52 protein-coding genes and 4 pseudogenes (2 of these 56 only partly in view) are annotated in these 56,060 nt (G+C 73.9%); 30 read left to right on the plus strand and 26 right to left on the minus strand.

The window, feature by feature from the left end; genetic code table 11:
- Positions 1 to 446 carry the end of an NYN domain-containing protein gene (locus ET495_RS13295; protein WP_245993075.1) on the plus strand. Its footprint begins 901 nt before the window's first position, so the window shows 446 of its 1,347 coding nt (coding positions 902-1,347); its start codon lies off the left edge, out of view; it ends in the stop codon at positions 444 to 446.
- A 70-nt stretch (positions 447 to 516) separates the two neighbouring features.
- The gene (locus tag ET495_RS13300; protein ID WP_129205195.1) at positions 517 to 1,170 is read left to right on the plus strand and encodes a lysophospholipid acyltransferase family protein; all 654 of its coding nucleotides are present in this window, start codon (positions 517 to 519) and stop codon (positions 1,168 to 1,170) included.
- Between the two features lie 69 nt (positions 1,171 to 1,239).
- On the opposite strand, the gene ET495_RS13305 is transcribed toward ET495_RS13300, so the two are convergent.
- From ET495_RS13305 to ET495_RS13320, 5 genes are all read right to left on the minus strand, one after another.
- The gene (locus ET495_RS13305; RefSeq protein WP_129205196.1) at positions 1,240 to 2,376 is read right to left on the minus strand and encodes an App1 family protein phosphatidate phosphatase; all 1,137 of its coding nucleotides are present in this window, start codon (positions 2,374 to 2,376) and stop codon (positions 1,240 to 1,242) included.
- Positions 2,377 to 2,442: 66 nt separating this feature from the next.
- Entirely contained in the window at positions 2,443 to 2,784 is a 342-nt protein-coding gene (locus ET495_RS19480) for an LLM class oxidoreductase (protein WP_425471139.1), read from the minus strand.
- Entirely contained in the window at positions 2,781 to 3,311 is a 531-nt protein-coding gene (locus tag ET495_RS19485) for an LLM class flavin-dependent oxidoreductase (RefSeq protein WP_342770112.1), read from the minus strand. The genes ET495_RS19480 and ET495_RS19485 overlap by 4 nt, the downstream gene beginning before the upstream one ends.
- 18 nt (positions 3,312 to 3,329) lie before the next feature.
- Positions 3,330 to 3,899, minus strand: coding sequence for a DNA-3-methyladenine glycosylase I (locus ET495_RS13315; protein ID WP_129205197.1), 570 nt, complete (start codon positions 3,897 to 3,899; stop codon positions 3,330 to 3,332).
- A 107-nt stretch (positions 3,900 to 4,006) separates the two neighbouring features.
- Positions 4,007 to 4,744: a TetR/AcrR family transcriptional regulator gene (locus ET495_RS13320; protein WP_129205198.1), complete on the minus strand. Its 738-nt coding sequence runs from the start codon at positions 4,742 to 4,744 to the stop codon at positions 4,007 to 4,009.
- A gap of 151 nt (positions 4,745 to 4,895) precedes the next feature.
- On the opposite strand from ET495_RS13320, the pseudogene ET495_RS13325 reads away from it, so the two are divergent.
- Both ET495_RS13325 and ET495_RS13330 read left to right on the plus strand, forming a co-directional pair.
- Positions 4,896 to 5,860, plus strand: a pseudogene (locus ET495_RS13325) (ATP-binding cassette domain-containing protein).
- Positions 5,857 to 6,690, plus strand: a complete 834-nt coding sequence (locus ET495_RS13330; protein ID WP_129205199.1) for an ABC transporter permease — start codon at positions 5,857 to 5,859, stop codon at positions 6,688 to 6,690. Before ET495_RS13325 ends, ET495_RS13330 begins: the two are co-directional and overlap by 4 nt.
- A 3-nt stretch (positions 6,691 to 6,693) precedes the next feature.
- Here the strand turns inward: ET495_RS13330 and ET495_RS19490 are convergent, their stop codons facing one another.
- The 3 genes from ET495_RS19490 to ET495_RS13345 all read right to left on the minus strand — a co-directional run bounded on the left by ET495_RS19490 (position 6,694) and on the right by ET495_RS13345 (position 9,876).
- The gene (locus ET495_RS19490) at positions 6,694 to 6,924 is read right to left on the minus strand and encodes a PspC domain-containing protein (protein WP_342770113.1); all 231 of its coding nucleotides are present in this window, start codon (positions 6,922 to 6,924) and stop codon (positions 6,694 to 6,696) included.
- Between the two features lie 175 nt (positions 6,925 to 7,099).
- Positions 7,100 to 8,311, minus strand: coding sequence for an OmpA family protein (locus ET495_RS18910; RefSeq protein WP_245993076.1), 1,212 nt, complete (start codon positions 8,309 to 8,311; stop codon positions 7,100 to 7,102).
- A 155-nt stretch (positions 8,312 to 8,466) separates the two neighbouring features.
- The gene (locus tag ET495_RS13345; protein WP_129205201.1) at positions 8,467 to 9,876 is read right to left on the minus strand and encodes a cation:dicarboxylate symporter family transporter; all 1,410 of its coding nucleotides are present in this window, start codon (positions 9,874 to 9,876) and stop codon (positions 8,467 to 8,469) included.
- 161 nt (positions 9,877 to 10,037) lie between these two features.
- Here ET495_RS13345 and ET495_RS13350 point away from each other — a divergent pair, with 161 nt between their 5' ends.
- Together ET495_RS13350 and ET495_RS13355 are read left to right on the plus strand one after the other, a co-directional pair.
- Positions 10,038 to 11,642: a sensor histidine kinase gene (locus ET495_RS13350; protein ID WP_162616484.1), complete on the plus strand. Its 1,605-nt coding sequence runs from the start codon at positions 10,038 to 10,040 to the stop codon at positions 11,640 to 11,642.
- Positions 11,639 to 12,358, plus strand: a complete 720-nt coding sequence (locus tag ET495_RS13355) for a response regulator (protein ID WP_129205203.1) — start codon at positions 11,639 to 11,641, stop codon at positions 12,356 to 12,358. Before ET495_RS13350 ends, ET495_RS13355 begins: the two co-directional genes overlap by 4 nt.
- Before the next feature lie 135 nt (positions 12,359 to 12,493).
- On the opposite strand, the gene ET495_RS13360 is transcribed toward ET495_RS13355, so the two are convergent.
- From ET495_RS13360 to hrpA, 3 genes and pseudogenes are all read right to left on the minus strand, one after another.
- Positions 12,494 to 13,018, minus strand: a complete 525-nt coding sequence (locus ET495_RS13360; protein WP_129205204.1) for an O-acetyl-ADP-ribose deacetylase — start codon at positions 13,016 to 13,018, stop codon at positions 12,494 to 12,496.
- The gene (locus ET495_RS13365) at positions 13,015 to 13,908 is read right to left on the minus strand and encodes a class I SAM-dependent methyltransferase (protein WP_129205205.1); all 894 of its coding nucleotides are present in this window, start codon (positions 13,906 to 13,908) and stop codon (positions 13,015 to 13,017) included. The genes ET495_RS13360 and ET495_RS13365 overlap by 4 nt, the downstream gene beginning before the upstream one ends.
- Positions 13,909 to 13,940: 32 nt before the next feature.
- Positions 13,941 to 18,317 (minus strand): annotated as a pseudogene (hrpA, locus tag ET495_RS13370) (ATP-dependent RNA helicase HrpA).
- A gap of 821 nt (positions 18,318 to 19,138) precedes the next feature.
- Between hrpA and ET495_RS17780 the strand changes: the two are divergent.
- The 12 genes and pseudogenes from ET495_RS17780 (at position 19,139) to ET495_RS13425 (ending at position 28,307) form a co-directional block, all read left to right on the plus strand.
- Positions 19,139 to 19,276: a hypothetical protein gene (locus ET495_RS17780; RefSeq protein ID WP_162616485.1), complete on the plus strand. Its 138-nt coding sequence runs from the start codon at positions 19,139 to 19,141 to the stop codon at positions 19,274 to 19,276.
- Entirely contained in the window at positions 19,273 to 21,009 is a 1,737-nt protein-coding gene (locus tag ET495_RS19225) for a M15 family metallopeptidase (protein ID WP_129205206.1), read from the plus strand. Before ET495_RS17780 ends, ET495_RS19225 begins: the two co-directional genes overlap by 4 nt.
- A gap of 7 nt (positions 21,010 to 21,016) precedes the next feature.
- Entirely contained in the window at positions 21,017 to 21,586 is a 570-nt protein-coding gene (locus tag ET495_RS13380) for an aminoacyl-tRNA deacylase (RefSeq protein WP_129205207.1), read from the plus strand.
- Positions 21,587 to 21,755: 169 nt separating this feature from the next.
- Positions 21,756 to 22,118 (plus strand): STAS domain-containing protein, encoded by a 363-nt coding sequence (locus tag ET495_RS13385; protein WP_129205208.1) that lies wholly within the window; start codon positions 21,756 to 21,758, stop codon positions 22,116 to 22,118.
- Positions 22,119 to 22,195: 77 nt separating this feature from the next.
- Positions 22,196 to 22,468 carry an LmeA family phospholipid-binding protein gene (locus tag ET495_RS19765; protein WP_425471237.1) on the plus strand — a complete coding sequence of 91 codons (273 nt, stop codon included), beginning with the start codon at positions 22,196 to 22,198 and terminating at the stop codon, positions 22,466 to 22,468.
- Complete coding sequence (locus ET495_RS13395) at positions 22,384 to 22,710, plus strand: hypothetical protein (RefSeq protein WP_129205209.1); 327 nt, start codon at positions 22,384 to 22,386, stop codon at positions 22,708 to 22,710. The genes ET495_RS19765 and ET495_RS13395 overlap by 85 nt, the downstream gene beginning before the upstream one ends.
- A gap of 215 nt (positions 22,711 to 22,925) precedes the next feature.
- On the plus strand, positions 22,926 to 23,819 hold the full coding sequence (locus tag ET495_RS13400; RefSeq protein ID WP_129205210.1) for an ABC transporter substrate-binding protein: 894 nt from the start codon (positions 22,926 to 22,928) through the stop codon (positions 23,817 to 23,819).
- Between the two features lie 91 nt (positions 23,820 to 23,910).
- Positions 23,911 to 24,804 (plus strand): ABC transporter substrate-binding protein, encoded by an 894-nt coding sequence (locus ET495_RS13405; RefSeq protein ID WP_129205211.1) that lies wholly within the window; start codon positions 23,911 to 23,913, stop codon positions 24,802 to 24,804.
- Positions 24,805 to 24,923: 119 nt separating this feature from the next.
- Complete coding sequence (locus ET495_RS13410; RefSeq protein ID WP_129205212.1) at positions 24,924 to 25,874, plus strand: amino acid ABC transporter permease; 951 nt, start codon at positions 24,924 to 24,926, stop codon at positions 25,872 to 25,874.
- Positions 25,871 to 26,652, plus strand: a pseudogene (locus ET495_RS13415) (amino acid ABC transporter ATP-binding protein). Before ET495_RS13410 ends, ET495_RS13415 begins: the two are co-directional and overlap by 4 nt.
- A gap of 54 nt (positions 26,653 to 26,706) precedes the next feature.
- Positions 26,707 to 27,387: a SigE family RNA polymerase sigma factor gene (locus ET495_RS13420; RefSeq protein ID WP_245993077.1), complete on the plus strand. Its 681-nt coding sequence runs from the start codon at positions 26,707 to 26,709 to the stop codon at positions 27,385 to 27,387.
- Positions 27,384 to 28,307, plus strand: a complete 924-nt coding sequence (locus tag ET495_RS13425; protein WP_129205213.1) for a hypothetical protein — start codon at positions 27,384 to 27,386, stop codon at positions 28,305 to 28,307. The genes ET495_RS13420 and ET495_RS13425 overlap by 4 nt, the downstream gene beginning before the upstream one ends.
- A gap of 126 nt (positions 28,308 to 28,433) precedes the next feature.
- On the opposite strand, the gene ET495_RS13430 is transcribed toward ET495_RS13425, so the two are convergent.
- Positions 28,434 to 29,132, minus strand: a complete 699-nt coding sequence (locus tag ET495_RS13430; RefSeq protein ID WP_129205214.1) for an excalibur calcium-binding domain-containing protein — start codon at positions 29,130 to 29,132, stop codon at positions 28,434 to 28,436.
- A 494-nt stretch (positions 29,133 to 29,626) separates the two neighbouring features.
- Positions 29,627 to 29,830, minus strand: a complete 204-nt coding sequence (locus ET495_RS13435) for a cold-shock protein (protein ID WP_129205215.1) — start codon at positions 29,828 to 29,830, stop codon at positions 29,627 to 29,629.
- 366 nt (positions 29,831 to 30,196) lie between these two features.
- Here ET495_RS13435 and ET495_RS13440 point away from each other — a divergent pair, with 366 nt between their 5' ends.
- Positions 30,197 to 31,486 carry an ABC transporter substrate-binding protein gene (locus ET495_RS13440; RefSeq protein ID WP_129205216.1) on the plus strand — a complete coding sequence of 430 codons (1,290 nt, stop codon included), beginning with the start codon at positions 30,197 to 30,199 and terminating at the stop codon, positions 31,484 to 31,486.
- 135 nt (positions 31,487 to 31,621) lie between these two features.
- On the opposite strand, the gene ET495_RS13445 is transcribed toward ET495_RS13440, so the two are convergent.
- From ET495_RS13445 to ET495_RS13460, 4 genes are read right to left on the minus strand one after another with little or no spacing between them, the layout of a single operon-like run.
- Positions 31,622 to 32,371 carry an ABC transporter ATP-binding protein gene (locus ET495_RS13445; protein WP_129205217.1) on the minus strand — a complete coding sequence of 250 codons (750 nt, stop codon included), beginning with the start codon at positions 32,369 to 32,371 and terminating at the stop codon, positions 31,622 to 31,624.
- Positions 32,368 to 33,276, minus strand: a complete 909-nt coding sequence (locus ET495_RS13450; RefSeq protein WP_129205218.1) for an ABC transporter ATP-binding protein — start codon at positions 33,274 to 33,276, stop codon at positions 32,368 to 32,370. The genes ET495_RS13445 and ET495_RS13450 overlap by 4 nt, the downstream gene beginning before the upstream one ends.
- On the minus strand, positions 33,266 to 34,252 hold the full coding sequence (locus ET495_RS13455; protein WP_129205219.1) for a branched-chain amino acid ABC transporter permease: 987 nt from the start codon (positions 34,250 to 34,252) through the stop codon (positions 33,266 to 33,268). The genes ET495_RS13450 and ET495_RS13455 overlap by 11 nt, the downstream gene beginning before the upstream one ends.
- A gap of 13 nt (positions 34,253 to 34,265) precedes the next feature.
- The gene (locus ET495_RS13460) at positions 34,266 to 35,753 is read right to left on the minus strand and encodes a branched-chain amino acid ABC transporter permease (protein WP_129205220.1); all 1,488 of its coding nucleotides are present in this window, start codon (positions 35,751 to 35,753) and stop codon (positions 34,266 to 34,268) included.
- A 235-nt stretch (positions 35,754 to 35,988) separates the two neighbouring features.
- Between ET495_RS13460 and ET495_RS13465 the strand changes: the two genes are divergently transcribed.
- Positions 35,989 to 38,193, plus strand: a complete 2,205-nt coding sequence (locus ET495_RS13465; protein WP_245993078.1) for a S9 family peptidase — start codon at positions 35,989 to 35,991, stop codon at positions 38,191 to 38,193.
- 6 nt (positions 38,194 to 38,199) lie between these two features.
- Here the strand turns inward: ET495_RS13465 and ET495_RS13470 are convergent, their stop codons facing one another.
- From ET495_RS13470 to ET495_RS13480, 3 genes are all read right to left on the minus strand, one after another.
- Positions 38,200 to 39,030 (minus strand): CHAD domain-containing protein, encoded by an 831-nt coding sequence (locus ET495_RS13470; RefSeq protein ID WP_129205221.1) that lies wholly within the window; start codon positions 39,028 to 39,030, stop codon positions 38,200 to 38,202.
- Between the two features lie 121 nt (positions 39,031 to 39,151).
- A complete protein-coding gene (locus tag ET495_RS13475) occupies positions 39,152 to 39,586 on the minus strand; it encodes an SRPBCC family protein (protein WP_129205222.1) in 435 nt (144 codons plus the stop codon).
- A gap of 110 nt (positions 39,587 to 39,696) precedes the next feature.
- Positions 39,697 to 40,815: a threonine aldolase family protein gene (locus tag ET495_RS13480; protein WP_129205223.1), complete on the minus strand. Its 1,119-nt coding sequence runs from the start codon at positions 40,813 to 40,815 to the stop codon at positions 39,697 to 39,699.
- A 79-nt stretch (positions 40,816 to 40,894) separates the two neighbouring features.
- Here ET495_RS13480 and ET495_RS13485 point away from each other — a divergent pair, with 79 nt between their 5' ends.
- Positions 40,895 to 41,374, plus strand: a complete 480-nt coding sequence (locus ET495_RS13485) for a VanZ family protein (RefSeq protein WP_162616487.1) — start codon at positions 40,895 to 40,897, stop codon at positions 41,372 to 41,374.
- Here the strand turns inward: ET495_RS13485 and ET495_RS13490 are convergent.
- A complete protein-coding gene (locus ET495_RS13490; protein ID WP_129205225.1) occupies positions 41,352 to 42,050 on the minus strand; it encodes a histidine phosphatase family protein in 699 nt (232 codons plus the stop codon). The genes ET495_RS13485 and ET495_RS13490 overlap by 23 nt on opposite strands.
- 117 nt (positions 42,051 to 42,167) lie before the next feature.
- Between ET495_RS13490 and ET495_RS13495 the strand changes: the two genes are divergently transcribed.
- Both ET495_RS13495 and ET495_RS13500 read left to right on the plus strand, forming a co-directional pair.
- Positions 42,168 to 45,914 (plus strand): TM0106 family RecB-like putative nuclease, encoded by a 3,747-nt coding sequence (locus ET495_RS13495; protein WP_129205226.1) that lies wholly within the window; start codon positions 42,168 to 42,170, stop codon positions 45,912 to 45,914.
- 136 nt (positions 45,915 to 46,050) lie between these two features.
- Positions 46,051 to 46,638, plus strand: coding sequence for a dihydrofolate reductase family protein (locus tag ET495_RS13500; RefSeq protein ID WP_129205227.1), 588 nt, complete (start codon positions 46,051 to 46,053; stop codon positions 46,636 to 46,638).
- On the opposite strand, the gene ET495_RS13505 is transcribed toward ET495_RS13500, so the two are convergent.
- Entirely contained in the window at positions 46,611 to 47,006 is a 396-nt protein-coding gene (locus tag ET495_RS13505; protein WP_129206044.1) for a YchJ family protein, read from the minus strand. The two genes, ET495_RS13500 and ET495_RS13505, sit on opposite strands and share 28 nt — an antisense overlap.
- Entirely contained in the window at positions 47,006 to 48,253 is a 1,248-nt protein-coding gene (locus ET495_RS13510) for an MFS transporter (RefSeq protein WP_245993079.1), read from the minus strand. Before ET495_RS13510 ends, ET495_RS13505 begins: the two co-directional genes overlap by 1 nt.
- Before the next feature lie 275 nt (positions 48,254 to 48,528).
- On the opposite strand from ET495_RS13510, the gene ET495_RS13515 reads away from it, so the two are divergent.
- The 4 genes and pseudogenes from ET495_RS13515 (at position 48,529) to ET495_RS13530 (ending at position 52,605) form a co-directional block, all read left to right on the plus strand.
- Entirely contained in the window at positions 48,529 to 49,392 is an 864-nt protein-coding gene (locus ET495_RS13515) for an alpha/beta fold hydrolase (protein WP_129205228.1), read from the plus strand.
- A gap of 186 nt (positions 49,393 to 49,578) precedes the next feature.
- Positions 49,579 to 50,553: a C40 family peptidase gene (locus tag ET495_RS13520; protein WP_129205229.1), complete on the plus strand. Its 975-nt coding sequence runs from the start codon at positions 49,579 to 49,581 to the stop codon at positions 50,551 to 50,553.
- Positions 50,554 to 50,606: 53 nt separating this feature from the next.
- Positions 50,607 to 52,301: pseudogene (locus ET495_RS13525) on the plus strand (FAD-dependent oxidoreductase); the annotation flags it as partial.
- Between the two features lie 31 nt (positions 52,302 to 52,332).
- Positions 52,333 to 52,605, plus strand: a complete 273-nt coding sequence (locus ET495_RS13530) for a metal-sensitive transcriptional regulator (RefSeq protein ID WP_129205230.1) — start codon at positions 52,333 to 52,335, stop codon at positions 52,603 to 52,605.
- Between the two features lie 213 nt (positions 52,606 to 52,818).
- Here ET495_RS13530 and ET495_RS13535 read toward each other — a convergent pair whose 3' ends face one another.
- A complete protein-coding gene (locus ET495_RS13535) occupies positions 52,819 to 53,352 on the minus strand; it encodes a DUF1697 domain-containing protein (protein WP_129205231.1) in 534 nt (177 codons plus the stop codon).
- A 273-nt stretch (positions 53,353 to 53,625) separates the two neighbouring features.
- Between ET495_RS13535 and ET495_RS13540 the strand changes: the two genes are divergently transcribed.
- Together ET495_RS13540 and ET495_RS13545 are read left to right on the plus strand one after the other, a co-directional pair.
- The gene (locus ET495_RS13540; protein WP_129205232.1) at positions 53,626 to 54,096 is read left to right on the plus strand and encodes a hypothetical protein; all 471 of its coding nucleotides are present in this window, start codon (positions 53,626 to 53,628) and stop codon (positions 54,094 to 54,096) included.
- 175 nt (positions 54,097 to 54,271) lie between these two features.
- Complete coding sequence (locus ET495_RS13545; protein WP_129205233.1) at positions 54,272 to 54,640, plus strand: hypothetical protein; 369 nt, start codon at positions 54,272 to 54,274, stop codon at positions 54,638 to 54,640.
- A 10-nt stretch (positions 54,641 to 54,650) separates the two neighbouring features.
- Here the strand turns inward: ET495_RS13545 and ET495_RS13550 are convergent, their stop codons facing one another.
- Positions 54,651 to 55,289, minus strand: coding sequence for a hypothetical protein (locus tag ET495_RS13550; protein ID WP_129205234.1), 639 nt, complete (start codon positions 55,287 to 55,289; stop codon positions 54,651 to 54,653).
- 171 nt (positions 55,290 to 55,460) lie between these two features.
- Between ET495_RS13550 and ET495_RS13555 the strand changes: the two genes are divergently transcribed.
- Positions 55,461 to 55,883: a hypothetical protein gene (locus ET495_RS13555; protein WP_129205235.1), complete on the plus strand. Its 423-nt coding sequence runs from the start codon at positions 55,461 to 55,463 to the stop codon at positions 55,881 to 55,883.
- Positions 55,884 to 55,926: 43 nt separating this feature from the next.
- Here the strand turns inward: ET495_RS13555 and ET495_RS13560 are convergent, their stop codons facing one another.
- On the minus strand, positions 55,927 to 56,060 hold the 3' end of the coding sequence (locus ET495_RS13560) for a sensor histidine kinase (protein WP_129205236.1). It continues 1,054 nt past the right edge of the window; 134 of the gene's 1,188 nt are visible here — the last part of the coding sequence; the start codon falls outside the window, past its right edge; its stop codon occupies positions 55,927 to 55,929.

Raw genomic sequence — 56,060 nt, forward strand, 5'->3', positions numbered from 1 at the left:
CGCAGACGCTCGCCAACCTGGCCGCGTCGACGTCCGGCGCCGTCACCGCGTCGATGCTCAAGCGCACGCTGCTGCGCAAGGACCCGACGTTCTCCGAGGCCGACTACGGGTTCCGCACGTTCGGTGACTTCGTGCGGTTCCTCGCCGACCGGGGGTTCCTGGAGCTCGGTGCGGGACCCACCGCGGGCGACCCGGAGGTCTCGCTCCCCGAGCAGGGCGGCAGCGACCAGACGTTCGCGCTCGTGCGCGCGGTGGTCGAGGAGGCGGGTACGCCCGTTCCGCTCTCGGGACTCAAGAACCGCCTGCGCAAACGGCGGCCGGACTTCTCGGAGAAGGCCCTCGGGTTCCGCGGGTTCCTCCAGTTCTGCCGCGCCGCCGAGGGTGCGGGCGCCGTCGTGCTGACCTGGGACGACGGCGCGGACGACTACCTCGTGACCGTCGCCTGACCGACCTGGGGGCGCTGTCGGCGCGAGGATGTGGCGCGGCACGGTCGGGGAGCGAGGGCAGAATGGACCGGTGACCTACCGCCTGCTCCGCCTGATCCTGTCGCTCGTCGCCTACGTGACGCTGCGCCCCCAGGTCGTCGGGCTGCACAACGTGCCCCGCCGCGGGCCGGTGATCCTCGCCAGCAACCACCTGTCGTTCCTCGACTCGATCCTCATCCCGCTCGTGGTGCCGCGCCAGGTCACGTTCATCGCCAAGGCCGAGTACTTCACGGGCCGCGGCATCAAGGGCCGGATCTCGCGGTGGTTCTTCACCACGATGGGCAACATCCCGGTGGACCGGGACGACCCGCGTGCCGGGCAGCGCTCGCTCGAGGACGCTTTGCGCGTGCTCGAGGGCGGTGGCGCGTTCGGCATCTACCCCGAGGGCACGCGCTCGCGCGACGGCAGGCTGCACCCGGGGCGCACGGGCGTCGCGTGGCTCGCGCTCGCGGCGCACACGCCGGTCGTGCCCGTCGCGCTGATCGGCACCGACAAGGTGCAGCCCGTGGGCCGCCGCCTGCCGCGTCCCATGCGCGGCGGCGTCCAGGTGCGTTTCGGTGCGCCGATCGACCCCTCGCACCAGCTCACCGCGGGCGCGCGGCCCGCACAGGTACGCCGCGAGCTCACCGACCACGTCATGACGTCGATCCGCCACATGAGCGGCCAGGAGCTCGCCGGGCGCTGAGCGCTCGGCGCCGCCCGGTCCCGCGACCACACCGCCGGTACGGCCGGCGTCACGCCCGCGAGGGCTCTGCTACCCCGCCGGCGCGAGCAGCCCCGGCACCGTCGCGAGCCCGCGGGCGAGCGCGTCCCCGTCACGCCCGACGACGACGGGGACACCGGCCACCTCGGTGGCACCGCCCGGACCGGACGGGGTGCCGGACGCCGGGGTCCGCTCACGGGGTGCGCCCATCGGCAGGTCGCGCGCCGCACCTGCGGTCGCGATGACGCGCTCGGTGCGGCTCATGGTGCGGATGCCGATCGCGACGACCCTTCCCGGGTGGGTCCGCGCAGCCTCGGCGTAGATCTCGGGGTCCTGCTGGCCGTCGTCGCCCACGAGCACCCACCGCACCTGCGGGAAGGTCTCGACGAGGCGCTCGAGCGACGTCGTCTTGTGCTGTCGGCCGCTGCGGAACCACCCCGTGCGGGTGGGCCCGAAGTCGGTCAGCAGCAGCGGCCCGGCGGGGTAGCCGTGGCGGGCGAGGAACCGGCGCAGGGTGCGGGCGGTGTTCCACGCCCCGGCCGAGAGGTACACGAAGGGCGCGTCCGGGTTGGCCTCGGCGATCCGCCCGTAGAGCTCGGCCATGCCGCGCACGGCGCGCCGCGCCGCCGCACGCACCCAGAGCATGTTCCAGGCCGCCACGAACAGCGTCGGCACGGCGGTGACCATCGCGGTGTCGTCGATGTCGCTGACGACCCCGATGCGCGCGTCGTCGCCGACGACGACGACACCCACGTGGACCTGTGACGCGTACGCGCTGGTGGTGCGCAGGGTCGCGCGCTGCCAGCCGGGTCGCAGCGGGGCGTCGTCGGGCAGGTCGACCTCGACGTCCACGTAGCCCGCGCGGTCCGCGACGGCGTCGACCACGGTGTCGCCGACCGTGACCACGACGTGGTGCCCGGGCGCGGGCAGGGCGAGGAACGTGCGGAACCCGCGCTGGACCGGGCTGGGCTGGCCGCGCCCGATGCGGCGCGGCGAGAGCAGGACGCGCCCCATGACGCGCACGCGGCGGGGCGTGCCGAACCCGGTGTATCCGTCGATGCGCGGCAGCCAGCCTCCGGCGCTGCGCGCGATCGCACCGGCGGTCGCCACGATCCTGTCCTCGACGAGCGCGGCGAGGTGCGCTCGCGGTTCGGGGGTGCTCGCTGGGAGGTCTGGCCGATCCGTCACGGACCCACCTTGGCACTCGTCCGCCCGGGTGCGCGCGCACGGCGGCCGCGCGTCCCGGGTGGAACGTCAGAGGGCGGCGACACGCTCCACCGCGGGGGCGAGCGCGTCGCGCACCCATGCGGCCAGGGACGTCGCGGGCGGGCGCAGGATCATGGTGTCGACACCCAGTGCGGCGAACGGCCGGGCCTCCTCGACGAACCCGTCGACGTCGCCGGCGACGAGCCGGTCGCTGCCGGTGAGCGTGGTGACGCGGATCTGCGCGTAGTCGCGCCCGACGTCGTCGCAGTGGGCGCGCAGGACGTCGAGCTTGTGGCGCAGGGTGTCGGGCGAGTCGGCGAAGATGTTGCAGGCGTCGGCGTACTGCGCGACGAGCCGCAGGGTCTTCTTCTCGCCCGAGCCGCCGATCATGATCTCGGGACGGCTGAGCGGCTGTGGCTGGTTGAGCGTCGCGGCGAGGCGGTAGTGCGTGCCCTCGAACGGGCCGTCGTCGGGGAGTACATCTGCCGCGCGATCCGCAGGGTCTCCTCAAGCATCTCGAAGCGGTCGCGCAGCGGCGGGAACGGGACGCCGAGCCCGGCGTGCTCCTGCTCGTACCAGGCGGCGCCGACGCCGAAGGTCGCCCGCCCGCCGGTGAGGACGTCGAGCGTGGCGACGATCTTGGCGAGCAGGCCGGGGTGGCGGTAGGTGACGCCGGTGACGAGCGTGCCGAGCTGGACCGTCTCGGTGCGCCCGGCCAGGAATCCGAGCGTCGTGTAGGCCTCCAGCATCGGGTCCGACGCCGGGAAGCCGGCGCTGACCATCTGCCAGTAGTGGTCCATGACCGAGAGCCAGCCGAGGCCGGCCTCCTCGGCGTAGGCGGCCGTGTCGGCGAGCTCGCGGCGCAGCGCGGCGGGCTCGACGGAGTCGAAGCGCATGAGGTGGGCACCGATCTTCATGGTCGCATCATGCGCCTGTCACCTGCGGGCGAGCACCACGGGGCACGTCGCCAGGTGGTCGTCGACGAGCCCGCACGCCTGCATGGCGGCGTACGCCGTCGTCGGGCCGAAGAACCGGAAGCCGAGCGCGCGCAGGGCCTTGGCCATCGCCACCGACTCGGGGCTCGTCGCGCCGAGCTCGGCGAACGACGCCGCCCGGGCGTCGCGCGGGGGCGGGGCGAACGACCAGAACACCTCGTCGAGGGTGCGGCCGTCGGCGTGCAGGGCGAGCACCGCCTGGGCGTTGGTGATCGTGGCCTCGATCTTCTGGCGGTTGCGGATGATGCGGGCGTCGCCCAGCAGGCGCGTGACGTCGGGCTCGCCCATCGCCGCGACGGCCTGCGGGTCGAACCCGTGGAAGACCTCGCGGAACGCCTCGCGCTTGCGCAGCACCGTGAGCCACGACAGGCCCGACTGGAAGCCTTCGAGCGCGACGCGCTCGAGCAACGCGGCCTCGCCGTGGACGGGCACGCCCCATTCGGTGTCGTGGTAGGCCTCGTAGAGCGGGTCGCCGTCGCCGAAGCAACGGGCGGGAGCGGGCGTCGTCATGGCCCCAGCCTGCCGCCTGCCGCCGACACGTCGGCCGGCACGCCTCGCCGGCTGCGGCGGGCTGTGCGGGAGCGGGCGCCGTCCCCGGGGCGGAGACGGTTCGGGGCCTACTCCTGCTTGCGGGCGACGTAGGCCGCGACGCCGTCGAGCACCACGTGGATGCCGAACGCGATCTCGTCCTCGGGGTCGCCGCTGGCGGGTGCCGGCGCGTGCGCGAAGGCGCTCACGAGGTGGGGGTAGGCGTCCGGGTCGGCGAACTGCCCGAGCATCACCGCGAGGTCGCTGTACGGCTCGCCGCCGGCACGTGCGGCCTCGATCTGGACGCGCGACTCGCCGAGCACGTGCTGGGCGAGCAGGCCGATGATCGCGAACTTCTCGTCGGCCGTCAGAGGGAGGTCGGCGAGGATGCCGAACGCCTGGTCGATCCAGCGCAGCCGCTGGGGTCCGGGCATCACCGTGCTCAGCGGCAGGTCGAGGAACCAGGGCCGCGCGAGCGCGAGGTCGATCTGGACGCGCATCCAGCGTTCGAGGCGTTCGCGCCACGTGCCCTCGGTGGGCAGGTCGGGCAGGTCGGCCGCGATGCGGTCGGTGAGGTGGGCGAGCAGCTCGTCCTTGCTGCCCACGTGCCGGTACAGGGCCATGGGGGAGACGCCGAGGGCCTTGCCGAGCCGGGCCATCGAGACCGCGCCGATGCCCTCGGCGTCGGCGAGCGCGATCGCGGCGTCGACGATGCGCTCGATGCTCAGCGAGGCCTTGGGGCCGCGGCGGGACGGCGGCGGCGGTTCCCAGAGGCGCTGGACGAGCCGGACCAGCTCGGCGTCGAGCGGTCGTTCCTGGTCGGGCATGGCCGGCCTCCCTGTCGCGCGGCCGGGGCCGCGCGTGTCGCGATGAGCATCGTGGGTCGCTGCGAGGTTGACGCCACCAGTGTATGCCGTACACACTGACGTATACGTCCTAAACAGTGGACGCCGTACACACACCATGAGCGAGGAACCCATGACCGACGTCGTCGTGCACGCCGAGGGGCTGCGCAAGGCCTACGGCACCGTCCCCGTGCTGGAAGGGGTCGACCTCACGCTGCACCGCGGCGAGGTGCTCGCACTCCTGGGCCCCAACGGGGCCGGCAAGACCACCACCGTGAAGATCCTGTCGACGCTGCTCGCCCCCGACGGCGGCCGCGCCACCGTCGCCGGCCACGACGTCGTCCGCGAGGCCGCCCAGGTGCGCCGCGCCATCAGCCTCACCGGCCAGCAGGTCGCGCTCGACCTCAAGCAGACCGGACGCGAGAACCTCACCATGATCGCGCGCCTCTCGCGGCTGTCCCGCCGCCAGGTCCCCACCCGCGTCGCCGAGCTGCTCGACGCCGTCGGCCTCACCGACGCGGCCGGGCGCCGCGTCGGCACCTACTCGGGCGGCATGCGCCGCCGCCTCGACCTCGCCGCCGGGCTCGTCGCCCGCCCCAGGTGCTCTTCCTCGACGAGCCCACCACGGGCCTCGACCCCCGTAGCCGCCGCGCCCTGTGGGACCTCGTGCGTGACGTCGTCGCCGCCGGCACCTCGCTCTTCCTCACCACGCAGTACCTCGACGAGGCCGACGAGCTCGCCGACCGCGTCGCCCTCATCGACGGCGGGACCGTCGCCGCCGAGGGCACCGCCGACGAGCTCAAGCGGCGCGTCGGCCAGGCCCGCGTCGAGCTCGACCTGACGACCGCCGCCGACGCCGCGCACGTGCGCGCCGCCTTCGGCCTGCCACCGGCACCCGGCACCGACGTCGCCCTGGCCACCGACGGGACGCTCGCGCACGTGCGCGACCTGCTCGCGCGCGCGGAAGCCACCGGCGTCGCCCCTGCCGCGTGGCGCCTGCGCGAGCCCACGCTCGACGACGTGTTCCTCACCCTCACCGGGCACACCGCCCGCACCGCCGCAGACACCCCCACCCGCACGCAGGAGAAGGCCGCATGACCAGCGCACTCGCACCCGCCACCGCACCCCGCCATGCCGCCCTGCGCACCGCCGTGCGCGACGCCGTGTCCGACGCCGTGACCATGACCGCGCGCTCCGTGCGCCTGTTCACCCGCGACGTCGACGCCATGCTCACCGCAGCCGTGCTGCCCGTCCTGATCCTGCTGATGTTCACGCTCGTGTTCGGCGGGGCCATCGACGTCGGGGTCGACTACGTCACCTACGCGACGCCCGGGATCATCCTGCTGTGCGCCGGGTTCGGCGCGGCCAACGCGGCGCTCGCGGTCGAGCAGGACATGTCGGGAGGCATGGTCGACCGGCTGCGCTCGCTGCCGATGCGTTCGTGGACGTTCGTGCTCGGGCACGTCGGTGCGAGCCTGCTGCGCAACCTCGTCACGTCAGCGATCGTGTTCGGAGTCGCCGTCCTGATCGGGTTCCGCCCGACGGCGTCGCTGCTCGGCTGGCTCGGCGCCGTCGGCATGCTGCTGCTGTTCGTGAACGCGATCGCCTGGGCCGCCGCGTTCACCGGGGTCATGGTGCGCTCGGCCGACGCGGCCGGCGGGTTCAGCTTCGGCGTGATGTTCCTGCCGTACATCTCCAGCGCGTTCGTGCCCGTCGAGACCATGCCGACGTGGCTGCGCGGGTTCGCGCAGCACCAGCCGGTGACCCCGCTCATCGAGACCGTGCGCGGGCTGCTGGTGCCGGGGACCCCCGGTGCCGTCAGCGGCGCCGAGCTGGGCTCGACGGCGCTGACGGCCGTGATCTGGTGCGTGGGCCTGGCCGTCGTCTTCGCGATCCTGGCGGCGTGGGGGTACCGCCGCCGCCGGTGAGGGTCACGCCTGCGGGGCGGGCGGCTGCGTCGGGTACGGAGCCGGGGCGGCGTACGGCACCTGCCGCTGTGCCGCCGCGGCCTGCCGTTCCCAGTAGCGCTCCTCGCTCGGGACCAGGAGCCACAGGATGAGGTAGGCCACGACCTGGGTGCCGGGCAGCACGACCGAGGCGACGGCGAGCAGTCGCACGACGGTGCGGTCCCAGCCGAAGTAGTCGGCGACGGCGGCGCACACGCCACCGAGCACGCGGCCGTCGGCGGGCCGGTAGAAGGGGCGGGAGGGCTTGGGGCGGGGGTGGGGTACGGGGACGAGGTGCTCATGCCTCGAGCATCCCGGCACGGCCCGTCGCCCGGCTATCGGGTGCCGCCCGGACTCGCCCCTGAACCGTGTCAGGGACGAGTCCGGGGGGTTACTCGGTCACGGTGATCACGACCCGGCGGTTCAGGGCTCTGCCCTCTGCGGTGGTGTTGTCGGCCCGTGGATGCGTCAACCCGTACCCCGTGACCGTGATCCGCGACGGGTCCACGCCCTGGCCTGCCAGCCAGTCGGCGACCGCCTGGGCCCGGCGCTGGGAGAGGTCCAGGTTGTACTCCGGGGTGTCGACGTCGTCGGTGTGCCCCTCGACCCGGAACCGGGTGCTCGGGCCTGCGGCGGCCTGGTCGAGGATCGCCTGGAGCGCGGTGGCGGCCTCGGGGCGCAGGGTGTCCTCGTTGCTGCCGAACAGCACGTCGCCGGAGGTGGCGTACGAGGTGACGTCGTCGCCTCGGAGCTCCTCGACGTCGCCGCTGCCGGAGACGGTGTAGCTCGCGAGCGACGCGCTCGGGAAGGAGCGCGAGGGCATCGAGTGGCTCGGCGCCGATGCGGAGGGGACGGAGAAGCTGGCGACATGGTCGTTGCCGACCGTGGCACTCGCGCGGAACGCCGACGCCTGGAAGGCGGACGGCTGGAACACGCTCGACCGGAACAGCGACGGGCGGAACACCGACGCGACGAAGTCGCCCGGCGCGGCATCCTTCGCGTTCTGGCACACCTCCTCCTGCCGGACGCCCTGGACCCACTGCGCCGGCACCGTCCGGGCGGGCAGCACCGCACCGGCGAGCGTCTCGCCGCCCGGGAGTGTGACGTCCGGGAGCCGCCGCTCGGGGATCGCGTACTCGGGGATGTAGGCGCCGGAGATCTCGACCGCACCGAGGCAGCCGCCCGGGGCGTCGTACTCGACCACGCACCCGGACTTGCCGACCCGCTCGGGGATCACGGCAGCGGCGACCCCGGGGATCTCGATCCGCTGCCCGGCCACCGTCGTGGTGTGTCCGGGGACGGACGGGATGGTCTGCGCGGGGATCACGTCGTCGTCGTACGGGGTGACGGTCTTGCCTTCGCCCGGCTCGCAGATCGACAGGTCCAGCCCGCCGGGGGCAGGCCCGGCGGGCGTGCCCGGATCGGCCGCTTCGTCGTGCGCGGGACTCGGGTCGGCCTCTGCGGGGGAGGAGGCGCCGTGCGAGGCATGGGCGGTCGACCCGGCCTTCGACTGGCTCGACGGTGCCGTGCACCCGGCCATCAGCAGGGCGGCCGCGGCCAGGGCGAGACCTCGACCCACGACCCTCCGCGTTTTCCCAGTCATCTCCATGAGACTACTCATATCGCGGGAGGGACCCGTCCGGCTACCCTTCGGTTCGTCACGCGCCGAGGGTCCAGGGTGCCCCCGCACCCTGGACCCTCGAACCATGCCGGGCTGCCATGCCGGGCTGCCATGCCGGGCTGCGAGCCCGGCATGGCTCAGCGCCTGGCGCCCGCGAGCGTGTGCTCCTGCGCGCCGGTGACCTCGGCCGCCTCGTCGCCGTCCTCCGCGGCCCCGCCGCCGTGCCCGTCCGTGTGCAGCGACTGCTCGTCGAACGGCAGCTCGCCGCGCAGCACACGGTGGACGCGATCGGTGTCGATCTCCTTGACCCAGGTGCCGATGACGACGGTCGCCACGGCGTTGCCGGTGAAGTTGGTCAGGGCGCGGGCCTCGGACATGAACCGGTCGATGCCCACGATGAGGCCGACGCCGTCGACCAGGTCGGGGCGGTGCGACTGCAGGCCCGCGGCGAGCGTCGCCAGGCCCGCACCCGTGACCCCGGCCGCACCCTTCGACGCGATGATCATGAAGACCAGCAGCGACACCTGCTCGCCCAGCGCGAGCGGCCGGTCCATCGCGGCCGCCACGAACAGCGCCGACATCGTCAGGTAGATCGCCGTGCCGTCGAGGTTGAACGAGTAGCCCGTCGGCACCGTCACGCCGACGACGGGCCGCGACACGCCCAGGTGCTCCATCTTGGCGATGAGCCGCGGCAGCGCCGTCTCCGACGACGACGTCGAGAAGATCAGCAGGTACTCGCGCCCCAGGTACTTCATGAGCCGCAGCACGTTGACGCCCGCGACCAGGCGCAGGACGGAGCCGAGCACGACGAGGATGAACAGCACGCACGTGATGTAGAAGCCGACCATCACGGTCGCCAGCGAGACGATCGCGCGCACGCCGGTCTCGCCGACGACGCCGGCCATCGCGCCGAAGGCGCCCACGGGCGCGACCCACATGATCATCATGAGGATGCGGAACACGAGCTTCTGCAGGTGGCCGATGCCCGTCAGGATCGGCTTTCCGGCCTTGCCCATCGCCTGGAGCGCGAAGCCCACCAGGAGCGCGACGAACAACGTCTGGAGGATGACCTGGCCGGTCAGGGCGCTGAACAACGTCGTCGGGATGATGCCGGTGACGAACCCGACGAGCCCTTCCGACGCCTCGGTGCTGACCTCGTACGACGCCGTCTCGCTCGCGGCGTGCAGGCCCTCGCCCGGGTGGATGAGGTTGCCGACCACGAGGCCGATGACCAGGGCCAGGGTCGACATCACCAGGAAGTAGCCGATGGCGATGCCGCCGACCTTGCCCACGGTCGCAGCCTTGGCGATCGACCCGACCCCGAGCACGATGGTGCAGAAGATCACCGGCGCGATCATCATCTGGATCAGCTTCACGAAGCTGCTCCCGACGGGCTTGAGAGAGGCACCCACCTCGGGTGCGACGAAGCCCACCAGAGCCCCGAGCACCACGGCTGCGATGACGGCGATGTACAGCCAGTGCGTGCGGTCCTTGCGTCTGCGTGGGGCCCGCCGCAGCGGCAGGGCACCCGTGGCATCCACGGTCATGGCACTCCTCCTCGAGTGGTCCAGCGCCTGCGCCCGGATCGGCCCGAGCGTGGCGCTGTGAGGAGGGTCACCTTGTTGGTGTGTCATCCGCTGCTTGCGTACATAGAGTTCTCCGCAAGCAGGCGGCGCGGATGCCGTCGACGGGACGAAGGGGTACCGCCGTGGCACGGTTGGGGGGCTGGGCGCGCAGCAGCATCGCCATGCGCGTGCTCGCCCTCATGCTCACGATCGCCGCGCTCGTCGCTGCCGGCAGCTCCGCGCTGCTCACCGTGCAGGCCCGGCGGGCCGCCCAGCAGGCCGCATCCGCAGCGAGCCGCGCGCTCGCCGTCGCCGTCGCCGACTCCCCGGCGGTGCGGGAGGCCGCCGTCGGACCCGACCCCGCCGGCGACCTGCGTGACCTGAGCACGCAGCTCCTGGCCGACACCGACGCCGACTTCATCACGATCATGGCGCCCGACGGCACCCGGTGGACGCACCCCAACCCCGCCCAGGTGGGCAGGCAGTACCTCGGCACCCGGGGTCCGGCGCTGCGCGGCGAGACCTACACCGAGACGTTCACGGGCACGCTCGGCCCCTCGGTGCGGACCATCGCGCCCATCCGCTCGCCCGACGACGGCACGATCACCGGGCTCGTCGCCGCCGGCATCACCGTCGAGCACGTCACGGTCGTGGCGGCTCGCGACCTGCCCTTCGTCGTCACGCTCGGCGCGGCGGTGCTCGCGCTCGGGGCGGGGGCGGCGGGGCTGGTCGCGCGCTATCTGCGCCGCGTCACGCTCGGCCTGGGCCCCGTCGAGCTGCGGCAGGTGCACGACCTGTACGACGCCGCACTGCACGCCGCCGACGAAGGGCTGCTGCTGGTCGACGCGCGCGGCGACGCCCAGCTCGTCAACGACCGCGCCGCCGACCTGCTCGACCTGCGGTCGTCCGTGCAGGCCCGCCTGCCGCTGCCCGTCACCGACCTCGGCCTGCCCGACTCGATCGAGGCGCTCGTGCGCAGCGGCCGCGCGGTCGACGCCGAGCATCACGTCACGCGGACCCGCACGCTCGTCGTCGCGCAGCGGCCGGCGTCGAGCGGCACGGTGCTGGTGCTGCGCGACCACACCGAGCTGGCGAACCTCTCGGGCCAGCTCCGCAGCACGCGCACCATGGCGACCGCGCTGCGCGCGCAGACGCACGAGCACGCCAACCGGCTGCACACCGTCGTGTCGCTGCTCGAGCTGGGGCGCGAGGACGAGGCACGCACCTTCGCGGCGTCCGACCTCGCGCGGTCCCAGCGGATCGTCGACGACGCCGTCACCGTGCTCGACGAGCCGTACCTGTCGGCGCTGCTCGTCGGCAAGAGCGCCGAGGCGCGCGAGCGCGGCGTGCGGCTCGACGTCGTCGCCGTCGGGCAGGCCGCGGGCCTGCGGCTGCCCGCGGCCGACCTGGTGACGATCGTCGGCAACCTGGTGGACAACGCCGTCGACGCCGCCGAGGGCACCGACGAGCACGTCGTCGAGGTCGAGCTGTCGCGCATCCCCGGGGCGCTGCGCGTGCGTGTCGCCGACAGCGGACCAGGCCTGCGCGGGGCCGACGGCGAACGGCGGCCCGACGAGCTGTTCGCGCTGGGCCGCACCGGCAAGCCGGGCGGGCCGGAGGGACGCGGGCTGGGGCTCGCGATCGTGCGGCACACCGTGCAACGCCTGGGCGGCACGCTCGACGCGTACGACGACGACGGCGCGGTGTTCGTCGTCGAGCTCCCGGCGCCCACCGAGGGGGTCGCATGACCCGGGCAGCCTCGGAAGCGCGCGCCGGCGACCTGCGCGTGCTCGTCGTCGAGGACGAGGAGCTGACCGCCCAGGCGCACGCCGCGTACGTCGCGCGCATGCCCGGGTACAGGGTCGTCGGGACCGCCCGCACGGGTGCCGCGGCCCTCGCCGCGCTCGCCCGCGCCGCCGACGCCGGCTGCGCCGCGCACCTGGTGCTGCTCGACCTCGGGCTGCCGGACATGAGCGGTCTCGACGTCGCGCGGACCCTGCGCGCGGCACGCGCCGACGTCGACATCCTCGTCATCACGGCCGACAACGAGCTGCCGTCGCTGCGCGCGGCCGCGCAGTCCGGCGTCGTCGGCTACCTGGTCAAGCCGTTCACGTTCGCCGCGTTCGCGGCGCGCCTGCGCGCCTACCGGCAGTACCACCGGGCCCTCGCGCGCGGCGGGGCGGGCCGCCAGCAGGAGATCGACGAGGCGCTCGCGATGCTGCACGGGGGTGCGCGCCCCGAGCTGCCCAAGGGGTTGCTGCCCGAGACGCTCGACGTCGTCGCGGCCACGCTGCGCTCGGCGAGCGCAGCGTGCTCGGCGAGCGAGCTGGGGCATGAGCTCGGCGTGTCGCGGGTGACGGCGCGCCGGTACCTCGAGCACCTCGTCGACCGTGGCGAGGCGTCGCGCACGCCACGGCACGGCGGCCAGGGGCGGCCCGAGCTGGAGTACACCTGGCTGGCCTGAGGCGCGCGGTCGCGTGACGGGGACGGCCCGGCGGGCGCGAGGCGGGCCGGCGTGCCGCCGGCGTGCGTTCCGCTGGTGTGCGTGCCGCTGGTGTGCGTGCCGCTGGCGTGGGCGCCCGCGGCGATCGCGGCGGCGTCAGCCGGTGGTCAGCGCGGCCGTGAACGCGTCGAGCAGACGGTCGCTGAACAGGACGAACCGGACCGCGTCGACGGGCTCGGGGTGCGCCGCCGACCACGACCGCACCGCCCCTACCGCGGCGGCCGCGGCGTCGTCGGGGGACCAGCCGTAGACGCCCGCGCCGACCGCCGGGAACGCGACGCTGCGCGCGCCCAGGGCCGCGGCGACGTCGAGCGACCGGGTGAAGCACGAGGCCAGCAGCGACGGGTCGGTCTCGCCCGCGTGCCGGTTGGGGCCGACGGTGTGGATGACCCAGCGCGCGGGCAGGTCGAAGCCGGGCGTCGCGACGGCCTCGCCCACGGGGAGCCCGCCGGGCAGCGTGGAGCGTCGCAGCTCGCGGCACGCCGCGAGCAGGCCCGGACCGGCCGCGGCGTGGATCGCGCCGTCGACGCCACCGCCGCCGAGCAGCGTCGTGTTCGCGGCGTTGACGACGGCGTCGGCCCCGACGCGCGTGATGTCGCCCCGCTCCGTGGTGATCCTCACCGGTGCTCGCCTCCCCGGGGCCGGCGAGCGGTCAGCGAGAAGGTCACCGGCATGCGGGCGCGGTCCGCGCCGGGCCACGCGAAGCCGCCGTCGACGGCCTCCATGCGCGGGCTGAACCGCCACGGCAGCACGGTGCCCTCGTCGAGGCGTTCGACGCGCAGGCCGGCCCCGACGACGGCGTTGACCACCTCCGACAGGGGGTGCGGCCACTCGTAGGTGCGTGTCGAGGTGATCGTCCCCTCGCCTGCGTACGTGCCGGCGTCGTCCCACACCTGCGCGGAGCCGTCGCCGAAGTAGCGGAACACGGTCCGCAGGTCGGGGGCGTTCTCGTCGAGCGCGTACATCGCGGGATGCCCGTCGCGGATGAAGAACAGCCCGCCGGGCCGCAGGAGCCGGGCGACCTGGGCCGCCCAGCGGTCGAGGTCGCCGAGCCAGCAGATCGCGCCGATCGACGTGTAGACGACGTCGAAGCCGGGTGGCGAGACCTCGCCGCGGGCGGCCTCGACCGCGGCGGCGGCGTCGAGCACGTCGGTCTCGACCCACGTCGCCGCGACGCCGCTGCGCTCGGCGAGGCGTGCCGCCGACGCGAGGGCCGACGGGGAGAAGTCGACGCCGGTGACCCGCGCTCCGGCGAGCGCGAACGAGACGGTGTCGGTGCCGATGTGGCACTGGAGGTGGCACAGGTCGAGGCCGTCCACGGACCCTCCCGGCAGGAAGGGCGCCATCGCCGCCAGGTCGTCGCGGACCACGCGCGTCAGGGTGCGCGCGGGCTCACCGCCGGCGACGCCGTAGCCCTGCTCGTGGATGGGGACGCGCTCCTCCCAGTTGGCGAGGTTCGCGGCGCGGCCCTCTTCCCAGGTGACCCGCGCGGTGCGCTCCGATGCGTCCATGCGGTCAACCGTAGGTCGCTCGCGTGCTCCGCTCACCACCCTGTCGGTGCGAGCACCTTGCGGATGCGCTTCTCGCTGACCGTGCCGTCGGTGCCGAGCTGCTGGGCGAACAGGCTGACGCGCAGCTCCTCGATCTGCCAGCGCACCTCGGCGAGCTCGGCCGCGCGGGCCGGGTCTGCCGGGCCGGAGGCGTAGGCCGTGCGCGCCTTGGCGTACGCCTCCTCGACGTCGTGGACGCGCCAGGCCAGCTCGGCGTCGCGGTGCGGGGCGGCCTGGGCCTTCTCCAGCCGGTACGACGCGGCGCGCAGGTAGCGCACCAGGTGCGGCAGGCGCCGGGGCGGCGTGGCGGACACGAACCCGTCGTGCACCAGGGTGGCGGCGTGCTCGCGCACGTCCTGCAACGTGTTGAGCAGCGCGAGCGACGACGTCGCGCGCACCTCGCTCTCCAGCGTGCGCCAGGCGGTCAGCGCGGCGACGACGTGACCCGCGACGCGGTAGGTCTCGTCCTCCAGATGCCTCCTGACGTGGGACTTCGCCTCGTTGTACGACTCAGCATCACGAATCTGTACGGCGTCGGTGCCCGGCGGGGTGCCGGGCGGGAGGTCGGTGTCGCCGCTGGTCAGGGCGGTCACGGCGGCGAGCTGGAGATCCTCGGCGAGCACGTCCGTGGAGCGGTACGGGCTCGCCGCGAGCGTCAGCGCCTGCGTGCCCGTCCAGCGCGACGTCACGCGTCCAGCGACGAGCCGCGTCTCGGCGAGCAGGAGCCGGCGCACCCCGCGCGCGTGCGTGGCCGGCTGCGCGGCGGCGTCGGCGAGGACGCGCAGGGCGACCGTGGCCTCGTGCCTCGGCCCCGGTTCCTCGACCAGTGCCGGGTAGCCGCGCACGACAACCCCGCCGCCGAGGTCCGTCGAGACGGCGTCCGGGAGGCGCCCGTCGGGCAGCCCGTCGGGCCAGGTGGTCAGGTTCGTGCGCTCGGCGATCGCGGGCGCGCCGCCCGGCGCCGCCCCCTCGCGGCCACGGCGCCCCGCCGCGGGGACCGGCCCGGCCGACGGGGTCGCGCCCGCGGTCTCCTGCGCACCGGCCGCGGACCGCGCCCGTGCCTCCTCCAGCGCGAGGCCGACCGCACCCTTGACCGCCGCCCGCACCGCCGCCTCGGCCTGCGGGGCGAGCCGGCGTTGCAGGGCGAGCAGGTCCTTCGACTCGTCGAGCACGACGCCGGGCCGCCGCCCCGGCCCCCCTTCGCGCCCGCGGCCTTCGCGCCCGCGGGCGCCGCGCCGTCGAGGACGCGGAACGTGACCCGCAGGTGGGCGGGCAACCGCTCGACGCGCTCGTCGTCCCAGGCGTCGTCGGGCACGACGACGCCCCGCAGCGCCCGGACCGCGCGCGTGAACGAGACGTGGAACGGCTCGGCCATGTCACCCGCGCGTGCCATGTCCTCCCAGGCGGGCGTGTGGTCGCGCAGCCAGGACGCCACGGACGCGCCGACGTCGGGCGCGGGCACGAGCTGCACGCGCACCGGCTTGGGCAGGGAGCGGATCGTGGCGACGCACAGCTCGTCCAGCAGACCGGGGACCATCCAGTCGAAGCCAGCGGGCGACAGGCGGGGGAGCACCGAGACGGGCACGTGCACGGTGACGCCGTCGGCGTCCTGACCCGGGCTGAACTGGTAGGTGAGGGGCAGGGTGAGCTCGCCCTGCGTCCACCGCTCGGGGAACAGCGACGGGTCGACGGCCTCGACGTCGACGAGGTCCTCGAGGCGGAACGTCAGCAGGTCGGGGTCTCGCGGCGGGCGCGCGACCACCACCGGTCGAAGTGCCGGGCGCTGACGACGGACGCGGGCACGCGCTCGTCGTAGAACGCGAACAGGTCGTCCTCGGAGGCGACCAGGCCGCGCTGCCGCGAACGCGCCTCGACCTGTTCGGCCTCCTCCAGCAGGCGGCGGTTCTCGGCGAAGAACCGGTGGTGGGTGGTCCACTCGCCCTGGACGAGCGCGTGGCGCAGGAACATCTCGCGCGCCGCCTCCGGGTCCACCTTCGCGAACAGCACCGGGCGGTCGGTCACGATGGGCACGCCGTACAGCAGCACCTTCTCGGTGGCCATCGCGGCGCCCTGCTTGGTCGACCAGTGCGGGTCGGAGTAGGTGCGGCGCGCGAGGTCGCCGGCGAGCGCCTCGACCCACTCGGGCTGGATGCGTGCGACGTCGCGCGCCCACAGGCGGCTCGTCTCGACGAGCTCGCCGGCCATGAGCCACGCGGGGGCTTCTTGGACAACGGCGAGCCCGGGAAGATCGCGAACCGGGCGCCACGCGCCCCCAGGTACTCGTTGCGGGCGCGCTTGGCCTGCTGACGCAGGGCGCGGGCGCGCGCCTCGCCCTTGAGATGGGCGACCGAGGAGGCCTTGACCTCGCCCGTGTCCTGCATGCCGATCTGGGACAGGAGCCCGGACAGCAGCGCGCGGTGCAGGGTCTCGGCGTCCCACTCGCGTCGCAGCTCGCCGGTGCGCGGCTGCCCGTTGTCGTGGGCGTCCGTGCCGGCCGGCCGGGGCGGTTCCGACAACGGCGTGGAGCGGGGGCGCGCGGACAGGTCGATGCCCAGCTCGTTGGACATCTGCCGGAGCTGGCTCACGACGTCCTGCCATTCGCGCACGCGCAGGAAGTTCAGGTGCTCGGCCTTGCACAGGCGCCGGAACGCCGAGCCGGACAGCTCGCGCTGCTGCTCGCGCAGGTACTCCCACAGGTTGAGGTAGGCCAGGAAGTCGGACGTCGGGTCCGCGAACCGCGCGTGCAGCTGGTCGGCCCGCTCGCGCACCTCGGCCGGGCGCTCGCGAGGATCCTGCACCGACAGCGCGGCGGCCACGACGGCGACCTCGCGCGCGACGCCGAGGCGTGCGCCCTCGATGATCATGCGCCCCAGCCGGGGGTCCATGGGCAGGTGCGCGAGCTGACGCCCGACGTCGGTGAGCAGCGCCGCCGGACGCTCGGCGGCGTCGTCGGCAGCGGGCGCGTGCTCGAGGGCGCCGAGCTCGCGCAGGAGCGTCACGCCGTCGCGCACCGCGCGCGTGTCCGGCGGTTCCACGAACGGGAAGCGTGCGACGTCGCCCGGCGCCTCGACCACGCCCACCGCGATCATCTGGAGCAGCACCGAGGCGAGCGAGGTGCGCAGGATCTCCGGCTCGGTGTACTCGGGGCGCGCCTCGAAGTCCTCCTGCGAGTACAGCCGGATCGCGACGCCGTCGGCCACGCGCCCGGAGCGGCCCGACCGCTGGTTGGCGGACGCCTGCGAGATGGCCTCGATCGGCAGCCGTTGCACCTTGGTGGCCTTGGAGTAGCGCGAGATGCGCGCGAGCCCGGTGTCGACGACGTAGTGGATGCCGGGGACGGTCAGGGACGTCTCGGCGACGTTGGTCGACAGCACGATGCGGCGCCCCGGGTGCGAGGAGAACACCCGGTGCTGTTCGGCGGCCGACAGCCGCGAGTACAGCGGCAGGATCTCGACGTGCTGCGGGTGCCTCGCGTCGGCCGCGCGGGGGCCCAGGTGGCCCTCGAGCGCGTCGAGCGCGTCACGGATCTCCCGCTCGCCCGAGAGGAACACGAGGATGTCGCCCGGTCCGCACGCCATGAGCTCGTCGCAGGCCTCGACGATGCCCGTCACGAGGTCCTTCTCCTCGCCCTTCGCCTTGCGCAGCCCCGACTCGGGGTCGGCGTCGGGGGCCAGCGGCCGGTAGCGGATCTCGACGGGGTAGGTGCGCCCCGAGACCTCGACGACGGGGGCCGCCTTGGGCAGCACGTCGACGACGGCGTCGGGCGCCCCGCCGACCTGCGCGAGGTGCGACGGCGAGAAGTGCGCCGCGAACCGCTGCGAGTCGATGGTCGCGGAGGTGATGACGACCTTGAGGTCGGGCCGTCGCGGCAGCAGCCGCGACAGGTACCCGAGCAGGAAGTCGATGTTGAGCGACCGCTCGTGCGCCTCGTCGATGACGATGGTGTCGTAGGCCAGCAGGTCCGGGTCGCGCTGGATCTGCGCCAGCAGGATGCCGTCGGTCATGACCTTGACGAGCGTGCCCTCGCTCGACTGGTCGGTGAACCGCACCTGATATCCGACGATCTCCCCGAGTGTGGTCTGCAATTCCTCCGCGATGCGTTCGGCGACGCTGCGTGCCGCGATGCGCCGCGGCTGCGTGTGGCCGATCTGCCCGGCCCGCCCGCGCCCCAGGTCGAGCAGGATCTTCGGGAGCTGCGTCGTCTTGCCCGATCCGGTCTCGCCCGCGACGACGACGACCTGATGCCGGGCGATCGCCTGCGCGATGTCGTCCCGGCGGGCGCTGACGGGAAGCTGCTCGGGGTAGGTGATCGGGGGGACGACGACGGCGGCGCGGGCCGCGGCGAGCTTGTCGAGGTGCGCGCGCGACACGCGGCGGGGACCGCGTTGCCGGTCGGGTCTGCGCTCGCCGCGGTTGCGGCCGCCGCCCGTCGCGGGCGGGCCGCGCCGGGGCTGCCGGCCGCGGGCGTGTCCGCGCCGGTGCCCTGGTGGCGCCGACGGCGGCCCTGGCCGCGACGTGCGTCGCCGGTGGTCGGCTCGTCTCCCCGCTCCGCGCCGGGGGTGCGCGGGGCCCCGGAACCGCCGTCGGCGGGGTGCGGGGGGACGGGTGGAGTGCTCACGACCTCCTATTGTCGCAAGTGGCGCAAGGTGCGCGAAGGCGTTTTCCGCACATGACGGTTCGCGCGCCGACCTCGCGAACCCCGGTCGCGTCATCGGGCGGCTCGCCGGGGTGTCGCGCCGCGACGCCGCCCGGCCCCGGAGGCCCCGACGGCGGAGCCCGGCGGCGTCGTGACCCCGGTGCCGAGATCGGCGCGGCGGTGGCGCCGACCCGGCGCGGCGTGGCGCTCGATGATGCCTGTCCCCGGCCGCCGGAAGGATCCTCCGCCGTGCCGCGACGACGTCGGGCAGGGCCCGTCGAGCAGGGCGTTTGCACCCGGTGGGGCGGCTGCGACGGTGTCCACAGGCCGCGGCGCCCAGGGGCTGCCGGGCACGGGGGTGGCGGCAGATGTGCGATCGCGCAAGGGTGGCTTCAGGCACGTCATCTCGGGGGCCTTTCCCCGTGCGACGATGCACCGGCACTGGCAGCCTCTGGGAAGGTCTCCGTCGTGGTAACTCCGCAGCACAGGAAGCGGACGTCGCTCAAAGGAAGGGCTCTCGGCGCGCCCGGCGCGGGTCGGCGCCGACTGCCGCGGATGGCCGCGGGAGGGGCCGCGCTCCTCCTCGCCGCAGGCGTTCTCACGACGGCGGGCGCGGGCCGCCTGCCGACCGTGGACGCGCAACGCGTGTCCGCGGGCACCGCCGCAGCCCCGCGCACGATGCGCGCGGCGTGACCGTGGGCAGGATCGGAGGCTCGACGTCGGCCGCGCCCGTGACCCTCGACCAGGTGTTCGCGCTGCTGGAGTCCGCGGAGCGCGCCGCTCAGGACGGCGGGCGCACCATGACGCCCGAGATCGAGCAGGCCGCCGCCGAGCTCGGCATGCTGCTCACCGGCTACATCGCGCAGCATCCCGGCGCCGTCCGCGCACCGGAGCCGCCCCAGTCCGTGCCGCCCGCGGGGATCGGTGCCTCGGCGTTCGTGGAGCCGGCCGCCGTGGTCGCCCCCGAGCCCGCCGGCCCGCCGGCCGACGCTGCGACACCGCCTGACCCCGCGTCACCGGGTGCCGAGCCGGTCCAGCCGCCTGCCGGCCCCGGCGAGACACCAGCGGCGTCCGCCGAACCACCGTCCGAGCCCGCCGGCCCGGCACCGGCCCCCGAGGCCGGCGCGCCGATCGTGCCCGACCTCACGGGCTCGGGCACCGACGAGCAGGCCGTCATCACCTTCGACGACGTCGTCGAGGCCGCGATGCGCCTCGCCGCGCTGCTCGACCCGGAGGCCGCCGTGCACGTGTCGGTCGGCGTCGAGGGCGGCGCCCCTGGCGTCGCCCCGCTGACGCAGGTGCTGCGCGACGTCGTCGCACGGTTCGGCACCTCCACCGCCGGGTACGCCAACGGCCGCATCCCGGCCGACGTGCTGTGCCCGCTCCCGTTCGCGCCCGGCCAGCGGCTGCGCTGCGACGCGGCGGCACAGCTCGCCGCGCTGAACGCCGCGTTCGAGGCGCGGTTCGGCAGGTCCATCCCGGTCTCGGACTCCTACCGTCCCATCGAGACGCAGGTCGCCCTCAAGGTCGCCAAGCCGTACCTCGCGGCCACGCCCGGCTACTCGCTGCACGGGTGGGGGCTCGCCGTCGACCTGGGTGCGCCGATCAGCGGCGGCACCTCCGCCGAGTACGTCTGGCTCCGGCTCAACGCACCCGACTACGGGTGGGACAACCCGTCGTGGGCACGCCCCGACGGGTCCAAGCCCGAGCCGTGGCACTTCGAGTTCTTCGCCGCCGGGCCGGTGCCGAACCGTGCGCTCTCGGCGTCCGACGTCGCGAAGTACCGCGCGGCGCAGCAGCCGACGGCGCCACCCGCGGCTCCCGCGGCCTCCCCGGCGGCACCGGAGCCGACGCCGGGACCGGCGGCACCTACACCGGCGGCGCCACCCGCCCCGCCGGCCGACGCCCCGCCGGCCGACGCCCCGCCGGCCGACGCCCCGACGCCGAACGAACCCGTGTCACCCGAGCCCACGACGGCGGCGCCCGCCGTCCTTCCCTCCCTCGCCGCGCTCGACCTGGCGGGGCGTTCGGACGCCGACATCGTGGCGCGCGTCGCGAGGGCGCTCGCGGACGCGGGCCTCGACGGCGACGTGACCTGGGCTGACGCGGACTCACCGCGCGGTGCGCTGCTCGACTTCGTCGTCGGTGGCACGCCGGGGCACGGTCCGGGCGACGAGGTTCCCGCGGGCAGCCGGGTGCTCGCCGTGCTGTCGCGCGGCGTGAGCGTCCCGGGTGCGGCCGACCCGTCGCCGTCGCCGTCGCCGTCGCCGAGCCCGAGCCCGAGCCCGAGCCCGACTCCCGCCGAACCGTTCGGCGAGGGGCCCGCGTCGCGGCCGGTCGCGACGCTGCCGACCCCCGAGCCGACCGGCGCCCCCGCGACGCCTCCTGCGACGGGCATCCCGTCTGCGACGGAGCCCGAGGACTGACGGCGGCATGGCTGGGGCGCGTGACTCCGCGGCACGGCGTTCCGCCGCGGACGCGCCCAGACCTGCGCCGGGCCGGGCGCGCGCGGGCGCCCCGGACGAGCCGCCGAGCCCGGAGCACCGTGCCCTGAGCGCGCTCGAGGCCTCGGGGGTGGCCTTCACGATCACGCGTCACGGCCCGGTGTCGTCGCTGGCCGAGGCCGCGGCAGCCCGCGGCCTGGAGCCGGGCCGCCTGCTCAAGACCCTGGTGGTGCGCCGCGGCGAGGACGACTTCGTGCTGGTGCTTGTTCCCGGTGACCGTCAGCTCTCGTGGCCGCGGCTGCGGCGCGCGCTGGGCGTCTCGCGGCTCTCGCTGCCGGACAAGGAGGTGGCGCGTGCGGTCACCGGCTACGAACGCGGCACGATCACCCCCTTCGGGTCGTTGCGGCCGTGGCCGGTCGTCGCCGACTCCCGCGTCGCCGGGGCCGGGCACGTCTCGGTGGGGGCAGGCGCGCACGGTGTCGCGGCGACGCTCGATGCCGACGCCCTGATCACCGCCCTCGGCGCCCGGGTGGAGGATGTGACGAATCCCGGCGAATGACGCACAGGCGCCGTTCTGCGCAAAGGCGTCGTACGTGTCTGGCCGATCTGTGGCCGCGCTGAACGCTGATCTGGACGCGGAGGGTCGAAACCGACACACTCGAACAGGCGCGGCAGGGGCGGGGACGACGCCCGGCCGCAGCCTCGGAAGCAGCGGAGGGAGCGAAGTGGTGGATCTTGAGGAGATCGGTCAGCGCGCCGGTACGGTCTCGGGCATCGCCTGTCGCTCGACGGCAGAGGGCACGATCGTCACCCTGTGGGGTGAGGTCGATGCTGCGCTGCGCGAGGCCGCGAGCGAGGCGATGGCCGTGCTGGCCGCCCATGTCTCGGGCGTCCCGGTGATCATCGAGGCCAGGGATGTCTCGTTCATCGACTCCTCGGGTGTCGCGTTCATCCTTCAGGTGTACGTGCTGGGGCAGGAGACCGGGACACCGGTCAGCCTGCGCGAGCCTTCCGACGCCGTCGTCGAGGTGCTCGACATGGTGGGCATCGGCGGGCGCATCCCGGTCATCCGGTCGGGTGACGGAACCTGACGGGCCGCAGGCGGGGGGACCGGCGCAGGTCGCTGGCCGCGGCCGTCGTCACGCTGGCGCTGCTCGCCGCCGTGGCGGTGGGCGCCGACCGTGCGGCGGCGTGGGTCACGGGCCGTGGCGCGGCGGCGGCGGTCGCGCTGGGCGGCGACGACGTCTCGGGCGCGCGGGTCGACATCCACGGGTTTCCGTTCCTCACGCAGCTGGCCGCGGGCCGGCTCACCCGTGTGACGGGGGTGCTCGACTCGGGATCCTTCGGGGGCTGGCCGTGTCCGACGTCCACCTCGACGCGAGGGGAGTCGGCCCCCGCTCCCCGTGGCAGGTCGAGGAGGCGCGGGCCGACGGGCTCGTGACGTTCGCCACGGTCGAGCGGCTGCTCGCCTCCCAGCTCGGCTCGGACCTGCGGCTCGCACCCGATCCGGGTGAGCCGGACGGTCTGGCGATCACGTGGTCGGCGCTCGGGCTCGAGATCGGTGCCGTGGTGAAACCAGGAGTCGTGGACGACTCGACGATAGGAGTGCAGGTCAGCGGCCTGCTTCTCGGGGTTTCAGTGTCGGCGTCGAGGATCTGCCGCGCGGCCCGGGGTCGCAGCTGAGCGCGCTGACGATCCCGGTGGACCTGCCCGGCGGCGTCGCGTTGCGCGCCGTCGACGTCGAGCGCGGTGGGCTGCGGGTGGCCATCACCGCCCACGACGTCGCGCTCGCGGACCTTGCGCGGTGATGATCGCGCGGTGACATGGCTGGCCTGCGGCCGCGGTGATCTGCATACTTATGCACACACTAGCGAACTCAGTCAGACCGGAGCCTCACCATGCGCACCCGTTCCGCCTTGCCCGTCGCCGCGCTCGCGGTGGCCACCCTCGCCCTCGGCGCCTGCACGTCCGCCTCGCAGGACGCCTCGTCGTCCGGTTCCCCGAGCGCCGCAGGCGTCACCAAGGACGCCGAGATCGCGGCCATGGTGCCGGACGCCGTCGCCGAGGACGGCAAGCTGACCGTCGGCGCAGAACTGACGTACGCGCCGCTGGAGTTCGTCGGCACCGACGGCAAGACTCCCGTCGGCCTCGACGTCGACATCGCCGACGCGGTCGCGCGGCTCATGGGCCTGGAGGCCGACGTCCAGTCGAGCCAGTTCGACTCGATCATCCCCGGCATCGGCACGCGCTACGAGGTCGGCATCTCGGCGTTCACCATCAACGCCGAACGCCTCCAGGCCGTCAACATGATCAGCTACTTCGACGCCGGGTCGCAGTTCGCCGTCCTCAAGGGCAACCCCGACGCCATCGACCCCGATTCCCTGTGCGGCCTGACCGTCGGCGTGCAGACCGGCACCGTCCAGCAGGACGAGCTGGAGGAGATCAAGGCCACCTGCCCGGCCGACAACCCGCTGGAGATCCTGCCCTACGCCAAGCAGGCCGACGTGACCACCAACCTCGTGGGCGGCAAGCTCCAGGCCATGTACGCCGACTCGCCCGTCGTCGCCTACGCCGTCGAGCAGGCGGACGGGGCCATCGAGACGCTCGGCGAGATCCGGGACGCCGCGCCCTACGGCGTCGTCGTCGCCAAGGACGACCTCGCCCTCGCGCAGGCCGTGCAGGCCGCGCTCCAGCGCCTCATGGACGACGGCACGCTCGCGAAGATCGCCGCCGCGTGGGGCAACGAGCAGGGCGCGCTGACCACGGCGGAGCTCAACCCGACCGTCGGCTGAGCCGCCCGAGGTCGCTCGACTCGCTTGGCGAATCTTGCGACCATGTGCATACTCATGCATCCCAAGGCACACCACCTCACCGGAGCACATCATGCGCACTCGGAACGTCCTTCCCGTCGCGGTGGCTGCCGCCGCGGCCCTCACCCTGACCGCCTGCACGTCCGCGTCCGAGGGCGGCAGCGCGAGCGCGAGCACCGACCCGACGGCCGTCACCAAGGACGACGCGATCGCCGCGCTCGTGCCTGAGGCCGTCGCCGCCGACGGGAAGCTCACGATCGGCTCCGACCTCACGTACGCCCCGGCAGAGTTCGTCGACACCGACGGCAAGACGCCGGTCGGCTTCGACATCGAGATCGCGACCGCGCTCGCGCACCTCATGGGTCTGGAGCCCGACATCCAGTCGAGCACCTTCGACGCGATCATCCCGGGCGTCGGCACGCGCTACGAGGCAGGCATCTCGTCGTTCACCGTGACCCCCGCCCGCCTGGAGGCGGTCAGCATGGTCACCTACCTCGAGGCGGGCTCGCTGTTCGCGGTCGCCAAGGGCAACCCCGACGGCGTCGACCCCGACTCCCTGTGCGGGCTGACGGTGGGCGTGCAGACCGGCACCACGCAGCAGGACGAGCTCGAGGAGACCAAGGCCACCTGCCCGTCCGACGCGCCGCTCACGCTGCTGCCGTACGAGAAGCAGGCGGACGTCACCACCAACCTGGTGGGCGGCAAGGTCCAGGCCATGTACGCCGACTCGCCCGTCACCTCCTACGCCGTCGAGCAGACCGAGGGCCAGCTCGAGGTCCTCGGCGACATCCGGGACGCCGCACCCGAGGCCGTCGTCGTGCCCCGGGGCGACGACGCCATGGCCAAGGCCGTGCAGGCCGCGCTGCAGAAGCTCATGGACGACGGCACGCTCCAGCAGATCCTCGCCTCGTGGGGCAACGGCGAGAGCGCGCTGACGACGGCGGAGATCGACCCGAAGGTCGGCTGACCCCCGGCACCACGCAGCGCCGATCGGCGCGCTCAGCAGCGGCTGGGCGCGCCGATCAGGCATGCTGACCACTGTCGGCGTCATCGCCGGCGTCAACGCTAGAGACGGAGGAACGGCGCATGAGCGACCCGATCCCGCATCGCATCCATGCCCGTCCGGTTCCGCGGCCGGGGCGCGTCGTCGGAGCGCTCGTGATCCTCGTGATCGCCGCGATGGCGCTCCACGGGCTCGTCACCAACGCGACGTTCCGCTGGGACACCGTCTGGCTGTATCTGCGTGACATCGTCGTCATCCGCGGCATCGGCTGGACGCTCGTGCTCACCGTCGGGTCGATGGCCCTGGCCATCGTCATGGCGGTGCTGCTGGCCGTCATGCGCCGGTCCGACAACCCGGTGATGCGCGGGGTGAGCTGGACCTACATCTGGTTCTTCCGTGGCACGCCCGTCTGGGTGCAGCTCACCTTCTGGGGGCTGCTGTCGGTGCTCTACCCGCGCCTGAGCATCGGCGTCCCGTTCGGCCCCGAGTTCTTCTCGTTCTCGACCAAGGACGTCGTCACCGCGTTCTGGGCGGCGCTGCTGGGCCTGGCCTTCAACGAGGCCGCCTACCTCGCCGAGATCGTGCGCGCCGGCCTGACGTCGGTCGACCCCGGTCAGGAGGAGGCCGCCAAGGCGCTCGGGATGAGCAACTCCACGATCCTGCGGCGTGTGGTGCTGCCCCAGGCCATGCGGGTCATCGTGCCGCCCACCGGCAACGAGACCATCTCGATGCTCAAGACGACGTCGCTGGTCATCGCCGTGCCCTTCACGCTCGAGCTGTTCTACGCCACCAACGCCATCGGGAACCGGCTCTACCAGCCGATCCCGCTGCTGGTCATCGCGTCGATCTGGTATCTGGTCATCACCTCGATCCTCATGGTCGGCCAGCACTACCTCGAGCAGTACTACGGCCGAGGGTTCGGCAGCGAGACCAAGGGCCGTCGCCCTCCGAGACCCGGGGGCCCCAGCCGGCAGGAGGCCATCCAGGCCGCCGGGACCACCAAGGACGACCCCTTCCTGGAGGTGACCCCATGAGCGCCGAGCGCATGGTCGAGATCCGCGGCGTCCACAAGGAGTTCGGCCACGGCCACGACGCCGTGCACGTGCTGCGCGGCATCGACCTCGACGTCGCCCGTGGCTCGGTGACCGTCATCCTGGGGCCGTCCGGATCGGGCAAGTCGACGCTGCTGCGCTGCATCAACGAGCTGGAGGACATCACGGCGGGCTCCGTCGTCGTCGACGGCGAGCGCATGGGCTACCGGCTCGACGACAAGGGCGTGCTGCACCGCCTGCACCCCAAGGTCATCGCGCGGCAGCGCCGCCGGATCGGCATGGTGTTCCAGCGCTTCCACCTGTTCCCCCACCTGACGGCCCTCGAGAACGTCATGGAGGCCCCCTGCGCGTGCGGGGGCTGTCCAAGGCGGACGCGCGCGCCCAGGCCGAGGAGCTGCTCGTCCGCGTGGGGCTCGCCGACCGGGCCAACCACTACCCGGCCCAGCTCTCCGGCGGCCAGCAGCAGCGCGTCGCAATCGCGCGGGCGCTGGCGATGGACCCCGACCTCATGCTGTTCGACGAGCCGACGTCCGCGCTCGACCCCGAGCTCGTGGGCGAGGTGCTCGCCGTCATGAAGGACCTCGCGGTGTCGGGCATGACGATGATCGTCGTGACTCACGAGATCGGGTTCGCGCGCGAGGTTGCCGATCACGTCGTCTTCATGGACCAAGGGCTCGTCGTCGAGGAGGGCCCGGCGTCCCAGGTCATCGACGACCCGCGCCAGCCGCGCACGCGCGACTTCCTCGCCCACGTGTTGTGACGTCGTTCTGACACCGGGCCGGCCGCCACCGGTATGGAACCTCCGGTGCGGCCGGTGCGTGTTCCGGGTATGACGACGACGGCCGCCGACGCGGTGCTCGACGACGACGACGGGATCGACGTCGTGCTCGGCGACGACGGGATCGACGTCGTGCTCACCCACGCCGACCGGAACGCCGAGTTCACGGCGTTCATGCGGTCGGCCCACGAGCCGCTGCACCGCATGGCCTACCTGCTGTGCGGCGACGCCCACCGCGCCGACGAGCTCACGCAGCAGACCTTCGAGCGCACCTACCGTGCGTGGTCACGGGCGCGGGACGGCGATCCCCTGGCCTACGCGCGCCGCATCCTGGCGAACCTGCGGATCGACGGATGGCGCCGCACCCGCCGGGAGGTGCTCGCCGGGCCCGAGGACCTGCCCGAGCGACCGGACGGCAGCCCCGGCGCGACCGGGAACGCCCCGCGTGCCGCGACCGCCGCGGTCGACGACCGCGACGCCGTCGTGCGGGCGCTGCTCCTGCTGCCGCTCAAGCAGCGGCGCGTCGTGGTGCTGCGACACCTGCTCGACCTGACCGAGGCCGAGGTTGCCGTCGAGCTGGGCGTGCCTGTTGGGACGGTGAAGTCCAATGCCTCACGTGGCCTCGCACACCTGCGCGCGATCCTCGACCTCGACCCGCGCCCGGCCACGCCGCACGCCCGACCTCAGCAACGACCCACCTCCGGAGGCTCCCGATGACCGCCCACCAGGACGAGCAGCTCGCCGCGCGGCTGCGTCGTGCGACCGCCCAGGCGCCGGCGTCGGCCCTCGACCTCGACGACGTCCTGCACGCGGCGCGCGGCAAGGCGCGCCGCGCGCGAGCCGTGACCGGCGTGGGTGTCGCGCTCGCGCTCGGCCTCACCGGCATCGGCGTCGCCGAGGTGGGCCCGCGGCTGGTCTCCCCGTCGTCCGAACCGGCCGGCCGCTCCGCCGCGACCGGGGAGCGGCTGTGCCCCGACGGGACCGCGCTCGACGTGTCGTTCGGCGAGGTCGGCGAGCCGCAGCCGTGGGTGTCCCGCGTGCAGCGCATGGAGGTCGCGGCCGACGGGCGTCCGGGCGCCTGGGCGGACGTGCGACCGGACGACGGGTCCCCGTGGGTGCACGTCCTCGCCCGCACGGCCCCCGGCTGGTACCGGACCGTGGTCCTGAACCGCGCACGCGAGCTGCGTCACCCGCTCATCCCCGACGGCGTCCGGACGCTGCGGGGTCGGGCCGTGATCGCGCCCGACGACCCGGCGACGCTCGTGCACAGCGGGTCGGATCCCGTCGTCCGGAGCGGGTCGGCGCCGGCCGCCTTCGATCCCCGGCCCGGTGACGTCTTCCTCGCCTACACCGCGGCGCAGCGGGCCACGGTGGACGGCGCGGTCGGCTGCCGGCCGGAGAGCGAGCCGTTCGTCCTGACCTCCACGACGGTCGAGGAGTTCGACGTCGTGGTGCGCTGCGCTCCGCAGACCGAGGGCCTGACGGGCGTCGGCGTCGTGGTGGCCATGGCCTTGTGCCCGCCCGACCGCCTCCCCGAGCAGGCTCGCAGGCACCTGGAGTCACTGCTGAGCGGACCGCAGGGCGAGGCCGCGCGAAACGAGGCGATCCGGATGCTCGGGCTCCCGGCCGACGGCTGAGGGAGCCGGAGACCCGCCGCCACGACGAGCGAGCCGGGCAGGTCGTGACCGACACGGGTCGTGGTCGGCCGCAGTCGGCCGCTGCGTTCGGTCGGTGCGGGGTGCGGCACGCCGTCGCGCGCTCGGCTACTCGCAGGCCAGGCCGTTGCGGTCCAGGTCGAGCAGGCGCGAGTAGAACGGTTCGCCCTTGGCGATCGGGGTGCGTACGCCGGACTGGCGGAGCTGTTCGCACGCCTTGAGGACCTGCCGGTCCGCGTCGTCCAGAGGCTCCTGCGGGTCCGGAGCCGATGCTGCGGACCCCCGTGCTGCCTCCTGTGCTGCCTCCTGTGCTGCCGCCTGAGCCGCCTCCTGGGTGGCCTGCTGCTCGTCGAGCTGCTGCTGCCGCGAGGTCTGCTGGGCCTCCTTCTGCGCGACGGCGTCCTCGCGCCGCGTCACGTCGGCCTCGCGTTGCGTGAGGGACTCCTTCTCGGCCATCACGGAGGTGCGCTCCGCGTCGAGGTCGGCGCGGTCCTCGGCCACCGCGGCCTGTGCCCGCTGGGCATCGACCACGGCCTGGTTGGCGTCGGAGGTCTGCACCACCGAGGCGACGACGCCCACGATGACCCCGAGCCCGAAGAACGCGAGCGCGACGCTCGCCACGAGCATGCGGCCGGCGCGCGGGCGCGCGGCAGGTGCGGTGCCCCTCGCGGCTGCCGGGCGGCGGCTCGCACGGCCCGACGACGGCGCGGTGGGGGCGTCGTCGGCCGGTACGCCGTCGGCCGGTACGCCCCGAGTCCCCGGGGCGGTGGTGGTCCTGGCGTGCAGCGACCCGCCGGGCAGAGGCACGGCCGCGCCCTGACGAGCGACGGAGCGCGTGCGGGGGAGGCGGGGGCGGGCGGCGCGGACACCGGTGGAGGGGGCGCCGCGGGGAGGTCGACCGCCTGGAGGACGGTGGTGGCGCCCGAAGGCGGTGTCGCCGGTGTGGGTGTCGCCGGTGTGGGTGTCGTTGGCGTGGCCTGGATCCAGTAGTCCCATCCCGCGGGTGCCGGAGGCCAGGAAGGATCGGGCGTCCAGCCCGGCTCGGGCCGGAACCCGGGCGGGACCTGCCACCCGGGCGGAGGGTTGAACTGCGCGGGCATCCGTCCTCCTTCGTATTGTGGCGGCGCCCACTATGGCGGAGAACGCACCGCGAGGTCCAGACGCCGCCTCGGCCACGGGGCACGAGCGATGGCCGGTGCCGACACGGCAACGGCCGGCCGCCCCGAGGGGCGACCGGCCGTTGCCGTGCGATGCACTGAGATCGTCGTGCGGCGTGACGCGAGGTCACGCCGACCGCGAGATCAGAGCGGGCGGATGTTCTCCGCCTGCAGACCCTTGGGGCCCTGCGCGGTGTCGAACTCGACGCGCTGACCCTCCTCGAGGCTGCGGTAGCCGTTGGTCTGGATGGCCGAGTAGTGCGCGAAGACGTCCTGAGAACCGTCCTCGGGGGCGATGAACCCGTAGCCCTTCTCCGCGTTGAACCACTTCACGGTTCCGGTAGCCATGTCTTGCTCTCCTTCAAGAGTGACGACCTCGACGTCCGAGGTCGTGCATCACGGTGTTCGTCGTCAACTCTTGGTAGAACAAGGTTCGCTTCGGGCCGCACACATCTTCTGCGCGACCCTCTGCGCAGGACGGGAACCGTCCGGGACAACTGAGGCACTGCAACGAAGCAGAACGCTACGCGACGGGTCCCGCGGGCGCTACCCCTTCGCGCCATGCGTGTGAGAGTTCCGGCGCGGTGATGGTCACGGTCTGGTCACGATGAGCGCGTTGTGACGCACGAGACACGATCACGTCACACTCAACGGCTATCTTCGCCGCCACTACATGCGGCATTCGCCGCACGTGAATCCCTGGAGGCATCACACATGATTGGACGACCTTCGGCCGCAAAGGGCCTCGCCATCGCCACGGCCCTCGGGCTTTCCCTTGCCGCTTGTGCCAGTTCCAGTCAGGGGTCGTCGAGCGACGCCGCCTCTGGAGGCAGCGCCGACCCGCTCGCGCTGGGCACGATCCTGCCGGTCACCGGCACGCTCTCGTTCCTCAACCCGCCCATGGCGGCGGGCGTCGGTCTGGCGGTCGACGACATCAACGCGGCCGGCGGCGTGCTCGGCAACCCCGTCACGGTCGAGAACGGCGACTCGGGCGACACCACCGACCTGACGGTCGCGCGGGGCACCGCGACGGACCTCATCGGCAAGGGTGTCTCCGCCGTGCTCGGCGCCGCATCGTCGGGCGTGTCGCTCGCCGTGGTCGACCAGTTCGCCGAGGCCGGTGTCATGGAGGTCTCACCCGCGAACACCGCGACCGACCTGTCGGGCTACGGGCCCTACTTCGCCCGCACGTCGCCGCCCGACACGGTGCAGGGCGCCGCACTCGGCGCGCAGATCCTCGACGACGGCCACACCAAGGTCGGGTTCCTCGTCCAGAACGAGCCCTACGGCAACGGCCTGCGCGACAACATCGAGAAGGCCATCGAGGCCGGCGGCGCCGAGACCGTCTACGGCGGCACGGGCGCCGGGCAGGAGTTCGCGCCGGGCGAGACCAACTTCGGCGCCCAGGTGACCGACCTGCTCGCGCAGAAGCCCGACGCCATCGCCATCGTCGCCTTCGAGGAGACCATCGCCATCGTCAACGAGCTCGTCGGGCAGGGCTGGGACTTCAACGGGACCACGTACTTCGTCGACGGCAACCTGACCAACTACGGCGACAAGTTCGACCCGGGCACGCTCGAGGGCGTCCAGGGCACGCTCCCCGGGGCCCAGGCGCCCGGCGACTTCCAGGCTCGCCTCAAGGAGTGGTCGACGGCCAACGGCAACGGTGAGCTCAACGACTTCTCCTACGCGGCCGAGGCCTACGACGCCACGACGCTGATCGCCCTCGCGGCCGTGCGCGGCGGCGCCACCGACGGCAAGACGATCTCCGAGAACATCCGTGCCGTCTCAGGCGGCGAGGACGGTGCCGTGGAGGTCACGACGTACGAGGAGGGCGTCAAGGCGCTCGAGGGCGGCAAGCAGATCGCGTTCCGGGGCAAGTCCGGCATCGGCCCGCTCGACGACAACAACGACCCGTCGTCGGCGTTCATCGGCATCTACAAGTACGGCGCCGACAACACCTACACCTACGTGAAGTCGGTCGAGGGCAAGCCCTCGGAGTAGCCACGACGCCGACGGCCCGGGCTCCCTCACGAGGAGCCCGGGCCGTCGCACGTGCGCCTGCGGCCATCACCCGTGCGCCTGCGCACGGGGCCCCCGCCCATGGTGGGCGGGGGCCCCGCGGGCGTCCGGTGGGCGTCAGGAGGAGGGCGTGGGCTCCTGGGCGAGCGTGCCCAGGTAGAGGCTGACGACCTTCGGGTCGGCCTGGAGCTGACGGCCGGTGCCCGTGTAGGCGTCCTTTCCCTGGTCGAGCACGTAGGCGCGGTCGCAGATCTGCAGGCAGCGGCGTGCGTTCTGCTCGACCATGATCACCGAGACCCCGGAGCGGTTGATCATGCGGGTGCGCAGGAACGTCTCGTCCTGACGCACGGGCGACAGGCCCGCCGACGGCTCGTCGAGCAGCAGTACCGACGGGTTCATCATGAGCGCGCGGGCCATCGCGACCATCTGGCGCTCGCCTCCCGACATCGCCCCGGCGCGTTGGGTGCGCCGGTCGTAGAGGGTGGGGAACAGGTCGGAGATGAACGCCCATCGCTCGGCGAAGAGCTGCGGGCGCAGGAACACCCCCATGCGCATGTTCTCCTCGACGGAGAGCGAGGGAAACACGTTGGCGGTCTGCGGGACGAACCCGACGCCGCGCGCGACGAGCTTGTCGGCGCGCAGCCCGGTGATGTCGTCGCCGTCGAGCGTCACGCGGCCCGAACGCACCGGGACGAGGCCGAACAGCGCCTTGAGCAACGTGGACTTGCCGGCGCCGTTCGGGCCGATGATGCCCACGAGCTCGCCCTTGGCGACCTCGATCGAGCACCCGTTGAGGATGTTGACGCCGGGCAGGTAGCCGGCCACGAGGGTGTCGGCGCGCAGCAGCGCGGTGCTCTTGTCGCTCATCGGTCCTCCTCCTCGCGCGCCAGCCGGGCGAGGACCGCCGGGTCCAGCAGCGCGTCGTCCCCCAGGTCGGTGTCGTGGTGCGCGCCCAGGTAGGCGTCCACCACGGCCGGGTCGTGCATGACGCTCGACGGCGGACCCTCGGCCACCACGCGCCCCTCGGCCATGACGACGACCCAGTCGGAGACGTGGCGCACGGCGTGCATGTCGTGCTCGACGAACAGCACCGTCATGCCCTCCTCGCGCAGCGCGCGGACGTGGTCCAGCAGCGACTGGACCAGCGCGGGGTTCACCCCGGCCATCGGCTCGTCGAGCATGATCATGGTCGGGTCGGTCATGAGCGCCCGCGCCATCTCCAGCAGCTTGCGCTGGCCGCCCGAGAGCGAGCCGGCGAAGTCGTCCTTCTTGGTGTCGAGCTTGAAGCGCTCGAGAATCTCCAGCGCCTTGGCCTCGGCGGCCTTCTCGTGCGCGCGCCATGTGAACGGCAGCCACGACAGCCAGAACCGCTCGCCGGGGTGGCGCGGCGAGGCGAGCAGCATGTTCTGGAGCACCGTGAGCCGCGACAGCGCCTTGGTGAGCTGGAACGTGCGCACCATGCCCGCCCGGGCCACGGTGGCCCCGGACTTGCCGGCGATGGGCCTGCCGTCGAACGACCACGTGCCGTGCTCGGCGCGGTCGAACCCCGTGAGCAGGTTGAACAGCGTCGTCTTGCCGGCCCCGTTGGGGCCGATGAGCGCCGTGATGGCGCCGCGCTGCACCTCGAGGTGGTCGACGTCGACGGCCTTGATGCCGCCGAACCGGCGCTGGACGCCGTCGGCGACGAGGATCGGGTCGGGCTTGGGCGCGCCCGGCACGGGCTCGGCGGCTGCGGCCGCCACGGCGTCGGTGGTGGGGGACTCAGCGGCCATGGAACGCCAGCTCCTTCTTGTTCCCGAGGATGCCTTGCGGACGGAAGACGACCAGGAGCATGAGCGTGACCCCCACGAGCAGCCCGCCGATCTGCTCGACCTGCGTCGCCCCGACCCACGAGCCCAGGCCCGTACGCATGCCCGTGCGCAGCAGCATGTAGACGAAGAAGAACAACATCGAGCCGAGCACGGGCCCGAAGAGGGTTGCGGCACCGCCCAGCAGCAGCACCGTCCAGGTGAAGAACGTCATCGTGCGGCCCATGGCGTCGGGCGCGATGGCGGACGGCAGCACGTACAGCACCCCGGCGAGCGAGCCGAGGACCCCGCCGAGCACGAGCGCCTGCATCTTCATCGCGTAGACGTTCTTGCCGAGGGCGCGCACGGCGTCCTCGTCCTCGCGGATGCCCTTGAGCACGCGGCCCCACGGGCTGCGCGTCGCGAGCCAGACGAACAGCACGGCAAGCAGCACCAGCGCCCACGCGAACAGGCGCGTCCACCACGAGTCGGACCCGTTGTTGATGTAGTCCAGCGGCCCGACGGCGGTGCGACCGCCGGGCAGGAACGACAACGCCTGGAACGTCTCCTTGTACGACTTGCCGAGCAGACCCGACGCGCCGCCGGTCCACTGCTGGAAGACCGTCGAACGCCCGAGCCAGCGGATGATCTCGGCGGCCGAGATGGTCACGATGGCGAGGTAGTCGCCGCGCAGCTTGAGCGTGGGGATGCCCAGGACGAGCGCGAACAGCGTGCCCGCGGCTGCGGCGATCAGCAGCGCGAGGGCGAACGGTGCGCCCGCGATCGTCGCGATGCCGAACCCGTAGGCGCCCACGAGCATGAACCCGGCCTGACCCATGTTGAGCAGGCCCGTGTACCCGAAGTGCAGGTTGAGGCCGATCGCGGCGAGCGCGTACGCCGCCGTCGTCGGTGCCACGAGCTCGGCGAGCGCCTGCGTGAGGATGCGGATGATCTCGTCCATGTCCGTTCTCCGTTCAGCCGATGCGCTCGCGGCGGCCGAGGATGCCCTGCGGCCGGACCAGCAGCACGAGGATGAGGATCACGAGCGCCGACGCGTAGCGCAGGTCGCTCGGGATCACGAGGTTCGACACCTCGACGACGAGGCCGATGAGGAGCGACCCGACGAGCGCTCCGAAAGCCGTCCCGAGCCCTCCGAGGGTCACCGCGGCGAACATCAGCAGCAGGAACTGAAGGCCGAGCGACCAGTTGAAGGAACCGAACGAGACGGCGATGAGGATGCCGGACAGCGCGGCGAACGACGTCGACATGACCCAGACGACCCGGATGATGCGATCGGGCTCGATACCCGTCGCGGCGGCCAGGGCCGGGTTGTCGGACACGGCTCGCGTGGCGCGGCCGATGCGGGTGCGGGTGAGCCACCACGCGATGCCCGCGATGCACACCACCGCGATCCCCATCGAGATCCACGACGCCTCGCTGAGCGTGACCCCTGCCAGGCGCAGCGGCACGGGGTTGCCCGAGAGCACGCGCAGCGACCTGCCGCCGATCATCATCTGGATGAGGAACTGGAGGGCGATCGACAGCCCGATGGTCACGATCATCGCCTGCATCACGGGTGTGCCCCGCCGTCGCAGCGGCTTCCAGATGCCCGCGTCCTGCGCCCAGCCCGCGGCGCCGCACGCGACGAGCACCGCCGGGAGGGCGAGCCAGGGGGGCAGCCCCCAGACGTTGATGGACAGGTAGCCGAGCGCGGCACCGAACGTGACCTGCTCGCCGTGCGCGAAGTTCGACAGGCCCGTGGTGCCGAAGACGAGGTTGAGCCCGATCGAGGCGAGCGCGAGCAGCAGCCCGAACCGCAGCCCGGACCCGACCTGCTGCCACACCTGGCCCAGGGTCAGGTCGCGCTCGGAGGCGTCGCCCTCGGGGGCCTGGGGTACTTCCGCCGTCCCGTCGGCCGCGGGGGCGTCGTCGGCGGCCTGGCCGCGGTCGGTGGCCGACGGCGCGGACGGCGACGGCGCCGGGGCGGCGGCGCCCGCGCCGACGCGGAACGCGGCACGGGCTGTCGAGCCGACCTGCCCGGTGACCGTGGCCGACGTCGCGGCGCCGGCGGGGAGCTGCTTGTCGGCGGGCAGCGTCGCCGGGTCGATCTCGATGGTGTAGCTGCCCGGCCCGGGGACCTCGACGGACGTGACGGCGTCCGCGGTCGTGACGACGTCGGCGCTGAAGCCGTCCCCGCTGACGGTCGCGTGCACGTCGGGGATGCGGGCGTTGTCGGCGTCGAGCACGAGCACCGCGACGCACGCGACGGCGTCGGGCGTGCAGCCGGTGTCTCCGGGTGCTGCCGCCGCGGGGCCTGCGGCGATCAGCGCAGGCGCCGCGGCCGCAGCGAGGGCCGCCAGGACGCGTCGCCACGGTGCGCGGCGGGCGCGCGGACGGCGTGGCGCCGCGGTGCGCGGCGGGGGCTCGTGGGGGTCCCCGAAGGTCGGTCGGTCCGTGGTCATCGGCCCTCCGTGGTCGGATCGGTGCAGGGGTCGGTCCCGCCAGAACGCCGAACGTCCACCGCACGGAGTTCAGCAGAACTGAACGGGCCATGCAGGCGAGACGCCCGGGCGTGGCCGCGAGTGTAACGTTCCGATGTGACGTTCGATACACCCTTGGGTCACACGCGTGGACAACGTCTCCGTCACCCGTCGGTGAAGGCCGCGCGACGTCCCCGTCCCCGCGTAGCCTGACCGCGTGCCCGAGCCCGCGACCATCCCCGAGACCGAGCCGACCGTCGCCCCCCGTGCCCCGCGGAGGCCGACGACGCGCACCCACCACGGCGATGCCGTCACCGACGACTACGAGTGGCTGCGCGACGCGGACGACCCCGCCGTCGTCGCGCACCTCGAGGCCGAGGACGCGTGGACGCGCGCGCGGCTCGCGCACCTGGCGCCGCTGCGCGACCGGCTGTTCACCGAGATCAAGGAACGCACGCTCGAGACCGACCTGTCGGTCCCCGTGCGGCTCGGCGGGCACTGGTACTACTCGCGCACGCTCGAGGGCCGGCAGTACGCGGTGCACGCGCGCGTGCCGGCGGCCCCCGGACCGGCGGCCTGGGACCCGCCCGTCCTCGAACCCGGCACCGAACCGCCCGGCGAACAGGTGCTGCTCGACGAGAACGCGCTCGCGGCCGACCATGAGTTCTTCGCGCTCGGCGGCACCGAGATCAGCGCCGACGAACGGCTGCTCGCCTACCAGACCGACACCCAGGGCGACGAACGGTACCTGCTGCGCTTCCGCGACCTGACGACCGGCGCCGACCTGCCCGACGAGATCCCGGGGACCTCGCCCGGCGTCGCGCTCGCCGCCGACGGCGAGCACGTCTTCTACACCACCGTCGACGACGCGTGGCGGCCCCACCGCGCCTGGCGGCACCGGCTCGGCACACCCGTCGCCGACGACGTGCTCGTGCTCGAAGAGCCCGACGAACGGTTCTGGATGGGCGTCGGGCTCACCCGTTCCCGGCGGTTCGTGCAGGTCGAGGTCGCGTCCAAGCTCACCAGCGAGGTGCGCCTGATCCCCGCCGACGAGCCGACAGCGACTCCCGCCACCGTCTGGCCGCGCCGCGAGGGCGTCGAGTACAGCGTCGAGGACTCGCGCGACCACCTGCTGATCCTCCACAACGACGGAGCCGAGAACTTCGAGCTCGCGGCCGTCGCGCTCGGCCCGAGGGAACGCTGGTCGGTGCCGGGCGCGTTCGCGGACGGCGCGCGCGTCGTCGTGCCCCACGACCCCGACGTGCGGATCGACGCGGTCGACGCGTTCGCCGAGCACGCCGTCCTCAGCTACCGGCGGGACGCGACACCGCGCGTGGCCGTCGCCGCGCTCGACGCGCTGCTCGCACCCGGCGCGACACCCGGCTTCGCCCCCGGTGCGGCAGGGCGTGGCGTGTGGCGCGAGGTCACCGGCGGGAACGTGCTGGAGACCGTCCAGCTCGACGCCTCGCCCGAGACGGACCAGCCCCTGGTGCGCGTCGTCGTCGAGTCGTTCACGACACCCCGAGCCGTCTACGACGTGGTGCTCACGACGGGCGAGCTCATCCTGCGCAAGCGCCAGCCCGTGCTGGGCGGCTACGACCCGGCCCAGTACGAGCAGCGCCGCGAATGGGCGATCGCGGACGACGGGACGCGGATCCCGATCTCGCTCGTGCGGCGCCGCGACGTGCGCGAGCCGGCACCCCTGCTCCTCTACGGGTACGGGGCGTACGAGTACTCGCTCGACCCCTGGTTCTCGGTGCCGCGCCTGTCGCTGCTGGACCGCGGGGTCGTGTTCGCCGTCGCGCACGTGCGCGGGGGCGGCGAGCTGGGCCGCCGCTGGTACGACGACGGCAAGCTGCTCGCGAAACGCCACACGTTCACCGACTTCGTGGCCGTCGCGCGGCACCTCGTCGACACCGGGTGGACGACGTCGACGCGCCTCGCCGCCGAGGGCGGCAGCGCGGGCGGTCTGCTCATGGGCGCGGTGGCCAACCTCGCACCCGGGCTGTTCGCGGGCATCCACGCGGCCGTGCCGTTCGTCGACCCGCTCACCTCGATCCTCGACCCCAGCCTGCCGCTGACCGTCACCGAGTGGGAGGAGTGGGGCGACCCGCTGCACGACCCTGCCGTCTACGCCTACCTCAAGGGCTACTCGCCGTACGAGAACGTGCCACCCGGCCCCGACGGCGCCGCGGCCTACCCGCGCATCCTCGCGACGACGTCGCTGCACGACACGCGCGTGCTGTACGTCGAGCCCGCGAAATGGGTCGCGCGGCTGCGCGCCGCCGGCGCCCCGGCGCTGCTGCGCATCGAGATGTCGGCCGGGCACGGCGGCGTCTCGGGCCGGTACGCGCGGTGGGAGCAGATCGCGGAGGAGAACGCCTGGCTGCTCGACGTCCTCGGGGCCACCGAGAGGCCGTGACGCCCCTCAGGGCGACAGCACCAGCGCCGCGAGCGAGAGCGTCGCACGGTCCAGGTCGGTCTGCGCCAGGTCGTCGTAGGGAGCAGGGTCCTCGCCCGCCTCGGCGGCGGCCGCGCGCAGCGGGGCGAGCGCCTGACGCAGCACGACGCCGTCGTGCTGACGTCCCAGCACCTCCTGCACGTGCTCGAAGCGGCGTGCCGACGCGACCGCCTCGCGCGCGACCTCGCCCGAGCCGCGCGCCACGATCTCGGCCGCGTACCGGGCCCGGCGGGCGGCGCGTCGCACACGGTGCAGCGCGTCGTCCAGGTCGCCGACGTCGGCCCGGGCCGCGTCGCGCACGCGCCGGTCGACCCGGCGTGCCGCCCGCCGCGTCCCGCGCGGCAGCTCGGCGTCCCACCGCCGCCGCGTGCGTCGGGTCAGCGGCGGGTGGGCGACGAGGGCGCGCAGGTCGGCACGCAGCCGGGCGTGCTCGGGGGTCCCCAGGTGCGCGACCGCGTCTGCCCGCGCACGGTCGAGCCGCGCGTCCAGCGTGGCGTGCGCGCGGCGGCGGACGGCGTCGTCGCCCGCCGCGTCGATCCGGGCGAGCAGCACCTCCAGGTCACGTGGCTCCCCGAGCACACGGCCGAGCCCGCGCAGGCGTTCCGGCAGGTCGCCGACCTCGTCGTCGTCGACGAGGCGAGGCATCTCGGAGAGCGCGGCGCGTACCCGGCGGATCGCGACGCGCGCGTCGTGCACCCCTTCGGGACCGCCCGCGACGACGTCGGACTCGGCCGCGGCGAGCGCAGCGACCTGGGCGCGCAGATGGGTGACGAGCAGGGTGCCGGCGGTGGTTCCCATCCCGCTTGATACCACGGGGGACGGGAGGGAGCACCCCTCGTGTCCGGCCGGTGGGGCGGTCGGTGGGGCGGCCGGTGGGGCGGCCGGTGCAGGACGCCTCGGCGGCCGCACCCGCGGCGTGTCAGCGCCGGTGCGCCCCGTCGCTGTGGGCGAGCGACGTCAGGGCCTGGGTCCACTGCTCACGGCTGGAGCGCGCGTGCTCGGGGGTGTCGATGTTGCGCTGCTCGACGAGGATGCGGGTGCCACCGTCGGTCGGCTCCAGCAGGATGCGGATGTCGTGGTAGTTCTCGGGGACGTCCGGGAGACCGGACAGCGGCGAGTAGTGCGTGAAGTGCATCAGGCGCGGGCGCTCGAACGCGAGCACCGTACCGTGGTCCTCGAACTGCCTGCCGAAGAAGTGGCCCTCGAACGTGACCGGGCTGCCGACCTGGAAGTCGGACTCGATGTTGGCGCCCAGCACCCAGCGGGCACCCGGGTGCAGCAGCTCTGCCCACACGCGCTCGGGCGGCTCGGCGACGAAGGTGGAGGCGGACGCGATGTGGCGTTCGTGGCTCATGGACCGACGGTAACCCGTCTGGGGCGGGGCCGTGGACCGACGTCCACCGCCGTCGCCCGGCGGCCCGGTCACCGGAGGCGCGCCCCTGTGGGAGGGACCGCGGCACCGGCTCAGAGCGACTCCGCGAGCGCGACGAGGAACCCGTCCACGTCCCGGTCGGTGGTGGCCCACGAGCACATCCAGCGCACCTCGACGCGGCCGGGGGACTCGCCGTCGGCCCAGTCGTAGAACCGGGACCGCTCGCGCAGCCGGTCGGCCGCGCCGCGGGGGAGCGTGGCGAAGACGGCGTTGGCCTCGGTGGGCCGCGTGACGCGCACGTCGCCTCCGAGCGCCTCGACGCCCCTGCGCAGGCGGGCCGCGGCGGCGTTCGCGGCCGTCGCGTTGCGGCGCCACAGGGGGCTCCCGGCGTCGTCGTCGAGCATCGTCAGGAGCTGTGCGCTGACGAACCGGGTCTTCGACGCGAGCTGCATGGTCGACTTGCGCAGGTAGGGCACGGCCTCGGCCGCCGCCCGGCGTGCGGCGGCCGCGCCGGGGGTGGGCGCGTCGTCGGGGCCCAGCACGACGACGGCCTCGCCCAGCAGGCCGCCGTTCTTCGCGGCGCCCAGCGAGACGATGTCGACGCCGACGTCGGTGGTCAGCTCCCGCAGCCCGGTGCCGAGGAACGCCGCCGCATTGGCCAGGCGCGACCCGTCGACGTGCACGGCGAGGCCCAGGGCGTGCGCGGCCTCGGTGAGCGCGCGCACGTCGTCGGGCCGGTACACGGTGCCGAGCTCGGTGGCCTGCGTGAGCGTGAGCACGGCGGGTTGCGCGCGGTGGACGTCGCCGAGCTCGTCGGCCCACGCCTCGACGTCGGCGACCGTGAGGCGGCCGTGCGTGGTGGGGCGGGTCAGCAGCTTGAGGCCGCCGACGCGTTCGGGGGCGCCGTTCTCGTCGGTGTGGATGTGCGCGACGTCGGAGGCGACCACCCCGGCCCAGCGCGACGTCGTCGCCATGAGCGCCACGACGTTGGCCCCCGTGCCGTTGAGCACCGGGAACGCGGTCGCGCCCGTGCCGAACACCTCCCGGACCCGCTCACCGAGCCGTGCGCTCCAGGGGTCGTCCCCGTAGGCGACGGCGTACCCGTCGTTGGCCGCCGCGATCGCGGCGACCACCTCGGGATGCGCAGGAGCGTAGTTGTCAGACGCGAACGGAGGCAGCACGGGGCCAGCGTAGGCGGTGAGTTCGAGCATTCGCCGGAGCTTCGAGCGCCCGGGTGCTCGAACAGCTCGACGGAGGCTCGAACTGGAGCGCCGACCTAAGGTATGGGGCGTGCGTTGGGGGTCGAGGGTGCTGGCGGGGTATCTCGTTGCGGTGCTCGGGTTGACGCTGTGGCCGCAGCTCGAGCAGACCTCCGTGCCCGGGTGGGCTGCGGCGGTGGTGGCCGCGCTGGGCCGGGCGGGGGTGAAGATCGACGTCGGGTTTCTCGAGGCGGCGTCGAACGTCGTGATGTTCCTGCCGTTCGGCGTGCTGGGTGCCTGGCTGCTCGCGCACGCGCGACGGCGGTGGTCGCTCGGGGCGGTCTGGGCTGCCGTGACGGCGGCGGGGACCGCGTTCTCGGTCGCCATCGAGACCGCCCAGCTCTTCATCCCGGGGCGCGTCTCGACGGTGCAGGACGTCGTGCTCAACGGTGCCGGCGGGCTCGTCGGGGCCGCCGCGGTCGCGCTAGTGCTGCGGGCACGCCGGGGCGGCGAGCCACAGCCCGGCGCCCCGGCCCACCCGCAGGACGTCAGGCCGGAAGCGGGGCGCTGACCGGGGCGGTGGGCGTGGTGGTGGGCGTGGTCGGCAAGGTCGGCGCGGTCGGCAAGGTCGAGCGTGCCGCCAGGCCACCGTGACCCGCGACGTCGAGGCCGGCCTCGACCACCTCGGGCACGCCGTCGGTGACCCGCACCGTCGACACCGAGGCGTTGGGCAGCACGGCCAGCGGGCCCGGGCTGATCGTCCACAGGTACGCGGCCAGGGCGAGCCCGTGCCCGACGACGAGCACCTCGCCCTGGGGGTGCGCGGCGGCGATGCGCTCGAAGACGCCGGAGACGCGGCTCATGAACGCGGCACCCGACTCACCGTCCGGCAGCCCGGGGTGGTGTCCGGCGAGCACCGCCGGGACGAGCCGCGACCACGGCTCGACGGCCTCGAGCTCGCGCTCGGGGCGACGCTCGAACCGGCCGAAGTCGAGCTCGCGCAGGTCCGTGTCGACCTGCAGCCGCAGGTCCGGGTGGTGGTGCAGGATCTCGACGGCCGTCGTGACCGCGCGGCCCGACGGCGAGGCGTAGGCCGCGGTGAAGTCCGACGCCGCGAGGTGGCGGGCCGTGGTGCGCACGCCCGCGCGCCCCGTGCGTGTCAGTGGCGAGTTGGAGGATCCCTGCAAGATCGATCGAGCGTTGAAGTGCGTCTGCCCGTGCCGTACGAGCGTGAGAGTGAGGGTCATCGTGGTCCCTTCGAGAGTTGTCCGACCACCCGACGGTAGCCATGCCGCGGTGGCGGGCGGGCGACCTCCAGATGACGTCCGCACGAAATCTCGGTGCGTGCCCGGCCGGTGTGGCGCATGTACCTGACCGACGTCGGCCTGGTGCTGTCCGCGAGCGACCTCACGGCCGCCGCGACCTGCGAGCTGGCCTTCCTGCGCACGCTCGACGCGCGGCTCGGACGGCTCGCCGAACAGACGGCCGCACCGGACCCGATGCTCGCGCGCACGGCGACGCTCGGCACCGAGCACGAGGTGCGCGTGCTGCGCGACTACGAGGAGCAGTTCGGCGCCGCGCGCCGGGCCTCGGCCGGCCGTGGCGGCGTCGTCACCGTCGAACGGCCCGCGCTGCACGATCCCGACGCCGTCGCCGCGGCGGTGGACGCGACGCGCGCCGCGTTCGCGGCCGATGCCGACGTCGTCTACCAGGCGGTGTTCGCCGAGCCACCGGGCGGCGCGGACGAGAGCGGCCAGGGGCCGGCGCGGCCCGGGTTCGTCGGGTTCGCCGACTTCGTCGTGCGCCGGCCCGACGGGCGATACCGCATCCAGGACTCCAAGCTCGCGCGGCACGCACGCGTCACCGCGCTGCTCCAGCTCGCCGCCTACGCGGTGCGACTGCGAGCCCTCGGCGTGCCGGTGGACGACGACGTCGACCTCATCCTCGGCGACGGGACGGTCAGCACCCACCGGCTCGCCGACGTCGAACCCGTCTACCGGCTGCGGCGCGCCCACCTCGAACGGCTCGTGACCACGCACCTCGCCGATCCCGGGCCTGCCGCATGGGGCGACCCGCGCTGGGCGGTGTGCGGTCGCTGCACCGTGTGCGACGCCGAGGCGACCGCACACCGCGACGTGCTGCTCGTCGCCGGGTTGCGCCGCGGGCAGCGCGACCGCCTCGCCCAGGCCGGCGTCACGACCATCGACGCGCTGGCGGCGTCGACGGGCCCCGTCGAGGGCATCGCCGTGACGACGCTGGCCGGGCTGCGTGAGCAGGCCGCGCTCCAGGTCGAGAGCGAGCGCGAGGCCGGCAAGGCGGCAGGGAGCCACCCCGCCCCCGCCGTGCGCGTGGTCGACGCGAGCGGCCTGGCCGTGATCCCCGAACCCGACGCCGGGGACGTGTTCTTCGACTTCGAGGGCGACCCCCTCTACACCGAGGGCGACGGGACGCGCTGGGGGCTCGACTACCTGTTCGGGCTCGTCGAGGCCGACGGCACGTTCCGCGCGTGGTGGGCGCACAGCTTCGAGCAGGAGAAGCAGGCGCTGCTCGGGTTCCTCGACTACCTGCGCGAACGACGCCGCCGGCACCCCGGCCTGCACGTCTACCACTACGCCTCCTACGAGCGCACCCACCTGCTGGCGCTCGCGGCCCGGCACGGCGTCGGCGAGCACGAGGTCGACCAGGTGCTGCGCGAGCACGTGCTCGTCGACCTGTACCCCGTGGTGCGGCGCACGGTGCGCGTGGGCAGCCGGTCCTACTCCATCAAGAAGCTCGAACCGCTCTACATGGGCGACGACCTGCGGGCCGGCGAGGTACAGACGGCGGCCGCGTCGATCGACGAGTACGCCGCGGCGCGCGCCGCCGTCGAGCGCGGCGACGCCGCCCAGGGTCGGGCGCTGCTCGACGCCATCGCCGACTACAACACGTACGACTGCCGCTCGACCCTCCGGCTGCGCGACTGGCTCCTGCGGCTCGCGCACGAGCACGGCGTCCGCCCCGCACCCGAGGCCGAGGCCGCTCCCGGCCCCGAGGTCGAGGCATCGCCGCTCGCGGCCCGCCTCGCGGCGCTCGCGGGCGACCCGATGGACCCGCACCGCACCGCCGACCAGCGTGCGCTCGGCCTCGCCGCCGCGGCGATCGACTACCACCGCCGCGAGCAGAAGTCGTTCTGGTGGGGGCACTTCTCACGGCTCGTCGAACCGCTCGCCGACTGGGAAGGCACGCGTGACGTCATGCGCGTCGACGGCGTGCGCGTGCTGCGCGACTGGTTCCGCGACAAGGGTCAGCGGACCGACCGGCGCGTGCTGGAACTGCGGGGCGAGTGGGGGCCCGGCAGCCGCCCCGTCGTGGGCTCCCGCCCATACCTGCTCTACGAGGACCCGGGCCCGTACCCCGACGCCGCGTCCGACCCAGGCGCGCGCTCGGCGCGGGGAGTGGGTGTGACCGAGGTGATCGACGACGCCACCGTGGTCGTCACCGAGACACTGCCCCAAGGCGCCGAGGGGCACGCGGACACGCCGAGCGCGCTGACGCCCGGCCCGCCGCCGAACGCGGGGGCACAGGTCGGGGCCATCGCCGAGTGGGCGACGGCGCTCGCGGACGCGGTCGAACCCGCGAGCGTCGGCGGGGTCGGGCCTGCGAGCGTCGGCGGGGTCGGGCCTGCGGGACGCCGGGAGGCGGCGGCACCTGCGGAGACGACGCCGCTCGCGGCCGGCACCCCGGCGCCGGTGGGGTCGGCCGTCGGCGCGCCCGCATCGCGACCGTCCCCGGAGAGCGGCCTCCTGGCCGCCGCGGTGTGGCCGCGCGACGCCGTCGTCGACCTGCTGCGCCGTGCCGCCCCGCGCACGCGCGCGGGCGGGCTCGCGCCGGTACGCCCCGGACCCGACGGCGAGGACGACCTCCACGGGGCCGTGGTGGCGACGCTGCGCGACCTCGACGACTCCTACCTTGCCGTGCAGGGTCCGCCCGGCACGGGCAAGACGTACCTGGCCGGACACGTGGTCCGCACCCTCGTCGAGCGGTACCACTGGCGGATCGGCGTCGTCGCGCAGTCCCATGCGGTGGTGGAGAACGTGCTCGACGGCGTCGTGCGGGCGGGCCTCGACCCGGCGCTGGTGGGCAAGGAGCCGAACGACCCGGAGGCGGGCCCGGCGTTCACCGCGGTGCCGCGCACGCGGTACGCCGAGTTCTGCGCCGAGCGCGCCACCAGCGGGTTCGTGCTGGGCGGCACTGCCTGGGACTTCGCGAACCCGGGTCGCGTCGGGCGGCGCTCGCTCGACCTGCTCGTGGTCGACGAGGCGGGGCAGTACTCGCTGGGCACGACGATCGCCGCGGCTGTCGCGGCACGCAACCTGCTCCTGCTGGGCGACCCGCAGCAGCTTCCGCAGGTGTCGCAGGGCACGCATCCGGAGCCGGTCGACACCTCGGCGCTGGGCTGGCTCGCCGACGGGCACGACGTGCTGCCCACCGGGCTGGGCTACTTCCTCGCCGCGAGCCGCCGTATGCATCCGGCGGTCTCGCAGCCCGTGTCGGAGCTGTCCTACGAGGGCCGGCTGCATTCGCACCCGACGGCGTCGCTGCGCGCGCTCGACGGCGTCACGCCGGGCCTGCACGTCCACCCGGTGCGGCACGCGGGGCGGTCGACCGAGTCGCCCGAGGAGGCGCAGGCCGTTGTCGAGATCGTCCGCTCCGTCGTCGGCCGGTGGTGGCGCACCGGGCCCGAGGACACAGGGCGTGCGCTGACGCCGGCGGACGTCGTGGTGGTGACCCCCTACAACGCGCAGGTGCTGTGCGTGCGGGCGGCGCTCGACGGTGCGAGGCTGGGTGCGGCGCGCGTCGGCACCGTCGACAAGTTCCAGGGTCAGGAGGCCGCGGTCGCGATCGTCACCCTCGCGGCGTCCGACGCGGGTGAGGTGCCGCGCGGCATGGAGTTCCTGCTGATGAAGAACCGGCTCAACGTGGCGATCTCGCGCGCGCAGTGGGCCGCCTGGCTCGTGTGGAGCCCGGCCCTGCTCGACCACCTGCCGACGACGCCGGCGGCGCTGGCGCAACTCAGCGCGTTCGCCCGACTCGTGGGGGAGGGACCGCGGAACGGCAGGGAGGACCGATGATTCGCGGAGCCTGACCCGGTCTTGCTCTCGGACGGGCTCGGACGGGCAGTGCCCGCACCGGCAGTGCCCGAAAAGGCGGTGCCCGGACGGGTCGGTGCCCAGACGAGGCATCGTCAGGCAGCGCGGGGAGGGCGTCATGGCCAAGGTGGTCGCGGGGGCGACGGTGTCGCTCGACGGGTTCATGCAGGACTCGGCGGGCAGGTTCGAGGCGTTGTACGCCGACCACGCCGAGCTGAGGGACAGCGCGTACATGCGGGCGCTGCAGGCCGAGACGGGTGCGGTGCTCATGGGCCGGCGCACGTTCGACCTTGCCGCGGACCCGGACAGCTATGCCGTGGACTACGAGTTCCAGGTGCCGGTCTTCGTCGTGACGCACGCCCCGCCGCAGGTCGCGCCTGCACGCAACGAGCGGCTGTGGGTCACCTTCGTGACGGACGGCGTCCCGGCCGCCGTGCGGCAGGCGGTCGAGGCGGCAGGGGAGCGGGACGTGACGTTCATCGGCGGCGCGGACGTGTTCCGCCAGCTCCTGGCGGCGGGGCTCGTCGACGAGCTCGCGGTGGACGTCATGCCGATCCTGTTCGGCGGCGGGCTGCGCCTGTTCGACGGCGACCCGCCCGCACGGCTGGAGAAGCTGAGCGTCCAGGAGGTCGGTGCGCGCACCTGCCTGAGGTACCGGGTGGTGCCGGAACCCGCGGCTCAGGTGGCGACGTCGCCGTCCACGTAGAGCCATCGGCCGTTCTCGCGCACGAACCGGCTCCTCTCGTGCAGGCGCCCCCGCTCGCCCGTGACCGGGTTGCGCCACGACGCCGCGAACTCGACCTCGCCTGCGTCGTCGAACGGTCCGCCTGCGTGTACCGCGAGGATGTCGAGGCGGCGCCAGGCGACGTCGTCGTCGAGGTCGAGCGTCGCCGGGCGGGTGCCGGGGTGCCACGAGGCGCGCAGCCAGGCGACGTCGCCCACGGCGAACGCGCTGTACCGCGACCGCATGAGCGCCTCCGCGGTGGCCGCGACCCGTGTGCCGCGCAGGACGGGCGCGCAGCACTCGCCGAACGGGAGCCCGGACAGGCACGGGCACCGGGCGTCGTCGGCGATCACCGTGGCTCCGCGGTGAGGGCGTCGTCGATGGCCTGGCGGTGTGCCGGCAGGGGTGGGTTGAAGCGGTTCTCCGCGATCACCGCGACGAGCGCCAGGAGCGCGAGCCCGGAACCCATGAGGGGCACCGCGCGCACGCCGACCGTCGCCGTCAGGGCCGCGCCGAGGCCCGACCCGGCCGCGATGCCGAGGTTGAAGGTGGCCGAGGACACCGCGACGCTCATGTCGGTGGATCCCGGGGCGACCAGCATCACGCGGTGGGACAGCGCGGGCGGGATGGTGGCGAACGCTCCGCCGAACAGGATCAGGCCCGCGACGGCGGCCAGGTGGTTCGGGCTGAACGCCCACAGCAGGACCTGCGCGACGGTGACCACGGCGATCGCCGTGGCGAGCGACCCCCACGAGTGCCGGTCGAGGACCCGCCCCACGACGAGCGCGCCGACGACGCCCGCACCGCCCTGGATCGCGAGCAGCCACGGCATGTCGGCCCGGGCGTACCCCGCGACGTCCTGCAGGAGCTGGGTCACGAACGTGATGAGCCCGAACGCCCCGGTGACGATGAGCGCCGTCGCCACGAGCTGGAACCCGAGGCGGCGCCGGCTCGGGAACGGGGCGCGCGAGGCCCCGCCTTCCGACGGCTTGACCGTCGGGAACAGCACGATGACGATCACGAAGATCACCAGCGACAGGGCCGCGACCGCCCAGAACGCGGCCCGCCAGGTGGTGTGCTCGCCGAGCCACGTGCCGGCCGGGATGCCGAGCACGGGGGCGAGCGAGTTGCCGAGCGCCAGGCGCGCCATGACGCGCCCGCGCACACGCGGCGGGAACAGACCGAGGGTTCCGGGGATCACGGCCACCCAGAACAGCGCCTGGGCGAGTGCCGTGACCAGGCGGGCGGCGAGCACCGACTCGTAGCTGCCGGCCAGGCCGGCCCACAGCGTCGCGACGGCGGCCAGCCCCACCGTGGCCGACAGCACCCACCGGCGTGGGATGCGTTTGGTCCAGTGCGCGAGGGGCACCGTCGCGACGAGCACCACGAGCGCGTAGCCGGTCACAAGCAGGCCGATGCGCGACGTCGTCGTGCCGAGGTCGGGCGCCATCATGGTGAGCAGGCCGCTCGGCAGGCCTTCGACCAGCACGAACAGGAACGTCGAGACGGCCATCGCGACGAGGATCACCGTCGCGCGCCGCGGGTCGACGATGCCTGGACCGGAGGTGCCGGGCGGGGAGGTCTGCGAGGGTGTCACGGTCACGAGGGTGCCTCCCGGCGGGGGATGGTGCCCGCGCAGGCGGCGGGCGGTCGGGGTGCCCGCGGGCTGTGGCCGTCAGGGTCGAATCGATCCTACGGACGCGCACGACGCCGCGGCGAGCGCCCGGCACCCGGCAGCGGGTACCGGCGCTGCCTGCCCGGCGGCGTACGTGACGGCCGGGCCTGCGGCCGAGGGCCGTGGGGGTGACGATGAGTCCAGCATCGCGCCGCGGTCTACCGCACCGTTCCCCGTCCCACCCGAAGGAGCCTGCCGTGCCCGCCACGAAGACCGTCACCCTCGACGTCCCCGGAGCCGTCCTGACCTACGACGTCCACGTGCCCGCCGAGCCCTCGGCTGCCCGGCCGCTGTTCGTGGTCGGCAGCCCCATGGGCGCCGCCGGGTTCGCCACGCTCGTGAGCCACTTCGCCGACCGGACCGTCGTCACCTACGACCCGCCCGGCATGGACCGCAGCACGATCACGCCCGGTCACCACCCGGACCCGCTGACGCGGGGTGTGGCGCTGCACGCCATCGGGCAGGCCGTGGGGCTGGGGCCGTACGACTTCTTCGGCAACAGCGGCGGCGCCGTCGACGGGCTGGCCTGGGTGCAGCAGTTCCCGCGCGACCTGGTGCGCGCGGTGCTGCACGAGCCGCCGCTGGCCCCGGTGCTGCCCGACGGCGACGTGGTCGCGGCGGCGATGGACGACGTGCACGTGACATACGAGTCGCGGGGGTTCGGCGCCGCGATGGCGAAGTTCTTCGTGCTCGTCTCGGCGCAGGGCGAGCTGACCCCGGACTTCCTCGACCTGCCGGCCCCGGACCCGGCGCAGTTCGGCTTGCCCACGGCCGACGACGGCGTGCGCGGCGACGCCCTGCTGGGCGTCAACATGCGCACCATGCAGCACTGGGTGCCCGCCTTCGCGGCCGTGCGTGCGGCGTCGACGCAGATCGTCCCCGCGGTGGGCGCCGAGTCGGGCGGGACGATGGCCGCCCGCGCGGCGCGTGCCCTGGCCGAGGAGCTGGACCTCCCGGTGGTGGAGCTCCCTGGCGACCACGGCGCCTTCATGGGCGGCGAGTACGGCCAGCACGGCAAGCCCGAGGAGTTCGCCGCCGCCCTCCACACCCTCCTGCCCTGACCCCCGGTCAGGTCGGCAGTCCGTCGTCTGCGCGGCAGCCCGGGCGGCCGACCTGACGACGGACTGCCGACCGGCCACCCCTCCCCAGCCAAGGGAGTCATGAGCGGGTTTGGGAGGGGTCAACGGTCGATCATCGACTTGCCAGCGATCGGGATACGCCATCGGTTCGCGGGGACCCCACCACCCTTGCCTACGGTCGGGGCACACGAATGGCGTGGGACTGCACGCCGCCTGCCGCACCCTTTCCCGATCTGCGGCATCGAGGATTTCCGTGAACTCACGCCACACCGCACGCCACCGCGTCGAGCGCGCCCCGCTGTCGACCCTGACCGGCGCGATCCGTGCCGTCGCCGTCGAGGCTCCCAGGGGGGCGGGGCGCAGTGCCGTCGTCGTCGCCACGGCCGGGGGCATCGCGTTCTCGGCCATCGCGCCCGCGGGTGCCGAGCCGCTCGGGGGGAGACCTCCGGTGAGGCCGGGCTGCGCCTGGAGTCCCTGCCCGCGGTCACCGCCGACGGACCGGGTGCGGCCTCCGACGCGATCCGCCTGGCCGAGGCGCGCGCAGGCGGCGGCCGGGGCGAGTCCCTCGACCTCGCCACGCGGGTCGAGAAGCTCACCGAGCAGGCCGTCGTCGCGCTGAGCGCGGCGCCCACGGTCGTCGTGCCCGAGCAGACGCGCATCGACGTCGAGCGCATGGAGGACGACGACGTCGTGGCGACCATCGAGGTCACGCCCGCGCCGCCGCCGCCCGCACCGCGCCCGCAGCCGGCCCGCGCGGCGGCCGCCTCGCGCACCGCGGAGCGCCCGGCCCCTGTGACCGGGGCGCGTTCGGCGGCCGCGAGCATCGCGATGCGGTACATCGGCGTGCCCTACGTCTTCGGCAGCTCGAACCCGGCGGTCGGGTTCGACTGCTCGGGGCTGCTCGTCCACGTCTTCCGCCAGATCGGCGTCAACCTGCCGCACCAGTCGACGCGCATCCGTGACTCGGCGCTCACGCAGCGCATCTCGCGAGCGGACGCGCGGCCGGGCGACATCATCTGGTCGCCGGGTCACGTGACGATCTACCTCGGCGGTGGCCGCCAGATCGAGGCCACGCGGCCGGGTGAGACCGTCCGCACGAGCCATCTCTGGCAGTCGAACCCGGTGTTCCTGCGGGTGATCTGACTTTTCCGGGTAATACCCCCCACGGTATAAACCCTGGGGGGTATACTGCTTGCATGAAGATCGTCATCGTCGGCGGTGTCGCCGCCGGAATGAGTGCCGCGGCCCGAGCGCGCCGCCTCGACGAGTCCGCCGAGATCGTCGTCCTCGAACGCGGCGAGCACGTCTCCTTCGCCGGCTGCGGGCTCCCGTACCACGTGGGCGGCGAGATCCCCTCGGCCGACGGCCTGCTCGTCCAGACCCCCGCCTCGCTGCAGGCCGCGCTCCGCCTCGACGTGCGCACGGGGCACGACGTGATCGGCCTCGACGCCGAGGCGCGCACCGTGCGGGTCCGCACGCCGCACGGCGAGGAGTCGATCGGGTACGACGCGCTCGTGCTGGCCCCGGGCGCGCGCGCGGTGCGCCCGCCCCTGCCCGGACTCGACGCGCCGTGCGTACGCACGCTGCGCACCGTGCCCGACGCCGTCACCATCCGCCGCTGGGTCGACGCCGGCGCCCGCCGCGCCGTGGTGCTGGGCGCCGGGTTCATCGGCCTGGAGGCCGCCGAGCAGCTCGCCGCGGCAGGCATGCAGGTCTCGCTGGTCGAGGCCGCCCCCCAGGTGCTGCCCCCGCTGGAGCCCGAGCTGGCCGCCCTCGTCTCCGAGGAGCTGGCCCGTCTCGCGGTCACGGTCCGCACCGGGGTCCGCGCGACCGGGCTCACGACGGCCTCGGCGCCTGAGAGCGTCCCCGCACCCGGCCGCCCGGACCCGGCCGTCGTCGTCCTCGACGACGGCACCCGCATCGAGGCGGACCTCGTGGTCCTCTCCGTGGGCGTCCGCCCCGAGACCGAGGTCTTCGCGGCCGCCGGTGTGGCCACCGAAGGCGGCGCGATCGTCGTCGACGACCACGGCCGCACCAGCCTCCCGCACGTGTGGGCCGCCGGTGACGCCGTCGTGTCCACAGCAGCCACGACCGGGGCGCGGCGCCCGGTGCCGCTCGCCGGCCCGGCCAACCGGGCGGGGCGCCAGGTCGCCGACGCGATCCTGCGCCCCGAGCGCGCCCGGCCGCTCCCGACGGCGCTCGGCACCGCCGTCGTGCGCGTGGGCCGGCTCGCCGCGGGCCTGACCGGCGCGCGCAGCGCGGAGCTGGCGAGCGCGGGCGTCGCGCACCACACCATCCACCTGCACCCGCAGCAGCACGCCGGGTGGTACCCGGGCGCCACGGCCGTGCACCTCGTCGTCCACTTCGACGACGACGGACGCATCCTGGGCGCCCAGGCCGCAGGGGAGGACGGTGTGGACAAACGTCTCGACGTGCTCGCCACGGCGATCCGCGGCGGGCTCACGATCGAGGACCTGATCGACCTCGACCTCGCCTACGCCCCGCCGTTCGGCGCCGCGAAGGACCCGGTCAACCTCGCCGGCATGGTCGCGGCCAACGTGCTCGACGGCACCCTGCGCCTGTGGCACGCCGCGGACCTGGACGACGTCGTCGCGTCGTCGCTGGTGCTGGACGTGCGGTCCCCGGCCGAGTTCGCGACCGGGCACCTGCCGGGCGCGCTCAACGTGCCGCACACCGAGCTGCGCGAGCGGCTCGACGAGGTGCGCGACGACGCCGCGGGTCGGCCCGTGCGGGTCATCTGCCAGTCGGGCGTGCGCGCCCACATCGCCCACCGCGTGCTCGCGCAGGCGGGCCTCGACTCGGCGTCGCTGTCGGGCGGCATGCTGACGCTGCGCGCCGCCCTCGGCGCGGCCGCGGCGGACCGCCTCGTCCGCGACGACGCCCCCAGGAGGTGCTGGTCCGATGACCCCCGATGCCCAGGCCCAGAAGCGGATCCTGAACCGGCTGCGGCGTGCCCGTGGTCAGCTCGACGCCGTCATCGCGGCGGTCGAGCGCGGCGGCTCGTGCCGCGACGTCGTCACGCAGCTCGCCGCGGTGTCCAGTGCCCTGGACCGCGCGGGGTTCACGATCGTCTCGACGGCGATGCGCGACTGCCTCGCGGAGCCCGGCGACGCGGCCGAAACCGAGCGCCTCACCCCGGAGGAGCTCGAACGACTCTTCCTCATGCTCGCCTGACCGGGCGCGACGCACCGAACCCCACGACCGAAGGAGACTCCTGTGTGTTACCCCACCCCCTGCGCGACCTGCGGCAAGACGACCTGGGCTGGCTGCGGCGAGCACGTCGACGCCGTCAAGGCGCAGATACCGGCCGGGCAGTGGTGCGGCGGCCACGACGACGCACCCCCGACGGGATTCCTCGCGAGGGTCTTCGGCCGCTGACGGGCCGTCTCAGCCCGGGCGCGCCTGGGCGAGCCGCACGAGCGCCGCGACCGTGTTGAGGTTGCGGGCCGTGCCCCGTGCGGCAGCGGGGATGCGCAGCCTGGAGCGCCCCATCCCGTTCGGGTAGTGCACGTACAGCGCACGCTCCCCGAGCCGCACCTGCTCGCCGTCGTCGGCGCGGGTGACGGTCTCCAGTGCGTCCGACGGCGGTGCCCCGGGCAGGAAGAGCACGGCCACGCGGTTGCCCGGCTCGGCGGGGAACGGGTTCGCGTCGAGCACCCGCCGCAGCTCCGCGGGGCCGCGCACCAGCACGCCGACGGGGCCGCCCGCGTACGCCTCGAGCGCGGCCTCGAGCGCGTGCGCCACGGCGGTCTCGCCCTCGGGGCCGGCGGCGCCGGACTCCAGGAGCAGGTTGCCGCTCGCGATGTAGGTCTCGACGCCGGTGTACCCGGCCTCCAGAGCGATCCGCCGCAGGTCGGCCATGGGGAGCTTGCCGGTGCCGCCGACGTTGACGGCGCGCAGCAGCACGACGTGGGTGGTCACGCTCCGACGGTAGGGGGTCGTCGTGCCGGGTGACAAAGCGGGCCCGCCGCGCCGAAGCCGCATGCGTGAGGCGAATCAGATTGCGACACTCCACGGACGCACTCGGAGCACACCTGCGAACATGGCGAACGTTTGCAACCAGGCCATCGGTGTGCGCCGAAGAGCGCACTCGCGTGTCGTGGTGGTGGTCGAGGCTTCGCTTCGGGAGGCCAGAAGCGTGATTGGAGTGGCGTGATGAGTTGGCCAGCGTGGGCAGGAGATGCTCCGACATGGGTGACAACGGCCGCGGTCTTCTTCGCGGGCGGACAGTTGGTCCTGGATCGACGTCGCCGTGAGACTGAAGAGGATCGTGCATCCAAGCACCAGGCGTCGAAGCTGTCTGCTTGGGCGGTCTCAGACCGTCAGAGTCAACCGCTGGCGTTCGGCGTGGTGGTGAGCAACAGGTCGGACTCAACGTTCCACAACGTTGCCGTCGATGCATTTATCCACCACAAACAGTGCACTCAGATCTCGCTCACGGTTCTTCCTCCGGGCGAGTACTTCGTTGAGTTGGACCAGAAAAATTCCGCAGATCACAGAAACTGGGCGTGGGAGTACGCCGTCGAGCAGCGGGAGCACGGGAGGTCCCTGCGCGCCTATACGGGCACCGAAGGCTACTCGGTTCTGTCGATCGCATTCACCGACAACCTTGATCAGCGTTGGAGAGCAGACAAGCACATGGTGCTTCGGCGAGTCGCGTCCTGATCGAAGGGGTCGAGCGCCGCGCGCGCGGCAGGCGTGGCATTGCCCGGCAGGAACGGCGCCCGCCCCTCTCGGGCACAACGTCACGCCCGAAGGGACCGAAGTCCCCATGACCCGGGCGCCGTCGTACGGCACAGTCGAGACTCCGAGGACGTCCGTGCCCAGGGAGGCCGCACACATGGAGGCGATCGACGCTCGCGCGTGCTCCGACCCGGAGGGCCGCCGGACCGACGCGGACGAGCGCGACCGGTTGTGCGTCGATCCGCACGCGCGCTGGGTCGGGTACTCGGTGCGGGGCGTGTTCCGCGTCTCGACGGCGTGGACCGGCGGGGACGCGTCGGGCGGTGACCCGGTCCCGCTCGTCTACGAGACCCTGGTCACGGTGGCCCCCGCCGCATCGCCGCAGGTGCTGGCCGCCGCCGTGGGTCACGGTCTGCCGTACAGCGTGCGCTACCCCGACCGCACGTCGGCGGTCATCGGCCACGACCGGGCGATCGGCATGGTCGTGGACTGGCTGGAGAGCGCGCGGTTCACGGCGGCGCGCTGAGGCGCGTCGTTCAGGAACCCGCGGTGGGGGCGACCGTCTCGCCGCCCATGTCGACGGCCACGCGGCCGGCCACGTAGGCCGCGTTGGCGTGCAGCACGTCGGCGGGCACGGGCGGCAGGCACTCCGACCAGTCCTGGAGCGGTGAGCCGCGCAGCTGCGGCACGCGCGCGGGCCGCCCGAAGAGGAACATGTGCAGGTGCGCGGCGCCGTCGCCGTACTTGGCGACGTGGGCGCGCCCGACGCTCGGCAGCGCCTCCAGCGCCCCGCTGACCGAGACGACGAGCTGGCCCAGCTCGGCGGCCAGCTCGGACGTCAGCCCCGTGAGGTCGTGGTGCGCGACCGGTTCGAGGAAGAGCGTCAGCGGCAGGCTCGACGGTTCGACCAGGCGCAGCACCCACCGGTCGTTGCGCCAGATCGTGCCGGGCCGTTCGGCGCCGGGCGTGGCGCACCAGCATGTCGCCGGGTCCTCTCCCCGCCGTGGCGGTTCGGTGTCGGCCATCGGCTGGAGCGGCTTGAGTCGCAGGCCTGCGGCCTCGAAGGGAAAGATGTCCCAGGTCATCGCGCTGCCGTCGACGACGGGCAGGCGTCCGTCGTCGTCGGTCGCGGCGGCGACGCGCGCGTAGTAGGACTCGGCGGACTCCGGCTTCATGCGGGCATCAAACCAGGCGTGGAGCGGTTGCGACAGGCGGGGCGCTCGCGGTGCTCCGCCAGGGGCGTGCAGCCCGGCGCCCCGCGCGGTCGCGTCGTCGGACGACGGCGGTCCCGGGCCGCCGCGACGCGCGCCCGGCCCTGGGCGGCGGGCGGATGCCACACTGCTCGGGTGAGCGACGAGTGGGTGGCGCAGCGGACCGAGGCCGCGCGCGTCCAGGCAGAGCGGCTGCGGGCACGGCAGGACGCCGTGCACCGGCAGGCCGAGGCGCTGCTGAGCGAGTTCCTGCCCGTCGTGACCGCGCACGGTCCAGCGCCCCAGGCGCTGCGGGTGCGCGGCTACGGAGGCCGCGGCGAGGCCCGCACGCGGCTGCGCGGGTGGTACCTGCGCATGGACCGCACGGCCGCGCTCGGCACCGACGGCCGCTTCTATGTGCTGATCGCGCCGTTGTCTGCCGTCGACCGGCTGCGCGGCGTGCATCCCGCGCCCGCCCGGCCACCGCTGGTGCTGGGTGAGGGCGGCAAGGACGGTGAGTCGGTCGAGCTGCCGGTCGCGCTCGAGCGGGTGCTGCCGGGGTGGCGCGGGCTCGCCTGACCATCTGCGGCGCGGCGCCGGTGAGGCTCAGGACGCGGGCCGGTCAGCCCGCCTGACCCAGCGCGCGGTCCTTGTCCGGGTCGAAGGGCAGCGTCAGGTGCAGTCGCGCCCCGCCCAGCGGGCCGGGGCCCAGGTCGAGCGTGCCGCCGCGGCTCTCGATGCGTCCGGCGTGCCGCA

Source organism: Xylanimonas allomyrinae (genome assembly GCF_004135345.1).
GTDB classification, from domain to species: domain Bacteria; phylum Actinomycetota; class Actinomycetes; order Actinomycetales; family Cellulomonadaceae; genus Xylanimonas; species Xylanimonas allomyrinae.

What these genes read in the sequence shown, in the direction of transcription:
- ET495_RS19480 (WP_425471139.1), bottom strand. Translation starts at nt 2,784, where the DNA reads ATGATCGGCGGCTCGGGCGAGAAGAAGACCCTGCGGCTCGTCGCGCAG.
- ET495_RS19485 (WP_342770112.1), bottom strand. Translation starts at nt 3,311, where the DNA reads ATGAAGATCGGTGCCCACCTCATGCGCTTCGACTCCGTCGAGCCCGCC.
- ET495_RS13315 (WP_129205197.1), bottom strand. Translation starts at nt 3,899, where the DNA reads ATGACGACGCCCGCTCCCGCCCGTTGCTTCGGCGACGGCGACCCGCTC.
- ET495_RS13320 (WP_129205198.1), bottom strand. Translation starts at nt 4,744, where the DNA reads ATGCCCGACCAGGAACGACCGCTCGACGCCGAGCTGGTCCGGCTCGTC.
- ET495_RS13330 (WP_129205199.1), top strand. Translation starts at nt 5,857, where the DNA reads ATGACCAGCGCACTCGCACCCGCCACCGCACCCCGCCATGCCGCCCTG.
- ET495_RS18910 (WP_245993076.1), bottom strand. Translation starts at nt 8,311, where the DNA reads ATGACTGGGAAAACGCGGAGGGTCGTGGGTCGAGGTCTCGCCCTGGCC.
- ET495_RS13345 (WP_129205201.1), bottom strand. Translation starts at nt 9,876, where the DNA reads ATGACCGTGGATGCCACGGGTGCCCTGCCGCTGCGGCGGGCCCCACGC.
- ET495_RS13355 (WP_129205203.1), top strand. Translation starts at nt 11,639, where the DNA reads ATGACCCGGGCAGCCTCGGAAGCGCGCGCCGGCGACCTGCGCGTGCTC.
- ET495_RS13365 (WP_129205205.1), bottom strand. Translation starts at nt 13,908, where the DNA reads ATGGACGCATCGGAGCGCACCGCGCGGGTCACCTGGGAAGAGGGCCGC.
- ET495_RS17780 (WP_162616485.1), top strand. Translation starts at nt 19,139, where the DNA reads ATGGCCGCGGGAGGGGCCGCGCTCCTCCTCGCCGCAGGCGTTCTCACG.
- ET495_RS13380 (WP_129205207.1), top strand. Translation starts at nt 21,017, where the DNA reads ATGGCTGGGGCGCGTGACTCCGCGGCACGGCGTTCCGCCGCGGACGCG.
- ET495_RS13400 (WP_129205210.1), top strand. Translation starts at nt 22,926, where the DNA reads ATGCGCACCCGTTCCGCCTTGCCCGTCGCCGCGCTCGCGGTGGCCACC.
- ET495_RS13405 (WP_129205211.1), top strand. Translation starts at nt 23,911, where the DNA reads ATGCGCACTCGGAACGTCCTTCCCGTCGCGGTGGCTGCCGCCGCGGCC.
- ET495_RS13410 (WP_129205212.1), top strand. Translation starts at nt 24,924, where the DNA reads ATGAGCGACCCGATCCCGCATCGCATCCATGCCCGTCCGGTTCCGCGG.
- ET495_RS13425 (WP_129205213.1), top strand. Translation starts at nt 27,384, where the DNA reads ATGACCGCCCACCAGGACGAGCAGCTCGCCGCGCGGCTGCGTCGTGCG.
- ET495_RS13435 (WP_129205215.1), bottom strand. Translation starts at nt 29,830, where the DNA reads ATGGCTACCGGAACCGTGAAGTGGTTCAACGCGGAGAAGGGCTACGGG.
- ET495_RS13440 (WP_129205216.1), top strand. Translation starts at nt 30,197, where the DNA reads ATGATTGGACGACCTTCGGCCGCAAAGGGCCTCGCCATCGCCACGGCC.
- ET495_RS13445 (WP_129205217.1), bottom strand. Translation starts at nt 32,371, where the DNA reads ATGAGCGACAAGAGCACCGCGCTGCTGCGCGCCGACACCCTCGTGGCC.
- ET495_RS13450 (WP_129205218.1), bottom strand. Translation starts at nt 33,276, where the DNA reads ATGGCCGCTGAGTCCCCCACCACCGACGCCGTGGCGGCCGCAGCCGCC.
- ET495_RS13455 (WP_129205219.1), bottom strand. Translation starts at nt 34,252, where the DNA reads ATGGACGAGATCATCCGCATCCTCACGCAGGCGCTCGCCGAGCTCGTG.
- ET495_RS13460 (WP_129205220.1), bottom strand. Translation starts at nt 35,753, where the DNA reads ATGACCACGGACCGACCGACCTTCGGGGACCCCCACGAGCCCCCGCCG.
- ET495_RS13470 (WP_129205221.1), bottom strand. Translation starts at nt 39,030, where the DNA reads ATGGGAACCACCGCCGGCACCCTGCTCGTCACCCATCTGCGCGCCCAG.
- ET495_RS13475 (WP_129205222.1), bottom strand. Translation starts at nt 39,586, where the DNA reads ATGAGCCACGAACGCCACATCGCGTCCGCCTCCACCTTCGTCGCCGAG.
- ET495_RS13480 (WP_129205223.1), bottom strand. Translation starts at nt 40,815, where the DNA reads ATGCTCGAACTCACCGCCTACGCTGGCCCCGTGCTGCCTCCGTTCGCG.
- ET495_RS13490 (WP_129205225.1), bottom strand. Translation starts at nt 42,050, where the DNA reads ATGACCCTCACTCTCACGCTCGTACGGCACGGGCAGACGCACTTCAAC.
- ET495_RS13495 (WP_129205226.1), top strand. Translation starts at nt 42,168, where the DNA reads ATGTACCTGACCGACGTCGGCCTGGTGCTGTCCGCGAGCGACCTCACG.
- ET495_RS13500 (WP_129205227.1), top strand. Translation starts at nt 46,051, where the DNA reads ATGGCCAAGGTGGTCGCGGGGGCGACGGTGTCGCTCGACGGGTTCATG.
- ET495_RS13530 (WP_129205230.1), top strand. Translation starts at nt 52,333, where the DNA reads ATGACCCCCGATGCCCAGGCCCAGAAGCGGATCCTGAACCGGCTGCGG.
- ET495_RS13545 (WP_129205233.1), top strand. Translation starts at nt 54,272, where the DNA reads ATGGAGGCGATCGACGCTCGCGCGTGCTCCGACCCGGAGGGCCGCCGG.
- ET495_RS13550 (WP_129205234.1), bottom strand. Translation starts at nt 55,289, where the DNA reads ATGAAGCCGGAGTCCGCCGAGTCCTACTACGCGCGCGTCGCCGCCGCG.